Here is a 43,730-nt window from a genome sequence, read left to right as displayed (position 1 = left end):
GCACAATGCACTGCCGGGCAGTGATGCGAGATCCTGTTCGGCCGACTGAAGGACTGGCGGCGGGTCGCAACACGCTAAGACAGAAACCCGGTCATCGTCCTCTCGGCCATCGTCTTGGCTGCCATCGTCATCTTCTGGCTATGATTGGGAATGAGTCCTGGGCCAAGTGGGTGACATTGCGTCCAAGCTCTCGCTCAGTTTCTTATTGGAAGCTAAGCACGAGATAGGAAAATTGTCGATGGATGACACCGCCCAGACGGACATTCTTGTCCAGCGCCTTCATTTTTTGGCAGTCCGTCACGGGCTGAATGTCAAAGAAATGGCTGAAAAGTGCGGTGTTCCAAAGAGTTCCCTGGAAGGTTATATGCGGCTGAAAGGCGCAAAGCGCCCCGGCATTGACGCACTCATCGCCATAGCCGATGCCATGGACGTATCAATAGATTGGCTGGTTGGGCGGTCGGATGGAAAAGGCATGGGAGAAGCTGAGCGCCGACAGCTTATCTTGGCGATGTACACCCTTGTGGTTCAGGATCTGAGGAACATCGACGACGCTCAAGGTCGTTCGAAGGAACTCATAGTTGCGGACGGTAAGATCGGAAACCGCGAGATAGGCGACTATGCCGCGCAAATGATGCTGCACTTTATGGCGACTGAGGCTGTCATTCCCAGCAGTGATTTTGAGACCTTCCGAATATTCGATGAAATCCTGCAAGACATGGATGACTAGCAGCCGTGCGGTCTGCGGATTTTGCCGCACGGTCAGGCCAAAAACCCCTTTGTTTTCAATGAAGGTGTTTCCGGCCTTGCCCGCATTCCAGCCCGTTTCGGCCCGAAACTGTCAAAACCTCTGCAACTGACCAACCCATAACCCATTGATTTTACTGCGTCCAATCTCCCCCCTTTCAAATTCATCTGTAACCGCTCACCCTCGGCGCGTCCGCAGGACGCGCCCCACCTCAACGCACTGAGATCGCCTCGGCCACGTCCTCCGGATGGGTCAGAACCAGCATATGCCCCGCCCCCGGCACCACCACATCGCGCGCAGCGGGCAGGCGCGCCATCAGCCCCGCATGCACCTGTTCGATGATCGGCACGGTCATCTCGCCCCGGATCAGCGTCACGGGGCAGTCGAGCGCCTCCAGGCGGCCGGGGACCAACATCGCATGGATATCCTGCCACAGGCTCTGTTCCGTGCCCGCGACGAAGGGCATGCCTTCCGCCATGTTGTCCTTGACCGCCTCGGGGAATTTATCCCACGCGGTGCCGCCACCCCAGATCCGGTTGAAGCTGCGCGCGGCCGCCCGCAGGTCGCCGGTCGCATAGACGTCGAAGAAGGCTTCCTCGCGGGCGCGGTGCTCGGCAAAGCCCGGCTTGCCCTTCGCGGCGGCAAAGAACACCGGCTCGATCAGGCTCAGAGACGCGATCCGCTCCGGTGCCTCCAGCGCAAGGCGCAGGGCCACGGTCGCGCCAAAGCTGTGCCCGACAAGGTGCATCCCCGGCTCCAGCAGGGGCCGCACCGCCGCTGTGGCCTGATCGTGCACGTCCGGCCCGGCGCGGAACGGCGCGCTGCGGCCATGACCGGGCAGGTCCGGCGCGACAACGGTCCAGCCGTCCCCAAGCGTCTTGACCATGCCTTTCCACATCCCGCCGTTCCCAAGGCCGCAGTGCAGGGCAAGCATCCGGCGCCCGCCTGTCCCAAAGCTGCGTGAGGCGACTGCCTGCCTCTCCGCCGTGGCCATCAGAGCTTGCCCGCCAGATGCGCGTCAAGATCGTCAAGCCGGTCCTGCCCCCAGAACACCTGCCCGCTGTCCACCGCGTAGAACGGCGCACCGAACACGCCGCGATCCACCGCTTCGTCGAGGGTACGGGCATAGGTTTCCGCCCCGATCAGCAGGCCGCTGTCGGCAAGGCCCGGATCGAACCCCGCCTCGCTCAGGCAGGCGCGGATCACGTCGTCCTGCGCCACGTCCTTGTCCTCGGCCCAGACGCTGCGCAGGATCGCGTGGCACAGCCGCCCGAGATCGCCGCCACCGGCATTTTGGGCTGCGATGATGGCATAGCTGCTCGGCGCCATATTGGTCGGCCAATGCGCCGGTTTCAGGTTGAACGGCAGATCGGCCTTCTTCGCCTGCCGGATCAGTTCCTGCGCGCGATATGCCTGCCTGTTCGGATGCCGCTCGCCCGGCGGGGTGCCCCCGGTGCGCGCGAACAATGCCAGGATATCGAGCGGTTTGTAGGTGATTGTCGCACCATGCCGCGCCGCGATCTCTTCGAGCCGCGTACCCGCAAGGTAGGCATAAGGCGACAGTGTCGCAAAAAAGTAGTCGATATGAGCCATGGTGTCGCCTTTACCCTGTAACGCTGGCGGGGAACTTAGGGCCATGCTAACCGGACCGCAACTTGTCGATTCCACCACCTGCCGGAGCTGCCGCCATGCCCACCGTCGTCGAACCCAAGCTGATCTCGGGAAATGCCAACAAACCGCTCGCGCAGGCCATCGCCCGGCGCATGTCGCTGTATCGCGGGATGAGTGTCGGTCTGGTCGACGCGCGGGTCGAGCGGTTCAACGATGGCGAGATCTTCGTCGAGGTCTTCGAAAACGTGCGCGGCGAGGATATGTTCATCATCCAGCCCACGTCGAACCCGGCGAACGACAATCTGATGGAGCTGCTGATCATGGCCGATGCGCTGCGCCGCTCATCGGCCAGCCGCATCACCGCCGTTATTCCGTACTTCGGCTATGCCCGTCAGGACCGCCGGACCAAGGCCCGCACGCCGATCACCGCCAAGCTGGTGGCGAACATGATCGCGGAGGCCGGGATCGAGCGGGTTCTGACGCTGGACCTGCACGCGGCGCAGATCCAGGGCTTTTTCGACATTCCGGTGGACAACCTTTATGCCTCGCCGATCTTTGCGCTGGATATCCTGCGCCAGTTCAAGGGCGCGATGGACGACATCATGGTGATTTCGCCTGACGTCGGCGGCGTGGCGCGGGCGCGCGAGTTGGCCAAGCGGATCAATGCGCCGCTGGCCATTGTCGACAAGCGCCGTGAGAAGCCCGGCGAAGTGGCCGAAATGACCGTGATCGGCGACGTGACCGGCAAGAAGTGCTTTATCGTTGATGACATGTGCGACACGGCTGGCACGCTGTGCAAGGCGGCGGAGGTGCTTCTGGAGCACGGCGCGACCGAGGTGCACGCGTATATCTCGCACGGCGTCATGAGCGGACCCGCAGTCGAGCGGGTGTCCAAGTCCGTGATGAAATCCCTGGTTCTCACCGATTCCATTCAGCCGACCGAAGCCGTCGCGGCCGCCCCCAACATCCGCATCCTGCCGACCGCACCGATGTTTGCCCAATCCATCCTGAACATCTGGAATGGCACCTCCGTGTCGTCCCTGTTCGAGACGGAGACCTTGGGGCCGATCTATGAGGGCATTCTCTAAGGCATCGCCGGAACGGAAAAAGCGGCTGGCGGGTCACGCGATCCGCCAGCCGTTGTCTGTTCAGAGGCGATAGGTCAGAGCGCCCAGAATAAGGGCGTCAAACACCCCTTGATCCGGCGGACTACCGGGATCGAACAAGAGAGCGCGGTTGCCATCATAGCGGCAGATCGCTCCAAACACAGCGCGGTGATCCGCGATCACACGCGTCTGACAATGGCAAAGGATGGCGCAACCGCCCGACTTTGGAACGCCAAGCCGCAGTGGTGTGCCGGCTCTCGTTTCCCGGGTCTCGTAACTTGGCTGACCCCATTTGAGCGTTTCGTGCAAAGGACCGATGCGAGGATCTTCGGCGGCAAGATCGAGGATACGGCGTCGGACAGTCAGCAAAGCGGCGCGTTCCGGCTCGGGGAAGACCTCAAAGGCGGGCGCGACGGACGCGGGGATGGATCGGGAGTCAGTCATCCTTTGCGGAGTATCCGTTCGAACAATCCTGGCTTTCCAAGATCCACATAGAGTTCGAGCCACTCCGAGAAGCTGTCCCCCAGCTTCGTTGTTTCGTTGAAATCATGGACCCAGAACCAGACAGGGGCTGTTTCATGACGCGTCTTCATATCGCCCGAAGAAAAGCAAAATTTGTTTCCCATAGCGTCCGAGGCGAGAGCGATCAGGTTTTGAGGCAACCCGATGGGCCACCAATCCTCTGTTTCTGTGATAATTTCTGGGGGCTCATTGAAGTGGCTGATGTCGGAAGGTCAGGAAATACGGATCCTTGGTCAACAATGGCTTCAAGAAGGTTGAGTCCGATGTCTGGCAAACCGACCTCCAGAACCTGATCTCGATACTCCGACGGCAGGTAGATTTTCAACTCGGCCTCGACCATGACGAGAGATTCCGGACGCACGTCTATCATGTCTCGGCAGCCGCTGTGCCAGCGGTCCGCAAAGCGCCTTAAAGCGGACGCCATCAATAAAGCTCCCAGTCATCCTCCGACGTCACCTCGCCGATGGCTGTCCAGCTCATGCGGACGCGGGCAACGCGGGTGTCGGACCATGTGCGGAAGACCAGCTCGAAGTGCGTTTCGGTCACGTTTTCGGCGGCAATATCGGCGCGAACGTTGGCCCCCTGATCCATGTCCCAGAGCGACAGCGAGACCTGCACCGTGGGAATGGACCGGAAGGGTTCGGAGAAGCGGACCTTCTTGCGGCGCTCGCGCGATCCGTGGCCGGTCCACATGTCCCCGCCAGAGGCAAAATCCGAGAAAACCTCGTCATTGCCCTGATCAATCCCGATCAGCGATCCCACGTATTTCTTCATCACACACCTCGTCTACTTGTCCAAATCTTTCCGGATTTTGGTGGAAATTTGAACGGGTAAGATGCAAAGCCGGGCATTTTGCCCGGAACCGTGTTTCATTCCGGGTTCAGCACCGAGCCATCTTGCATCGGTGGCAAGCGCAAGGCGCCGACCGCGTCAAGACCGCCAAGCACCGCGTCGACGGCCACCGTGGCCAGGACGATGCCCATGACCCGACTGATCACCCCGGCCCCGGTGTTGCCGAGAACCCGCTTCAAGCGGGCTGCCAACAGCAGCAGGATCAGCGTGACCAGCATGACCACGGTCAGAAGCCCCGCCGTGACCACCTGTTCCTGAACGGAATGACGGTGATTGTCGGTCAGGACGACAATCGCCAGCATGGCGCCGGGAGAGGCGATTGAGGGCATGGCAAGGGGGAAGACGGCGCCGGAGAGGTGATCGCGCTCGGCAGAGTGAATCTCCTGTTCGGGCTTCCCCTCGCCGAAAATCATGCTGAGGGCAAAGAGGAAGAGGATGATGCCGCCCGCGATCTGGAACGAGCCGAAACGCAGACCGAGGCCTTCGAGAAGGATCTGCCCAGCCAGAAGGAAGCCCAGGAGCACCAGCCACGCCACCAGCACCGCGCGCAAGGCAAAGCGGCGGTGCAGCGCCGCAGGGACGGTGGCCGTGGCGAAGTAGAAGACCGGCAACGTGCCGATGGGGTCGATCACCACGAAGAGCGTGATGAGTTCGCGCAGCATGCCCGCCCAGTCGAGTGTGAAATCCATGATTGCCCCGCTCCGTTTCCCTGAGGGAATAGGCCGAACCGACCTGCGTGCAAAGGCAAAAACGCGGCATATGTTTGCCTCCGCCGCCATGGCACGCAACAGGGGTGCGGGGCACAGCCCCGCCCTACGCACGGTCCGTACATAGACAAAAGGCCCCGCGCGGGAACGCAGGGCCTTTCGTGATTGTCAGTTCGAAGCGGGTGGCTTCAGAGCGAGGGGCTCATCGGGTCGAGGCCGATGTGCGTGCCCACGGCGACCATGTCCTGCAGCAGCTTGGCTGCGTCGTCCACGGGGCCGGGCTCGTTCTGGAAGGCTTCCTTGGTCTGCTTGTAGGCGTTGTGCGCCTCTTCAACCAGGGCTTCGTAGGTGGCCTGATCCATGTCCGCGCGCGGCAGGGCCTTTTCCGCCAGAACGGAAAGGCTCTCGCCGATCTCGGCAAACCCGCCGGTGACCACGAACTGCTCGGTGCCGCTCTCGGTTTCGACCGTGAGGATGCCGGGGCGCAGCGTGGTGATCGTCGGGGCATGGTTCGGCATGGCGGTCATATCGCCATCGGCCCCCGGGATCTGCACGGATTTGACCTGCGTCGAGAGCAGGCTGCGTTCCGGGCTGACCAGATCGAATTGCATTGTCTCTGCCATGTCTGTCTCCTTTCAGGAGCCTGCCCCGACGCGGCCAGCGTGCCGGGGCGGCAGGGTTTAGGCGGCGTCGGCTGCCATCTTCTCGGCTTTGGCGAGCACTTCGTCGATGCCGCCAACCATGTAGAAGGCGCCTTCGGGAAGGTGGTCGTACTTGCCGGCCACAACGTCCTTGAAGGACGAAATGGTGTCCTCAAGCGGAACCTGCACACCGTCGGAGCCGGTGAAAACCTTCGCCACGTCGAACGGCTGCGAGAGGAAGCGCTGGATCTTGCGGGCACGGGCCACGGTCAGCTTGTCCTCTTCGGACAGTTCGTCCATCCCGAGGATGGCGATGATGTCCTGAAGCGACTTGTACCGCTGCAGGATACCCTGCACGTCACGCGCGACGTTGTAGTGCTCTTCGCCCACGATCTGCGGGTCCATCAGACGCGAGTTCGAATCGAGCGGGTCCACGGCCGGGTAGATGCCCAGCTCGGAGATCGCACGGTTCAGAACCGTCGTTGCGTCAAGGTGCGCGAAGGTGGTTGCGGGCGCAGGGTCGGTAAGGTCGTCCGCGGGAACGTACACGGCCTGAATGGAGGTAATCGAACCATTCTTGGTCGAGGTGATGCGTTCCTGCATCTGGCCCATGTCGGTGGCCAGCGTCGGCTGGTAGCCCACAGCAGAGGGGATACGGCCAAGAAGTGCGGACACCTCGGAACCGGCCTGCGTGAATCGGAAGATGTTGTCCACGAAGAACAGAACGTCGGTGCCGGACTGGTCGCGGAACTGCTCGGCCAGGGTCAGGCCGGTCAGGGCAACACGGGCACGCGCACCCGGAGGCTCGTTCATCTGACCGTACACAAGCGCCACCTGGGATTCTTCCAGGTTGTCGGGCTTGATGACGTTGGATTCGATCATCTCGTGATACAGGTCGTTGCCTTCACGGGTCCGCTCGCCAACACCGGCGAACACGGAGTAGCCCGAGTGCACTTTTGCGATGTTGTTGATCAGTTCCATGATGAGAACGGTCTTGCCCACGCCGGCGCCGCCGAACAGGCCGATCTTGCCACCCTTGGAGTAGGGCGCCAGCAGGTCGATGACCTTGATGCCGGTGACCAGGATCTCGGATTCCGTCGACTGTTGGTCGAAGGCCGGGGCGTCCTGGTGGATGGAGCGGTACTCGGTCGCGTTGAGCGGCTCACCTTCGTCCACCGGCTCGCCGATGACGTTCAGGATGCGGCCCAGCGTTGCGTTGCCAACCGGCACCGAAATCGGGGCACCGGTGTCGCTGACTTCCTGACCACGAACGAGACCTTCGGTCGCGTCCATGGCGATGGTGCGGACAGTGTTTTCGCCGAGGTGCTGGGCCACTTCGAGAACGAGGGTCTTGCCCTGGTTCTCGGTGTTCAGCGCGTTCAGGATTTCCGGCAGGTGGTCGTCGAACTGCACGTCGACCACGGCGCCAATCACCTGGGTGATCTTGCCTAGTGCGTTTGCCATTGGTTTCGTCTCCGGTGTCTTAGAGCGCCTCGGCGCCCGAGATAATTTCGATCAGTTCGTTCGTGATGACGGCCTGGCGCGAACGGTTGTACTCGATGGTCAACTTGTCGATCATCTCGCCAGCGTTGCGCGTCGCGTTGTCCATGGCCGACATCCGGGCGCCCTGTTCCGAGGCACCATTCTCGAGCAGAGCCGAGAAGATCTGTGTCGCCACACCGCGCGGCAGCAGGTCCGCGAGGATCGCCTCTTCATCGGGCTCGTAGTCGTAGAGCGTCGATGCGCCTTCCTCGGTCTCTCCCTCTGCCTGTTCGTAGGCGGCGGGAATGACCTGCAGAGCGGTCGGGGTCTGGCTGATGACGGACTGGAACGTGGCGTAGAAGATCGTTGCCACGTCGAATTCGCCATTGTCGAACCGCGTCAGGAGATCGCGCGCGATGCCCTGTGCGTCACCGTAACCGATACGCTTGACGTCGGTCAGATCGACGTGACCGACAAAGAGGTCGGCGTATTCACGCTTGAGCTGTTCACGGCCTTTCTTGCCGACCGTGATGATCTTCACGGTCTTGCCAGCGGCTTTGAGCTCTTCGATCCGGACTTTGGCCAGCTTCACGATGTTGGTGTTGAATCCACCGCAAAGGCCGCGTTCCGATGTCATCACGACGAGCAGCTGCACGTCGTCCTTGCCCGTCCCGGCGAGAAGCCGGGGCGCGCTGTCGCTTGTACCGACGGAGGCCGCCAACGACGCCATCACACCGTTGAAGCGGTCCGCGTAGGGGCGGGCCGCCTCGGCCGCATCCTGGGCGCGGCGCAGTTTTGCAGCCGCGACCATCTGCATGGCCTTGGTGATCTTGCGGGTCGACTTGACCGACGCGATCCTTGTTTTCAGGTCCTTGAGATTTGGCACAGCCTTATCTCCTTATGCGAAATCGGCGGCGAAGTCGCTGATGGCAGCCTTGATCTTGTCTGCCAGCTCGCCCTTGACCTTCTGATCGTTGGTTTCGATCTCGTTCAACAGGTCAGCGTTCTTGCCGCGCAGGTGGGCCAGAAGACCGGATTCGAAGCGACCGACGTCAGACACCTTGACCTTGTCGAGGAAGCCGTTGGTGCCGGCGTAGATGACGCAGACGATCTCGGCGTTGCTCAGCGGCGAATACTGCGGCTGTTTCATCAGCTCGGTCAGACGCGCACCACGGTTCAGCAGCTGCTGGGTTGCGGCGTCGAGGTCGGAGCCGAACTGCGCGAAGGCCGCCATTTCGCGGTACTGAGCGAGGGACAGCTTGACCGGGCCAGCCACGGAGGACATCGCCTTGGTCTGGGCGGAGGAGCCCACGCGCGACACCGACAGACCGGTGTTCACGGCGGGGCGGATGCCTTGGTAGAACAGTTCGGTTTCGAGGAAGATCTGACCGTCGGTGATCGAGATCACGTTGGTCGGGATAAACGCCGAAACGTCGCCGCCCTGGGTTTCGATGATCGGCAGAGCGGTCAGCGAGCCGGAGCCGTTGTCTTCGTTCAGCTTCGCGGAGCGTTCCAGCAGGCGCGAGTGGAGGTAGAACACGTCGCCCGGGTAGGCTTCGCGGCCCGGCGGGCGACGCAGAAGCAGGGACATCTGGCGATAGGACACGGCCTGCTTGGACAGGTCATCATAGATGATGAGCGCGTGCTTGCCGTTGTCGCGGAAGTACTCGGCCATCGCGGTTGCGGCGTAGGGCGCGAGGAACTGCATCGGCGCCGGGTCGGACGCGGTTGCGGCCACGACGATCGAATATTCGATGGCGCCGGTTTCTTCGAGCTTCTTCACCAGCTGCGCCACGGTGGAGCGCTTCTGTCCGATGGCAACGTAGACGCAGTACAGCTTCTTGCTGTCGTCATCGCCGGCGGCTTCGTTGTAGGACTTCTGGTTCAGGATCGCGTCGAGGGCCACGGCGGTCTTGCCGGTCTGACGGTCACCGATGATCAGCTCACGCTGGCCACGGCCGATCGGGATCATGGCGTCAACGGCCTTGAGGCCGGTTGCCATGGGCTCGTGCACGGATTTACGCGGGATGATGCCCGGCGCCTTCACGTCCGCGATGCGGCGCTCGGAGGCGTTCAGCGGGCCCTTGCCGTCCAGCGGGTTGCCGAGGCCGTCAACGACGCGGCCCAGCAGCTCGGGACCGGCCGGCACGTCCACGATGGAGTTCGTGCGCTTGACGGTGTCGCCTTCCTTGATGTCCCGGTCGGAGCCGAAGATAACCACACCGACGTTGTCGGTTTCGAGGTTCAGGGCCATGCCCATGATGCCGCCGGGGAATTCGACCATCTCACCGGCCTGCACGGCGTCGAGGCCGTACACACGGGCAATACCGTCACCGACGGAGAGCACGCGGCCGATCTCGGCAACTTCGGCATCCTCGCCGAAGTTCTTGATCTGGTCCTTAAGGATCGCAGAAATCTCTGCTGCTTGGATACCCATTTATCCGACCTCTTTCATTGCATTCTGGAGGGATGCGAGCTTGGCTTTGATCGATGTGTCGATCATGCGCGAGCCCACCTTGACGACAAGACCGCCAATGAGGCTTTCATCGACGGTCGCATTGATTTTGACATCGCTGCCGACCTGCGCTTTCAGCGTCTCGGCCAGCTTGGCGGATTGATCGGCGCTGAGCGGCTGGGCCGAGGCGACCTCGGCCGTCACTTCGCCCTTCTCCGCCGCGATCATCTCGCGCAGGCGACGCACCATGTGCGGCACCACGAAGAGGCGGCGCTTCTGCGCCATCAGTCCCAGCGCATTGCGGAACGCAGGCAGCAGGCCCATCTTTTCCGCCACAGCCATCACGGCAGCGCCCTGTTCGTCGCGGGAATAGACCGGCGAACTCAGAAGATCGCGCAGATCGGCGCTGTCTTCGAGAGCTCGCGAGAGGTCGTCAAGGCTGGCTTCGAGCTTGGGAAGAGCATTCTCTTCTTTCACAAGTCCGAAGACGGCGGTGGCATAGCGCTCGGCGATGCCGGAGGAAACAGATGCTGATTCAGACACGTCCACCCTTCCGATATAATGCCCCCGTGTCGCACCGGTACACCGGGCGGCCGAGGGCTTGGTCGCACCTTGAGATCGTCCAAGGCGTTATAGATCGCGGCGGATGTAGCAGAGCCTCCGCATCGTCGCAACATCCTAACAGTTATTTAGGACTCATGGTATTTTATTTAAATTCAAATACTTGCTCCGGGTGCGACCTTAAGTGCGCCAAATTTGGGCAAAAAAACACGGGATTTCGGGCAGGAACGCGGGGTCAGACCGCCGTTTTGCCCCGAAAATGGCCCGAGCGGCGCCGCTGTCGCCCTGCTCCGGCCGGATCGGAATCACTTCACCCGGGCGGATTTCGCAAGGCTTGCGGGATGGCGGGCGGGGCGCCTTTCGGCTGCAGGCCGAAACAGCGGCGTCCCGCCGGCCCTAGATCGGCTTGGCCACCTTGCCGGGTTTCGGGGTCAGCACTTCGAGCGGGTTGAGCACCCGCGCCGCCTCCCCCACGCCGCGCCGCGTCGGCGGGTAGCGTTTCGAGGCGACGACCATCATCACACCGCCCGCCATCACTGCCGGGATCGCCCGGCCCGTGCTTTCCCAGAGCGCCGCGGTCTTCATCCAGAACCGACGCGTCGACGGCGGCTGATAGAGCACCGAAACATGCGCTTCGGGAATGAAGTCGTGCCGCTTGAGCTGCGCTTCGAGCTGGCTGCGTGAATACGGTCGCCCGTAGCCGAACGGCGTCGCATCCGACCGCGCCCAGAGGCCGGATCGGTTGGGCAGGACAAACAGCGCCTGACCGCCCGGACCGAGCACGCGGTAGCATTCGTCCAGCAACTCCGACGGATTCTCGGACGTCTCCAGCCCGTGCATCAGCACCAGCCGGTCAATATGCCCGGTCTCCACCGGCCAGGCCGTCTCCTCGCAGAGCACCGAGACGTTGGGCATCCCGGCGGGCCAGGGCATCACCCCCTGCGGGGCGGGCATCAGGCCAATCACGCGGCGCGAGTCCGCGAGGTAGGGCCGGAGCAGCGGCACCGCGAAACCGAACCCCGCCACCGACTGCCCCTTCAGCGCGGATTCCGGCCAGAACGTCCGCGTCTGACGGCGAATGATGTTCTGCGCCGCGCGCCCCAGCGCGTTGCGATAATAGAAGTCTCGCAATGTCTGTACGTCCAGATGCATTGCACCCCGCCTCCCGATGGGTTTGACTGAGGGTCAGTCTGACAAAGCACGCGAGGAAAGACCATGCCCTTAGAGATCGTCACTGTTCCCTGCCTGCAAGATAACTACGCTTATCTCGTCAAGGGTCCCGATGGCGTGGCCGTGATTGACGCGCCCGAGGCCGGACCGATCATCGACGCTCTGGAAGCGCGCGGCTGGGCGCCTGGCGTGATCATGCTCACCCACCATCACTGGGATCACGTGGAGGGCATTCCGGAAATCAAGGAAAAATACGGCTGTATGGTCATGGGCCCCAAGGCCGAGGAAGCCAAGCTGCCACCGCTCGACATGGCCCTGGAGGACAACTTCGAGGGCGGCACCGACGCGGGCCTGTGCCGCGTGATCCCGGTGCCCGGTCACACGCTTGGCCATATTGCCTTTTATTATCCGAAGGCCGGCGCCGTCTTTACGGCCGACAGCCTGATGGCGCTGGGATGCGGGCGGATCTTCGAAGGCACACCCGAGATGATGCACGACAGCCTCACACGGCTGGCCGCCCTGCCGCCGGAAACAATGGTTTACTCCGGTCACGAATACACCACATCCAATGCGAAATTCGCGCAAACCATTGAACCGGACAATTCGGCGCTTAAATTTCGGTCAGACGAGATTTCCCGTGCCCGTGCCGACGGACACCCCACCGCCCAGGTTCCTTTGTCGCTGGAACTGGCCACCAACCCTTTCCTTCGGGCTTCGGATCCGGGCGTAAAGCGCGCTCTGGGCATGGAAGACGCCGCCGATGTCGACGTTTTCACCGAAATCCGCGCCCGCAAGGATCGCTTCTGAATCCGGTCAGCATTTCAGCGTTCTCGCAAAATGTGACCGGGACCGAGCGAGAAAAAACTTGAAGACTTGGTATTATCGACCAAACTTTAAGACAATGAGGCGATGCTGATCCCAGATCGGCGCATAGCAAGAGGAGCACACACGTGCCTTCATTCTCGAACACCCTTGAGCAGGCAATCCACTCGGCGCTGGCGCTCGCCAATTCGCGCAGTCACGAATTCGCCACCCTGGAACACCTTTTGCTGGCCCTGATTGACGAACCGGACGCCGTCCGCGTGATGAAGGCCTGCTCCGTCGACACCGAAGAGCTGCGGACCACGCTGGTCGAGTTCATCGACGAGGATCTGTCCAACCTCGTGACCGACATCGAAGGCTCGGAAGCGGTGCCCACCGCCGCGTTCCAGCGCGTGATCCAGCGCGCCGCCATTCATGTTCAGTCGTCCGGCCGGACAGAGGTGACCGGCGCAAATGTGCTGGTCGCCATTTTCGCCGAACGCGAATCCAATGCGGCCTACTTCCTGCAGGAGCAGGACATGACGCGCTACGATGCGGTGAATTTCATTGCCCATGGCGTCGCCAAGAACCCGGCCTACGGCGAGAGTCGACCGGTACAGGGCTCTCCCGAAGAGGAGGAGGCGCAGCCCTCCGAGGCAGAGGCGCCCTCTGCCGAGAAGGAATCGGCTCTGGCCAAGTATTGCGTTGATCTCAATGCAAAATCCCGCGAGGGTGACATCGACCCGCTGATTGGCCGCGACCAGGAAGTCGAGCGTTGTATTCAGGTGTTGTGCCGCCGCCGCAAGAACAACCCGCTGCTCGTGGGTGATCCCGGCGTGGGCAAGACCGCCATCGCCGAGGGGCTGGCGCGCAAGATCGTCGCGGGCGAGACCCCGGAAGTGTTGTCGCGGACCACGATCTACAGTCTTGATATGGGCGCGCTTCTGGCGGGCACCCGCTATCGTGGCGACTTCGAGGAGCGGCTGAAGGCCGTCGTGACCGAGCTTGAGGATCACGATGACGCGGTGCTGTTCATCGACGAAATCCACACGGTAATCGGAGCCGGGGCCACCTCGGGCGGTGCGATGGATGCGTCCAACCTGCTCAAGCCGGCCCTTCAGGGCGGCAAGCTGCGCTGCATGGGCTCCACGACGTACAAAGAGTTCCGCCAGCATTTCGAAAAGGACCGCGCGCTGAGCCGCCGGTTCCAGAAGATCGACGTCAATGAGCCCTCGGTTGAAGATTCGGTCAAGATTCTCAAAGGTCTGAAGCCTTACTTCGAAGAGCACCACAGCGTGAAATACACCGCCGATGCGATCCGCACCGCGGTTGAGCTGTCGGCACGCTACATCAACGACCGCAAGCTGCCGGACAAGGCGATCGACGTGATCGACGAGGCCGGGGCGGCACAGCACCTTGTCGCCGAGAGCAAGCGACGCAAGACCATCGGCACCAAGGAAATCGAGAATGTCGTGGCCAAGATTGCCCGCATTCCGCCGAAAAACGTGTCGAAGGACGACGCGGAGGTGCTCAAGGATCTGGAAAAGTCGCTCAAGCGCGTGGTCTTCGGTCAGGACAACGCCATCGAGGCGCTGTCCTCCGCGATCAAGCTGGCGCGTGCCGGCCTGCGCGAGCCGGAAAAGCCCATCGGCAACTACCTGTTTGCAGGCCCGACCGGCGTGGGCAAAACCGAGGTGGCCAAGCAATTGGCCAGCACCCTCGGCGTGGAACTGCTGCGCTTCGACATGTCGGAGTACATGGAGAAACATGCGGTCAGCCGGCTGATCGGCGCGCCTCCGGGCTATGTGGGCTTTGATCAGGGTGGTCAGTTGACCGACGGCGTGGACCAGCATCCTCACTGCGTGCTGCTGCTTGACGAGATCGAAAAGGCGCATCCGGATGTCTACAACATCCTGCTGCAGGTCATGGACCACGGCTCGCTCACCGATCACAACGGCCGCACGGTGGATTTCCGCAACGTGATCCTGATCATGACCTCCAATGCGGGCGCTGCAGAGCAGGCGAAATCGGCCATCGGCTTTGGCCGCGACCGCCGCGAGGGCGAGGACACCGCTGCAATCGAGCGGACCTTTACGCCGGAATTCCGCAACCGTCTGGACTCGGTCATCAGTTTCGCGCCGCTGCCGAAGAGCACCATCCTGCAGGTGGTCGAAAAATTCGTGCTGCAGCTTGAGGCACAGTTGATGGACAGAAACGTGACCATCGAACTGACCAATCCTGCCGCCGAATGGCTGGCCGAGAAGGGCTACGATGACAAGATGGGCGCGCGTCCGCTTGGCCGCGTGATCCAGGAACACATCAAGAAGCCGCTGGCGGAAGAGTTGCTGTTTGGCAAGCTCGCCAAGGGCGGCGTGGTGAAGGTCTCCGTCAAGGACGGCGATCTGGTGCTGAAATACGAAGGGCCGGACAGCCCGCGTCTCAGCTCGAAGAAACCGCCGCTCCTCACGGCGGAATGAAATCGGGGCTTCTCCTCAGCCTGACAATACTCACCGCCGCGGGACATAGTCTCGCGGCGGACCCTTTTCTGGACCTGCCTATCGCCTGCAGCCTTGGGCAGGACTGCTATATCGAAGCCTATCTCGACCACGATCCCGGCCAGGGCCGCGCGGATCAAACCTGTGGATTGCGCACGCGCGATGGCCATCAGGGCATCGACTTTGCCTTGCCCGGATATGACGCGCTGCAACGCGGCGTGGCTGTCCGCGCTGCTGCCGATGGGGTGGTCGAAGCCATCCGCGACGGCCTGCCCGACACGCCCCCCGACGAGCGCTACACCGGGGCGCAAGATTGCGGCAATGCGGTGCGGATCGGCCATCCGAATGGTCTCAAGACACTCTACTGCCATCTCAGCGCCGGATCGGTGGTGGTGAGGCAGGGCACGCCGGTCAAAGCCGGTGAAACCCTCGGCACCGTCGGTCAAAGCGGGCTTTCCAACTTTCCACACCTGCATTTCTCGGTGCTGACCGGGGCCGGACAACCCGTCGACCCCTTTGCCCCCGATAACGCGATGAGCTGCGGCACCGAACAGAATGGCCTTTGGCACAACCCTCCGCCCTATCAGCCCACGGGCTTTTTCACAGCCGGGTTTTCGTCCGATGTTCCGACGCTCGACGCCGTTTCAACCGGAAACGCGCGGATCAGCCACGCGCCGCCGGACGCGCCGCTGGTGCTTTACGGGCATATGTTCCTCGCGGAACACGGGGATCTACTGGAGTTCGAGGCCGATGGTCCCGATGGCCGGATATTCGAGCGCAGCGAAGTCCTGAAAGCGCCGAAAAAGAACCTTCTGCGCGCGTTCGGGCGGCGCGCCCCGGACGGCGGCTGGCCCGAGGGCGCTTATCGCGGCGCGCTGACCCTGACGCGCAAAGGCGCTTTGATCGCAAAACGCTATGCCTACGTCACCGTGGGCGGCGGCTAGGCCTCAACGTTCGGTCAGCTTCAGTTCGATTCGGCGGTTCTGCGCGCGCGCTTCGGGAGTTCTTGCGGGGTTGATCGGCTGATACTGGCCAAAGCCGTTCGCCGAAAGCCGCTGCGGCGGGATGCCGAGCGCATCCACCATGTAGCGCACAACAGAGAGCGCGCGCTCCTGGCTCAGCTCCCAATTGTCCTGAAACCGTGCGTTGGAGCGCAACGGGATATCGTCCGTGTGGCCGTCAACCCGGATGATCCAGTCGATGCCGCTCGGAATTTGATCCGAGATGTCGAGCAGCAAGCCCGCGACCTTGGCGATCTCCGCCTTGCCCTCGTCCGACAGCTCCGCATCGCCGAGACCAAAGAGCACTTCGGACGAGAACACGAAGCGGTCGCCTTCGATCCGGATGCCCTCGCGATCGCCGATCACCTCGCGCAGACGTCCAAAGAATTCGGAGCGGTAGCGTTCGAGATCCTTGGCCTGTGCCTCCAGACGCTTGCGCTCGGCCTCTTCAAGCTGGCGGCGGCGGCGTTCCTCGGCGGCGACCCGCGCCAACGCGGCGTTGAGCTCGGAGCCGAGGTTCTGAAGCTGGACCTGCGCAGCCTCGTCAGACGCGCGGCTTTCGTCCAGAAGCGCCTGAAGCTGGCCCAGCTGCTGGCGCAGCGCCGCGACCTGCTGGTTCAGGAGCTCTGCCTGCTTTTGCGCACCGGTGGCGCGTTCCTCGGCCACGGCAAGCTTTTCGCGCGCTTCGGACAACAGGATCTGTCGCTCTTCCGCCTCGCTGAGCCGCTCCGTGGCGCGGGTTTCGGCAGCCTTCTGCGCGGCGAGCGCGGCGGTCAATTGCTCGCGCACCTCCGCTGCGCTGGAGTCACTTTCGAGCCGTGCGGCAAGGGCGGCGGCCAGCCGTTCTTCCAGCGAGCGCGCGTCTTCGACGCGTTCCGTGGCGCGGGCTTCTGCCTCGGCAAGGGCCTGGCGCAGGCGGGCAATCGTGGCATCCCGCTCCGCTTCGCGGCTGCGCAGGGACTCCATTTCGGAGGCCAGCCGTTCGGTCTGGGCCGCGAGCGCCGCTGCGCCGCCTTCACCGGTGAGCTGTTCCGACAATCTGGCGTTTTCCGCTTCGAGCACAGCCACGCGAACCGCGCGGGCCTCGGCTCTGGCTTCGGCGGCGTCGAGTGCCGATTGCAGTTGCGCGGCCTGCCCCTGCAGTTGCGCGATCCGGTCGCCTTGTGCGCCTTCGCGATTCTCAACCGCCGACAGCCGGGCAAGCAAATCCGCGTTGCGGTCCCGCAGATCGCTGAGCGCGGCCTGTGCCGCATCCGCCGCCCCCTGAGCCGCGCTCAGGTCGGCCTCGATCCGCGCCTTCTCGCTGCGAAGCGCCGTGACGGCGGCCGATTCGTCCTCTGCCGCGCCTTCGGCGGTGGCCAGATCCGCGACCAGCGCGGCGTTTCGGGCGCGGAGCGCTTCGATTTCGGTCTGCAATGCCTCTGCTTCGGTCACGCGGGCCAGCGCGGCTGCAAGCTGGGCCGAGAGATCAGAGAGCCGCGATTGCGCCGCATCGTTCGCGCCGCGCGCGGCAGTCAGATCGCGTTCCGTCGCGGCCTGCACGCTTTCGGCCTCCTGCAATGCCCGCTCTGCAGCGACGCGTGCGGCCTGCTCATCGGCCAGGTCCTCACGCAGCGTGGCAAGCCGGTCGTCGGTTTCGGCCCCGGCGGCGCGGGTGTCGGCCAGCGTTGCGGACAGCTGCGCAATCTCGGCGGTGGCCGCATCAAGACGATCCTGCAGGCCCTGTGCCTCTTCCTCACCTGCCAACAGCGCCGCGGCAAGGCGCGCATTGAGATCGCTTTCCGCCGCGCGCGCCGCCGCTAGCAACGTGAGGGTTTCCTCGGCGCGCTGGCGCTCGGCTTCCAGCGCCATGGTCATGGCGGTCAGTTCCGAATCTGCCTCTTCGAGCCGCTCGCGCAGCGCGGCGGCAGCCTCCGCTTCGAGCAGCTTTTGTTCCTCCTCCGCGCTCAGCGCTTCGGACAGATCCTCCACCCGGCCGGAGAGCGACGCGATTTGCGCCGTGGCGTCGGCATTGTCCTTGCGCAGATCGGCGACCAGAGCTTCCAGCGCTTCGCCCCGCGCGGTCAGCGCGTCGCGCGCCGAGGTCAGCGTCGTGACCTCCTCACGCGCGGCGTCGCGCTGAGACAGGAGCGCAGCCACCTGCGCCTCGAAATCGGTTATTTCTCCCTGCGCCTCGGCGAGGGCCGCGTCGCGCTCTGCGATATCTTCCCGCGCCGCAGCCAGATCCGCCGCCTGCCGGTCGCGCGTGGCGGTCAGCGTGTCGATCAGGCTGAGCTGTTCGGCCAGCTGCGTCTCGGCATCCGACAACGTGGTTTCCAGCTCACCCAGCTGGCTCGTCAGGGCGGTATTCCGGCGCTCCTGCACGCCCAGCGCCTGGGCCAGCGCGGCAATTTCCGTGGACAGCGAATTGAGCTGGTCCTCCTGCCCGGTGATGGTCTCGCGCAGGACAAACTGGATGATCATGAAGATCGACAGAACAAAGGTCAGGACCAGCAGAAGGCCGGTCATCGCATCCACGAACCCCGGCCAGATGTTCGCCTGAAAGCGTTGTCCGGTGCGGCGCGACAGGGCCATGGATCAGCCCCCGCCCGCGCGTTTGGCGATCGCCGCGAGATGACGGGACACGGCGTTGATGTCGGTGCGCAGCTCGGCCATGCTTTCCTGGCGGCCCGCGCTGATCTCTTCGAGAATGCGCAGCATCTGCACGTCGATGGAGCGCAGGCGCATCCGGCTTTCGGCGTCCAGCCCCTCGTTCGCCTCCTTCGAGCGGATGGCCTCGGCCAGTTGCTCCTGCCCGTCGGCGATCCGGGCCATGGCGCTGGCGGTGGGGGCCGTGGCCTCCATGCGTTCGGTCATGCGTTCGATGGAATCGGCAAGCTGGCCGAGGCGGCCATCGACCTCCGAGCGGCCCTGTTCGGATTGGGCAAAGAGGTATTGCAGGGTTTCGATCTGCTCCGCCATACGGTCGAGCACGACCCCCGCCGCACCAAGATCCGGCCCGTCGCTGTCGGACGAAAACCCCAGTTTGGTGATCGAGGAAAGCCACTCTTCGAGTTCGCGGTAAAAGCGGTTCTGGCCATGGCCTGCGAAGAGTTCGAGCAGGCCGACGATCAGCGAGCACGCCAGGCCAAGCAGCGAGGACGCAAAGGCCACGCCCATCCCGCCAAGCTGGCTTTCGAGGCCGGTCATAAGGCGGCCAAACACCTGTGTGCTGCTTTCGCCCTGCTGCGGGGCGAGGCTGCGGATCGTGTCGACCAGCGCGGGAACCGTGGTGGCAAGGCCGTAGAACGTGCCCAGAAGTCCGAGGAAAATCAGAAGGCTGACGATGTACCGCGTGATTTCGCGCGCCTCGTCGATGCGCGTGGCGACCGAGTCGAGGATCGAGCGGGTGGAGGTGGTGGTGATCTGCATCCGCTTGTCCCGGCGGCGCAGGAGCGCGGCCAGCGGCGCCAGCAGCAGCGGTGCCTGCGCGCGCGAGCCCTGATCGCCGGGCTTGGCGAATTGCTCGATCCAGCGCACCGACGCAATGAGCTGCACCACCTGGTAGAAACAGGCCAGCACCCCGACAATGAACACGAACAGGATGAACCCGTTCAGGTAGGGGTTGGATTCGAAGACCGGCAATACCCGAGGCAGCGCCAGAAAAGCACCGGCACCGGACAGTCCCAGAACGATCAGCATCAGCGTGACCTGACGGACCGGTCGGGAAAAATGTAGCTCGGCCTCGAGGTCGGGCTTGTCCATCAGACACCTGACGCGTTGGTTCCCTGTCGTCTAGAAACTAAAGGCAAAGGCCTGTCAAGCCAAGGGCTTATCCGGTCAGGCCGCGCACCCGGTCCACCAGCCAGTCCAACTCTGCATCCGGAATGCCCAATTCGGCCAGATGCGCGGCCGTGTTGTACAGGTATTCCGTGTTCGGACCCCGTCCGCCCACGGCCCTCGCAATGATCTGCGCCTGTTCTTCGAGTGACAGGCGGCAATACTGATCGTGATCCCGGTCGATGACATAGGCCAGCGCGTCGATGCGGGTGCCGTCGTCGAGATCGAGCGTCAGGGTGCGCTCCAGATAGGCGGCGGAGACCAGCTCGCGCTCGCGCAGGTAGGCCAGCGTATCCTCTTCCGTTCCCGGCTCGGCCCGCAGCGCCACCCCTTCGCACAGCGCGCCGCGATGCGCGTCCAGCGCAAGCACCAGACCCGGCTCGGCCTCGCTGCCGCGATGATGAATCGAGCGCATGCAGAAGCTGCGGGCATAATCGGCCAGACGGGCATGGCGCTGTTCGGCCACCGGAAAGCCCGGATTCCATAAAAGTGAACCATATCCGAATACCCAAAGCGTCACGATTGGCCTCCTTGCCCTTGTCCTTACCGCGCGCCGCTCTGTAGACATCAGATAGCAGCAGTTTGCAAAGGGGCTTGGCCTGATGAAACGGTTATTGGCGGCGATTGTGGCGGTGGCCCTGCTCTGGTCCGGGTATTGGTTCATCCAGGCCCGCAGCCTGCGCGGCAGCATCGAAAGCTGGTTCGAGGCGCGCCGCGCCGATGACTGGGAGGCGTCGTATACGGACCTGTCGGTGAGCGGGTTTCCGAACCGGCTTGATGTCACCTTCGATGGCCTGCTGATCGCCAATCCCGATACGGGCACCGCCTGGGAGGCGCCGTTCTTCCAGATGTTTTCGTTGGTTTACACGCCGGATCACTGGATCTTTGCGTGGCCGGATTCGCAGACGGTGACCGTCGAGGCGGGCACCTACCAGATTTCCTCCGACGGCCTCAGGGCCTCGCTCGTGATGGACGGGGAGCGCTTTTTGCGCAGCAATCTCGAAGCGGTGACACTGAACATCTCCGGGCTGCGTGATCTCGCGGTCGCCGGGCTGAACGTCGGTCTGGCGGCGGATGAGGTGCAGCCCGAAGTGATGCGGCTTGGCCTGTCTGCAGCGGCCCTGGCGGGCAAACCCGTGGCGCTCGGCCCGACCGGCACCGCCGATGACGTCGCCCTACGGGCCGAAGTGACCTTCGACGATGTCTGGACCACGGCCGCGCTCAAGGGTGCCAGGCCGCAGCCCACGGCGATCAAGCTGCCGTTGGCGGAGTATCGTGCCGATGATCTGGACCTCAAAGCCACGGGCGACTGGAGCGTGGATGGCGAGGGACGTTTGGACGGAACGGCCACGCTGCGCGCCGAAAACTGGCGCAATTTTCTCAATGCAGCCGAAACGAACGGCGATATGCCCAATGAAGTCGCCGCGCTGCTGCGCGAGACGCTGGGGCTGATCGCCGGGCTGTCAGGCAACAAGAAGACGCTGGATTTGACCTTCGGCTTCAATCGCGGGTCCGTGTCGCTTGGAATCCTGCCGTTGGGCCGGGCTCCCCGCATCCGCTTCGACTGACCCTGCGGGGCGGATATGTCCCGCAGGACATTTTGACTGGGGCGCCGACCCCGGCCCCAAGGACCAAAGACGCGACGGCCCGGCGCGTCAGGTCAGCAATTTTTCGAGGCTCCGCCCCATCACCTGGGCGCTTTCGATCATATCGGTGATACCGATCCATTCGTCCGGCTTGTGCGCAAGATCAAGCACGCCGGGGCCGTAGGCGATACAGTTCTTCAGCGTGCCGATACGGTCGATGTGCTTCTGGTCGTAAGAGCCGGGCGAGGCGACAAACTCTGCGTCCCGACCAAACACTTCACGAACGGCATCGGCAACGGTTGTCACGATTGGCGCGTCGCGGTCGGTCATCGACGGAGTAATCCGATTGATGTCGCGCACCGTGTAGTCGAAGCGCGCGCGCGTGTCTTTCAGCCCGTCGAGGATGCCAACGATCTCGCCTTTCACCGCGTCAAAGGATTCTTCGACAAGATACCGCCGGTCGATCACGATGCGGCAACTGTCCGGCACACAGCAGGCAGGCAGGCCGCTGTAGTCCTTTGGCAGTTCTTCGGACCCGCCGTGGATGGCGCTGATGTTCATCGTCGCGTGGCGCGCGCCCTCGGGCACTACGGGCAAGTCGGTGCGCCGCGCCGCCAGAGCCGGGAACAGATCCGCTTCAAAGGCATCCAGAACCGCGCCCATGTGGCGGATCGCACAATCGCCGAGAAAGGGCATGGAGCCATGTGCGATCTCGCCCATGGTCTCGATTTCCGCCCACCATCCGCCCCGATGCCCGAGGCAGATGCGATCCTTGTTCAACGGCTCGGGGATGATGACATGCTGCACCCGCTCCGGATTGAAAAAGCCCTGCTCTGCCAGATAGGCCACGCCGCCATAGCCGCCGCTTTCTTCGTCCGCGGTGCCGCTGATCTCGATCGCGCCGTTGAAATCCGGGTGCTCTTCGAGAAACGCCTCTGCTGCGATGATCGAGGCCGCGAGCCCGCCCTTCATGTCGCAGGCGCCGCGCCCGAAGATGCGATCCCCTTCGACCGCCCCGCCAAACGGATCGCGGGTCCAGCCGCGCCCGACTTCCACGACATCGGTATGGCTGTTGAAATGCACACAGTCGCCGGGGCGCCCGCCCTCGTGCCGGGCCACGATGTTCCAGCGCGGATAGCGGTCGCTGTCGCCCGGCGCGCCGGCCGCGCGGATCAACTGACACGCAAAGCCATGCGGCTCAAGCCGTGCCTTCAGGTATTCACAGATGTCACGGTAACAATCGCCCGGCGGGTTCAGCGTCGGGATGCGGATCAGATCCTGCGTCAACGCGATCAGATCGTCGCGTTTGCCTTCGATGCGATGTGCCACTGCGCTCATGCGGATACCTCCGGACGACAGAGTGCTGCTCTGCCGTGCCGTGTGCAACCCCTTGTTTCTTCTTGGTCAAAATACGTCGGACTCCGCGCCGCACTCCCGTGCGCCCGCGCTGAATTGCAGTGTGTCCCATCGTAGGGCGGGGCTATGCCCCGCACCCGCCTCAAACAGCGATATTGTCGATCAGGCGCACCCCCGCCAGCCACGCGGCCGCCAGAAGGCGGCACGCCCCTTCGGGCCGCTCCAGAAGTCGCAGGTCGCCGTTGGCACGCAGGTCGAGGTACTCCACCTCCGTGAAGCCCGCCGCAAGAATCCTGCCACGGGCCCGCTCGGCAAGCTCGGGCGCAGGGCGGCCCGTCCGCAGACCCTCGGCCATGCCGGTCATCGCCTCATGCAGGGCCGCCGCTTTCACCCGGCTGCGGTCGGACAGCAGCAGGTTGCGCGAGGACATGGCCAGGCCGTCCTCCTCCCGGATCGTCGGGCAGCCGACCACCTCCACATCCAGATCGAGATCCGCCGACAGGCGCCGCACCACCTGAAGTTGCTGGAAGTCCTTTTCGCCAAAAAATGCCTTTTCCGCGCGGGTCTGCGTGAACAGCTTGGTCACCACCGTCGCCACCCCGTCGAAATGCCCCGCCCGATGCGCGCCGCAGAGCACATCCGTGAGGCCCGCGACAGAGACCGTCGAGGCAAAACCCTCCGGGTAGATTTCTTCCGGTCCGGGCACATACACGGCATCCACGGCAAAGCGTTCGAGCTTGCGGGCGTCGTCCTCTTCGGTGCGCGGATAGTTCTCCAGATCGGAAGGATTGTTGAACTGCTTCGGGTTGACGAAGATCGTCACGATCACCCGGTCACAGGCCGCCTTGGCCGCCGCAACCAGGCTCAGGTGCCCGTCATGCAACGCGCCCATCGTCGGCACGACGCCCACCACCTCGCCAGCCTTTTGCCACCCGCCGACCATTTCACGCAGGGCAGCCTTGCTGCGGACAATCGGCGCGATCATCGGGTCTCTCCCGGCACGGCATCGGCAAAGATATGCTCGGGGCCGGGAAATTCGCGGGCCGTCACGGCGCGCGCGTAGTCGGCGATTGCCGCCTCCGCATCCGCGCCGAGCGTGGCAAAGCGTTTGACGAACTTCGCCTTGAAGGCGGTGAAAAGCCCCAGCATGTCATCGACCACGAGGATCTGCCCGTCGCAGCCCGCCGAGGCGCCGATACCGATGGTCGGGATGGCGACCTCTGCCGTGATCCGGTCAGCCAGCGCGGCCGGGACCTTTTCAAGCACGACAGAGAAGGCGCCCGCCTCGGCCACGGCCCGCGCATCGGCGACAAGGGCGTCGGCAGTCTCCCCGCGCCCCTGCACCTTGTAGCCCCCGAGCGTGTTGATCGACTGCGGCGTCAGGCCGATATGAGCCATGACCGGAATGCCGCGCTGCACCAGAAAGCGGATCGTTTCGGCCATGCCGACGCCGCCTTCGAGCTTCACCGCCCCGGCGCCGGTCTCCTGCATCAGCCGGGCGGCGTTGCGGAACGCCGTCTGCGGGCTTTCCTCGTAGGTGCCGAAAGGCATATCGACGACCATCATGGTCGAAGACAGCCCCCGCGCGACCGCCTTCCCATGCAGGATCATCATATCCATCGTCACCTCGATGGTGGACGCCAGACCGTGCAGCACCATGCCAACGGAATCGCCGACCAGAACAAAGTCCACATGCGCATCCATGATCTGAGCCATCGGCGTGGTGTAACAGGTCAGGCTGACAATCGGCGCCCCGCCTTTGCGGGCAATGATATCCTCGGGCAACGGGGTCCGTTTTTTCGCTGTCGCACTCATGCCCGCCTCCTCCGCGCAACAATGTTGCGCAGATGTTTAACAGTCGCTGCACCGCAGAACCAGCGCTTTCTGTGCGGACACGATGCGCAGTCAGCGTAGCCCTTCCAGCCGATGGGTTTCAGCGTGGAAGTCGATCTCTGCCCGCGACGCTGCGGCGGATCCCTCCGGCCCTTTGCCCGGATGCGTGTAGATCGCCCCGACTGGTCCGATCTTGAACAACCACGCGCCGCCGTCCTTTGGGAAGGCACAGGTAAAGAGCAGCTCGCCATTCGGCCCCGGTCCCGCGTGTATTATGGTCAGCGTCGGCAGGACGTCCATGTCCGGAATGCGCGACTTCAAAAGATGGATTGCCGCGCCGACCTTCAACCGCTCGGCGGTTTCGATCGCGGTCTGGATTTCCGCCTGTGTGACATGCGCCAATCGCTCGCTCAGCTCATCGGGTCTGAACTGTCTGATATCATCCAGAGAGGCTTTGAATGGATCTTTGGGCATGTGGGAATTGTCGTGACGAATGCAGTCATAGAGGGTGACACCCTGCCCCTCGACAGGCACGGCAAATCGTGGCCCGCCAAGGCTTTGCACCTTAAACGCCATCTCTTGCGTCCCGTCGACATCCCGATAGCTTCCGTTGCTCACCCCAAGCAGGAAGTCGGCTTCACCGATGCGCCAACATCCCATGGATGCGCCGACGAGAAGCGGATTGGCAAAGCGCCCGACCGTTGCGGCACAGTCGATGATCGCATCGCGGCGGGCACGTTCGGGGTTGGCGTCAGCCAGGTCTTGCAAAGCGTCACCCCAATCCTCATCCGCCACCACCTCAAGCTGGGGATGCCCGGCGATCCAGCGTGCGATGAACGCTTGCAATGGCGTCTTTCTGTCCAATTGGAAAAACGGCTGATCAAGACGGCGGAGGCCGTCGGCGATGCCGCCCTCGAACCCCGTCTGCTGCGCCGCCTCTTCGGGATTGTCGCGGACCCATTTCTGAGCGGACCGGGCGAGGATCAGATAATCCATGGCCCCCATCGCCTTCAGACCCGTGACGACATCCTCGAAGGTGTCTTCGATCAGGGCGAGTGTGTTGTGCACGAACTGCGCATGCCCGCCGTTGTTCACCTGCGCGAGATAGTAATCGCAGTGAAAGGCCTGCAGCGCGGCGGGCGGGAGTTCGGTGCGCTTGTAGCGCCCTTCGCCCGTCATATGATTGGTGAACCGGACCACGGCCAGCACCAAGGGAGCGGGATCGTCCGGCAGCGCATCCATGGCAGATTGCGGCACAATAATGCGGTCCAGTTGCGGCGGCGGGTTGTTCGCCTCCGGTGGCCGGGCCGGTGGCTCCTGCGGCGGGTCGGACGGCGCGCCGCCCATCCGGGTTCCGCCCCCCGGTTTGCGATTTTTGAATGCCTCTGCGGACGCATCGCCGCTCAGGAACTGCTTCAATTTACCAAACATCCCTAAACTCTCCCAGACCGCGCGATGGTCGCATTAGCCGTTTCATAAACACCCGTGAGGGCACAACTTTGGCATGATACGGACAATTCGGTGCCGCCGGACGGTGGGAGATATGGCGGCAGGGCTTGATCCCTTTTCCAGTTGTGCAAAACTGCGGGCAAGCGGGACAAACCCCGCGCTGACAGGGAGTTCCCAGCCATGACCTTTCGCCTGACCCTCGCCGCCGCGCTGCTGTGCGGCACCACTGCCCTTGCGCAGCAAACCGATCTGACCATCGGGCTTCAGCTTGAGCCGCCGCATCTCGATCCAACAAGCGCCGCCGCCGGGGCCATCGATTCGGTGCTGTATTCCAATGTCTTCGAGGGGCTGACCCGGTTCATGGCCGATGGCTCCGTTGTACCGGGGCTGGCCGACAGCTGGGAGATCTCGGAGGACGGGCTGACCTATACCTTCCACCTGCGGGACGGCGTGACCTTCCACGATGGCACGTCGATGGACGCCGAAGATGTCAAGTTCACACTCGACCGCGCCCGCGCGGAGGACAGCCAGAATGCGCAGAAAGCGCTCTTTGCCGACATCGCATCCGTCGACGTCACGGACCCGAGGACTGTCACCATCACCCTCAGCCAGCCCAACGGCAGCTTCCTGTTCAACATGGCTTGGGGTGACGCGGTGATCGTCGCACCGGAATCGATCGAGACCATCAAGCAGACCCCGATCGGCACCGGCCCGTTCAAATTCGACAGATGGACGCAAGGCGACAGCATCCATCTGGTGCAGAATGACGCCTATTGGGGCGAGACACCGGCCCTGACCGAAGCGACCTTCAAGTTCATCTCCGACCCCACCGCCGCCTTTGCCGCCATGATGGCACAGGACATCGACGCCTTTGCCGGGTTCCCCGCGCCGGAAAACCTGATCCAGTTCGAATCCGATCCGCGATTCCAGGTGCTGACCGGCTCCACCGAGGGCGAAACCATCCTGGCGATGAACAACAAGCAGCCGCCTTTCGACAACATGAAGGTGCGCGAAGCGGTGGCCCATGCGATCAACCGTCAGGACATTATTGACGGCGCGATGTTCGGCCTTGGTACGCCCATCGGCACCCATTTCGCGCCGCACAATCCCGATTACGAGGATCTGACCGGTCTGTCCGCGTTTGATCCGGACGCGGCCAGGGCGATGCTTGCGGAGGCAGGCTTTCCCGACGGCTTCACGACCACGCTGAAACTGCCGCCGCCGTCTTATGCCCGCCGTGGCGGCGAGATCATCGCATCGCAGTTGCGCGCGGTGGGGATCGAGACCGAGATCACCAATCTGGAATGGGCGCAATGGCTCGAAGAAGTGTTCCGGGGCAAGGACTTCGGGCTGACTATCGTCTCCCACACAGAGCCCATGGACATCGGCATCTATGCCCGGCCCGACTATTATTTCCAATATGACAACCCGGCGTTTCAGGAGGTGATGACCACCCTGACGGCCACCACCGACCCGGCGGACCGCTCTGCCATGCTGAAGCAGGCCCAGGAGATCATCGCCAAGGACTACGTCAACGGCTACCTCTTCCAACTCGCCTATCCGACGGTCGCCGACGCCCGCCTCGAAGGCCTGTGGCAGAACCAGCCGACACAGGCCACGGACCTGACCGGCGTGCGCTGGACCGAATAACGAGATAAGACGGGCGGCCATTGACCTGCATCAAAGCCGCCCGCGCAAGCTCCGATTATATTCCATTTTATAAATGTATTCAGGAGCGCACGATGAAATCCCTTCTAACCTTTACCGCCGCCGTTGCCTTGCTCGGCAGCGCCGCGCTTGCCGGGCCGGTGGCTGACTACGAAACGCCGTTCCGCGAGGCCTACGGCACCTACCGCGCTGCGCTGTTTGGCACCAACGCGGGCAAGGCGGATGTTTCCGCAGGGGCCATCAACACGTTACAGGCACAGCTGAACACGCTTCTGGCCGAATACCGCGAAGTGCCGCCGCCTCAGTATGAGGACGACCCGATGTGGACCGCGTCAATGGACAGCGCCGCCGCAACCATCGACAAGGCCAAAGCCGAGATTGTCGAGGGCCGCCTGCCGGAGGCGCATGAGACGCTCGAAGCTTTCCGCGACATCATCGGCGATCTGCACACGCGCAACGGGGTGCTGACCTACTCGGACCGGATGAACGCCTATCACGCCGAAATGGAGCACCTGCTGGCAATTGACGTCACGGCGCTCGATTCGACCGGCATCGGGGAAATTCGGGAGAAGGCCGCTGTGTTGTCTTATCTCGCCGATGATCTGCTGGCCCATCCGCCATCGGAGGCAGAGGGCAGCGAAGAATATACAGGTCTTTCAAGAGCCTTCAGCACCTCAGTCGATGCTCTGTTATCAGCGGTTCGGAGCGCCGACGTTGCCGCAGTCAAGACGGCGATCGGCGGCCTCAAGGTGCCCTATTCGAAACTGTTCCTGAAATTCGGATAGGTACCAGCGGTCTGTAGGGCGGGGTTCCACCCCGCCTCCCCCGACGCTAGGCTCCCGTCATGAGCAATGCACATATCCCCGGCTTCATCGCCCACAGGGCCACGCCGAACGGCGTCGACATCGCCTATGAACGCGGCGGCGCCGGGCCGCCGGTTCTTCTGCTGCACGGCTTTCCGCAGACCCGCGCCATGTGGGCCGAGATCGCGCCCGCCTTGGCGCAGGATTTCACCGTCATCGCCGCCGACCTGCGCGGCTATGGCGACAGCGGTAAGCCGTCCGGGCTACAGAATTACAGCTTCCGCGCCATGGCGGCGGACATGGTCGCTCTCATGCACAGTCTGGGTTTCGGCCGGTTTCACCTGATCGGCCACGACCGGGGCGGTCGCACCGCGCATCGCCTTGCGCTCGACAGTCCGCAGGTCGTCCAAAGCCTCACCGTCATGGACATCGTGCCAACCCATCTCTTGCTTGACGATCTGACAAAGGATGTGGCCAAGGCCTATTACCACTGGTTTTTCCTGGCGCAGCCCGAGCCCTTTCCCGAACGGATGATCGCGGCCGATCCCGATGCATACTACGAATCCTGTCTTCTGGGCTGGGGCGCCGCGCAGCTGTCGGATTTCGCTCCGGATCAGCTCGCCGCCTATCGCGCCGCCTGGCGCGATCCCGGCTGCATCCGCGCCATGTGCGACGATTACCGCGCCGCGCTGGAGGTGGATTTTGCCCTCGACGCCGCCGATCTTGGCCGCCGCATCTCCTGCCCGGCCCTTGTGCTCTATGGAGCCGATGGCGCGATGGCCAAGGCCTACGACGTGCCGGGCACATGGGCCGATCGCCTGTCGATCATGCAAAGCGCCAAAATTCCCGGCGGCCACTTCTTCCCGGACCAATCGCCCGAACAGACCGCCCACGCCCTGCACGGCTTCCTCTCCGGTTTCGCCGACTGAGCCGCGCGGCGGCCCGTCAGGCCTTTCGCGCCAATGCCAGCTTTGTCATCCCTGGAATGAGCGGCGTGATCGACACGTCGGCAAAGCCCGCCCCGGCCAGCGCCTGCATCAGCCAAGCATCATCGAGCGAACGCGCCTCCGGCGTAAAGGCCGTGTGCTGCAACTGCCAGAGCGCCGTGTTCTTCGGCCCGGTGTGATCCGCATCCACGATGAAATCATGCAGCATCAGCCACCCACCCGTCTCCAGATGCGCATGCGCCCGCGCCAGCAGCCCGGCATGGGTGTGATCCGGCACCCCCGAAAACAGATAGGACGTCAGGATCGCATCCTGCCCCTCGGGCCAGTCCGCTTCGAGTGCATTGCCGTGACGATACTGGATGCGCGCGCTCAGTCCGGCATCGGCCACATAGGCCTCGCCGAGCTTGGCCACATTGGGAAAATCAATCACCGTCACGCCCAGATCCGGGTTCGCCCGCGCTAGCGTCATGGCAAAGGCTCCGGTCCCGCCGCCCACATCAAGCAGGCTGCGCGCCGCGCTCAGATCCACCTGGTTGGCCAAAGCCCGCGCCGGGGCGAGCGACCCGGCATGCTGGCTCTCAGAATACATCCGCGCCTCCTCCGGATCGGAAAACCACTGCTGGTAGGAGGCAATCTCTTCCGGCCCCAGCCGCCCGGCCAGCGCCTTTTCGATCTGGCTCATCAGCGGATACATCTGCCGCCCGACCTGAAGCCGCAGGTAATCGCCAAAGTCATATTTCGCGCCCTTGACCAGAAAGGCCTCCGCCGCTGCGGAATTGGCAAAGCCCTGCGCGCGCGCCTCCGTCAGGCCAAGCCCGGTCAACGCCGTCATCAAGGTGCTGCACCGCCCCTCCGCCAGGCCTGTCGCTTTCGCCAACTCCGGAAGCGTGCCATGCCCTTCGGACAGCGCCGTGAAGACTCCGAATTCCAGCGCCGCAAACAGCGCTTTTGAGCCCATGTAGCCATAGGCAATGTCAGAAATCTGCTCGGCTTCGGTCAACCCGGCCATGCGCACACCCTCTCAGTTTTTGATGCCCCACCCTACCAAGCACGGCCCGGGGCACAACCAATGCCCCCGGCTATGGCCCGAAAACCGTCCAACTTCGGGGGGTTGCCCGAAACATTGGCATCACGCGCCCTCTGGACCACCGCGAAAAGCCCGCCTAACGTAGCCGGATGCTGGCCTATCTGACCCGCCGTCTGACCTCCCTGATCCTCAGCCTGGCCGTGGCCTCGCTGGTGATTTTTCTCGTGGTCGAGGTCGCGCCGGGGGATCCCGCTTCCTACATGCTTGGCATAAACGCCCAGCCCGACACCATCGCCGCCCTGCGCAGCGAACTGGGTCTCGATGTGCCAAGGAGCGAACGCTACCTGACCTGGGTCAGCGGCATGCTCCAGGGTGATTTCGGCACCTCCTATACCTATCGCACCGAAGTGTCGGGCATGATCGCGGACCGGCTCTGGATCTCGCTGCCGCTGGCGCTCCTTGCACTGACGCTCTCGACGCTGATCGCCTTCCCGGCGGGCATCCTCGCCGCCTCGCGCCGGGGCAAACCCGCCGACATGGGGGTGATGGCCGCCACGCAGTTGGGCGTGGCGGTGCCGAACTTCTGGTTCGCCATGCTTTTGGTTCTTCTTTTTGCGATCAAACTGCGGGTCATGCCGTCCGGCGGCTTTCCCGGCTGGGACGAACCGCTCGCCGCGCTGAAGGCCCTGACGCTTCCGGCCGTTTCCCTGGCGCTGCCACAGGCGGCGATCCTTGCCCGTGTTCTGCGCTCCTCTCTGATCGACGCGCTTGCAGAGGACTACATCCGCACCGCCCGCGCCAAGGGCCTCACCCGCCGTCAGGCACTCTGGCGCCATGGACTACGGAATGCGCTGATCCCGGTTCTGACCATCATCGGCCTTCAGTTCTCCTTTCTGCTGGCGGGCGCCATCATCATCGAACAGGTCTTCTACCTGCCCGGACTGGGGCGGCTGATCTTCCAATCCATCTCACAACGCGACCTGATCGTGGTCGAATCGGTGGTCATGCTACTGGTCTTCGCGGTGATCGTGGTGAACTTCCTGACCGACCTCGCCTATGCGCTGGTCGACCCGCGACTGAGGCGCCGTGCATGAGGGCGCTGAACAAATCCCTGCTGCTGGGCGCGATGCTCACCGCCCTCTTCCTCGCCGCCGCGCTGCTGTCGCTGGTCTGGACGCCCTACGACACAGAAGCGCTCGTCATCGCCCAGCGCCTGAAACCGCCCAGCGCCGCGCATCTTCTGGGCACCGACCATTTCGGCCGTGACATCCTGTCACTGATCATGGCCGGCGCGCGCACCTCCATCGCCGTGGCGCTGGTTGCCGTGGGCATCGGCATGGGCCTTGGCGTCCCCCTCGGCCTCACCGCCGCCGCCCGGCGCGGCGGCTTCATCGACGAGCTGATCTCGCGCGGTAACGATCTGATCTTCGCGTTCCCGAGCCTCGTCATCGCCATCCTGATCACCGCGATCTTCGGACCTGGCGCGCTCAATGCCATCATCGCCATCGGCATCTTTAACATCCCCGTCTTCGCCCGGCTCAGCCGCGGCGCGGCGCTCTCGCTCTGGTCGCGCGACTTCATCCTCGCCGCCCGCACCGCCGGAAAATCGAGGGCCCGCATCAACGCCGAACACATCCTGCCGAACATCGCCAACCTGCTGATCGTGCAGGGCACCATCCAGTTCTCCCTCGGCATCCTCGCCGAAGCCGGCCTGAGCTATGTCGGTCTCGGTGCCCAGCCCCCGATCCCAAGCTGGGGCCGGATGCTCGCCGACGCGCAAACCATGGTCGCCCTCGCGCCGCATGTCGCCCTGATGCCCGGCCTCGCCATCGTCTTCATGGTGCTCGGCCTCAATCTGCTCGGCGACGGCTTGCGCGACAGCCTCGACCCCAAGCTCAAGGTGCTGCGCACATGACCCCCGCCCCTGCTTCTTCTCTGCGCAAATATCCTGGGGGGTCCGGGGGGCAACGCCCCCTGGCGGATCGTCCCGGCGCAGCCGGGGCGAAACCGCTCCTGCACATCGCGAACCTGTCGATCACCATTCAGGGCAACCCCGTCCTCAACGCCATATCCCTGAACCTGGACCCCGGTGAGATCACAGCCCTCACCGGCGAAAGCGGCTCCGGTAAGTCCATGACGGCGCTGGCGACCATGGGATTGCTGCCCGCCGCAGCGCAAGCCTCCGGCCGTATCCTGTTCGATGGCCTGGACCTTCTGAGCCAATCCGAAAAAGCGCTCTCGCGCGTTCGTGGGGCACAAATCGGCATGATCTTTCAGGAGCCGATGACCGCGCTCAACCCGCTGCAGACCATCGGCGCGCAGGTTTCCGAGACCCTGCGCATCCACGGCGCGGGCGGCAACATCGACGCGGCGGCCCGCGACACGCTCCACAAGGTCGGCCTCGATCAGCCGCTCAGCCGTTATCCGCACGAGCTCTCCGGCGGCCAGCGGCAGCGCGTCGCAATCGCCATGGCCATCGCCCTGCGCCCCGCTTTGCTCATCGCCGACGAGCCGACCACCGCGCTCGACGTGACCACACAGGCGCAGATTCTCGACCTGCTGAAATCACTGGTGAAAAGCGAAGGCATGGCGCTGATGATGATCACCCATGACCTCGCCGTGGTGGCGAATATGGCCGACCACATCGCTGTGATGAAAAACGGCGAGATCGTCGAGGCCGCTCCCACCGCCGAGCTCTTCGCGCAAATGCGGCACCCCTACACCCGGCAGCTCTTTGACGCCTCCCGGCACCGCGCCGACCTGCCCGAGCCTGCCCCCGGCGCGCCGCTTCTGCGCGTCGCAGGCGTCATCCGCGATTACCCCCTGCCGCGCAGCCGTCCCTTCGCCAAGCGCACCCACTTCCGCGCGGTCAGCGACGTCAGCTTCGACATGCGCGCCGGGGAACGCCTCGGCCTTGTCGGCGAAAGCGGCTGCGGCAAGTCCACCCTCACCCGCGCCATTCTCGGCCTCGAAGAGATCCAGCAAGGCGCCATTACCCTGAACGATGCCCCCGTCTTCACCCATGGCAAACCCAACCGCGCGGTGCAGCGGCAGATGCAGGTTGTGTTTCAGGACCCCTACGGCAGCTTCAACCCGCGCCACCGCGTCGCGCGGCTGATCACCGAACCGTTCCACCTGCTGGACGATCCGCCCTCCGGAGCCGCGCGGGAGCAGGCCATCGCAGAGGCCCTCACCGCTGTCGGTCTACACCCGGACGACCGGCACAAACACATCCACGCCTTCTCCGGTGGCCAGCGCCAGCGCATCGCCATCGCCCGTGCGCTCATCATCCGCCCGAAACTGATCGTCTTCGACGAAGCGGTCAGCGCCCTCGACGTGCGCGTCCGTGCCACGATCCTCGACCTCATGGCCCAGCTCAGCCGCGACTACGGGCTGACCTATCTCTTCATTTCCCATGACCTCAGCGTGGTGCGCTCGATCACCGACCGCGTTCTGGTGATGCAGAAGGGTCGGATCGTCGAACATGGCCCCACAGAGCGCGTCTTTGATGCGCCCGAACACCCCTACACCCGAGCCTTGCTCGCCGCCGCGCCAAAACTGCCTGACATCGGAGACATCCATGCTGCCTGACCTGCCGTTCGACCCGTCAAAAATGCTGATCGGCGGCGCATGGCTGCCTTCCCGGGACACGCTCGAACTCTCGAACCCCTCCACCACAGAACCGCTGTGCCGGACCGCCAAAGGCACCGCAGAGGACATCGACGCCGCGGTCAAGGCCGCCGAAGCGGCGCGGGACGGCGTGTGGGGGCGCACATCGGCCGCCGAGCGTGGCAGACTGCTGAACCACCTCGGGGCGCTGGTCTTGGATCATGTCGAGCCCCTTGCCACGCTTGAAGCGCTCGACGTCGGCAAACCGCTGACGCAGGCCCGCGCCGACGCCCTTGCGCTCGCCCGCTACTGCGAATTTTACGGCGGCGCCGCGGACAAGGTGCACGGCGCAACCATTCCCTATCTCGACGGCTATACCGTCTACACCCTGCGCGAGCCGCATGGCGTCACCGGACATATCGTGCCGTGGAACTACCCGATGCAGATCATCGGGCGCTCCGTCGGCGCGGCGCTGGCCATGGGCAACGCCTGTGTCTTGAAACCGGCAGAGGACGCCTGCCTCACCGCACTCTACTTTGCCTGGCTGGCACAGCAGGCGGGCCTGCCGGAGGGCGCGCTCAACATTGTGCCGGGGCTGGGCGCGGAGGCGGGCGCGGCGCTCGCGGGACATCCCGGCGTTCAGCACCTCAGCTTCACCGGATCGGTCGCCACCGGCGCCGCCGTGCAGATCGCCGCTGGCGCGAACGTGGTGCCGGTGACGCTGGAACTTGGCGGCAAATCCCCGCAAATCGTTTTCGAAGATGCCGATCTGGACGCTGCGCTGCCATTCCTGGTCAATGCAGGGCTGCAGAACGCGGGGCAAACGTGCTCGGCCTCGTCGCGAATCCTGGTGCACCTGTCACGCTTCGAAGAGGTGGCAAGCCGCATGGCTGACGCCTATCGCGCCAAGCGTATCGGCTCCGCCACCGACAACCCCGACATTGGACCGCTGATCAACGCAAGGCAAAAGGAGCGCGTCGAAGCCTTCTTCGCCCAAGCGGCTGACCTCCCCCTGATCGCGGAAACGCCCGCCCCAAGCGGCCCCGGTCACTTTGTGCCCGCGCGTCTCTACGGCCCGGTCGCGCCAGACCACCGTTTAGCACAGGACGAAATCTTCGGCCCGGTGCAAGTGTTGATTCCGTTCGAGACCGAAACAGAAGCGCTCGAAATTGCCAATGGCACCGACTATGGCCTTGTCGCCTCGGTCTGGACGGAAAACGGCGCGCGCCAGATGCGTCTGGCCCGCGCGCTGCGAGCGGGACAGGTTTTCATCAACAATTACGGCGCCGGGGGCGGTGTCGAGCTGCCGTTTGGGGGCACCGGCAAAAGCGGACATGGCCGCGAAAAGGGCTTTGAGGCGCTTTATGGCTTCTCAACATTGAAGACCGTTGCCGCGATGCATGGGTAGAGTCCGGACGCCAGAGGCGTTTCGCCGCGCTGGCGCGCGTCGACCGGTGCGCCCTTCCCGCGTCCCGCAAATGGCATGGAAGAATGGTATACCAGAATCCGCTGGACCTTGCGTCTGCCGCTCGTCAAGGTGCGGGGCAAGGGAGGACATCACATGAGATTTGACAACCGAAAAGCGGTGATTACCGGTGGCGCATCGGGCATCGGCCTCGCTATCGCCCGGCGCATGGCCGACGAAGGCGCGACCGTAACGCTTTGGGACGTAAGCGCCGACAAGCTCGCTGATGCGGCGGCCGGTGGCCTGCGCCCGCGCCAGATCGATGTGACAGATGCCGCCGCCGTCGAAGCTGCCATCGCGGAGGATGCCGACGCCATGGGCGGGCTGGATACGCTGGTCTGTTCCGCCGGGATCACCGGGCCGAACACCACGGTCATCGACTACCCGCTGGACGATTGGCACCGGGTGATGAACCTCAATCTCAACGGGCTGTTCTACTGCAACAAGTTCGCGGCGGCGCTGATGCGGCCCAATAGCTTTGGCCGGATCGTCAATATAGCGTCAATCGCCGGCAAGGAGGGCAATCCGAATGCCTCGGCCTATTCCACGTCGAAGGCGGCCGTGATCGGTCTGACCAAATCGCTCGGCAAGGAGCTTTGCGATACACAGATCACCGTGAATGCCGTAGCTCCCGCCGCTGTCGAGAGCCCGATCTTCGATCAGATGACGCCTGAATTCATCGCCTTCATGAAATCGAAAATCCCGATGAACCGCTTTGGCACGCCGGATGAAATCGCTGCAATGGTCTGTTGGCTGGCCTCCTCCGAGGCGTCTTTCACCACTGGCGCCGTATTCGATCAATCCGGCGGGCGCGCAACCTATTAAAGGAGACCAATCATGCGACTGGAGGGAAAATGTGCCATCGTCACCGGGGCCGGATCAGGCTTTGGTGCGGGCATCGCGCGGCGCTTTCTGAACGAAGGCGCGCAGGTCATGGTCGCCGACATTCGTGAGGATTACGCCCGCGGCGTGGCCGAAGAATACGGCGGAATTGCCCATACGGTGAATGTCGCCGATGGGGCGGGCGTCACGGCGATGATCGACCGCGCCATAGAGGTCATGGGACAGGTCGATATCCTCGTCAACAACGCCGGGGTGACGCATTTGCCAGCGCCCATGGAAGAGATCACCGAAGAGGACTTCGACCGGGTAATGGCCGTCAACTGCAAGTCCATCTACCTGTCGGCCAAGGCCCTCGTCCCGCATATGAAAGCGCGCGGCAGCGGCAATATCCTCAACATTTCCTCCACCGCCGGTCTCTCGCCGCGCCCCAATCTCAACTGGTACAACGCCTCCAAAGGGTGGGTGAACACGGCGACCAAAACCATGGCCGTCGAACTCGCGCCCTTTGGCCTGCGGGTCAATGCGCTGAACCCGGTCGCGGGAGAGACGCCGCTGCTCAAGAGCTTCATGGGCGAGGACACCCCGGAGATGCGCGCGAAATTTCTCTCGACCATCCCTCTGGGCCGCTTTTCCACCCCCGAAGACATGGCCAACGCCGCGCTTTACCTGTGCTCGGACGAGGCCAGCATGATCACCGGGGTTTGCATGCAGGTCGATGGAGGTCGGTGTATTTAGGCGCGGAATGCCGCATATTGTCCGGATGGCGCAGAGCCGCAGTTTTGCTCGCAACCCTGCCGACGCTGCGCTCACATCTTTCCCGGGCAGGAACGCAGCACCAAAGACTGGACAAACCATGCCGCCGGGGCAACGCTGGCCCTGATCCCAACAGGAGACCACCATGCGCCCCGGCCCGAAGAACCTGATCACCGATGTGCCCGGCCTCAAGGTCGGGAATGCCTCTGACGAGGCGCTCAAATCCGGCACCACGGTGCTCACCGCCGAACAGCCCTTCACCGCTTCGGTCTGTGTGATGGGCGGGGCGCCAGGCACGCGCGAAACGGACCTTCTGGCCCCCGACAAGACAGCTCCCGGTGTCGATGCCCTCGTCCTCTCAGGCGGCAGCGCCTTTGGCCTCGCCGCCGCACAGGGTGTCATGGACGCGCTCCACCGCAGCGGACGCGGCTTCCCGGTGCTCTCCGCCCGCGTCCCCATCGTCCCCGCCGCGATCCTCTTCGACCTGCTGAACGGCGGCGACAAGGATTGGAGCCAAAACCCCTACCCCGATCTCGGACAAAAGGCTCTGCAGGCTGCCGCCGAAGACTTCGCCCTCGGCTCGCACGGCGCGGGCAGCGGTGCACAAACAGCGCAACACAAGGGCGGTCTCGGCTCTGCAAGCGTGATCCTGGACGATGGCACAACGGTCGGGGCCCTCGTGGCCGTCAACCCGATGGGCAGCGTCACCACCCCCTCGGGTCGCCACTTCTGGGCCGCCAACGCCGAGATGAATGCGGAATTCGGCGGCCTCGGCCCCGATCCCGCCGTCGGCTTCCACCAGCTCCCGCCAAGCCGGAAACTCGCCGCCATGGCCAGCCTCGGCAACACGACCATTGCCATCGTTGCCACCGACGCAGCACTCGACAAGGCCCAATGCCACCGCATGGCCACCGCCGCGCACGATGGCATGGCCCGCGCCGTCCAACCCGCGCACAGCCCGCTTGATGGCGATATCGTCTTCGCCACCAGCACCGGTGCGCGTACCCTCGACGCCCCGGAGGTCCTGCTGCCGATGATCGGCCACGCCGCCAGCCTCTGCCTCGCGCGCGCCATTGCCCGCGCGGTCTGGGAGGCCAAGCCAGCTCCCGGCGATACCCTGCCAACGCTCAGACAAGACCTCGGGACCTGAGCCCGAGACCCCCGGCTTCTTCTCTTTCCAAATACTCCGGGGGAGTCCGCAGGACGGGGGCAGCGCCCCCAGCCGCGCCTTACCGCAGCTTGGGCGGTTTGTCGGGGTCACTGCCCGGCGCGACGTGCTCCACCCTCTGTGGCACCTCCGGCTCCGGCAAATCAAAGCGCAGCGCGACCCCGGCGAGCTGCGCCGCCAGTGGATCGTTGTCCGCCAGAAAAGCCACGTCGAGCGTGCCGGCCTCCAGCCCCGAAAAAACCAGGGCTTCGTTGATCGCCTGCGCCAGCGCCGCCTCGGCACCGGGCACCGCGCCGGTCAACCCGAGCAAATGCCCGCGCGCGCCCCCCTCATAGGTCACCTCAGCAAGATAAGCCTTGCGCGCCAACCCAGCCGCGCTGGCCAGCTTGGTGTCCAGCGCCGTCAGCAGAGCTTCCGGCAGGCCGCGCGGCGCGGCGAGGCTCTCGGGACGGGCTTCGTCTTCGGACGGAGCATGATCCAGCGTCTCGACAAGCCACCCCATGGCCGAGGACGGAAGTAGGATCGAGGAAGGCGCCTGTTCGAGGTTCAACGCCAGCCCGATCCCCTGCCCGGCCAGCATCCGTGCGAGAACACGCCCGGACAAGCCCACATAGGGCACCGGGCGACCTGCGAATCCGGACAAGCGTTCTTCGAGATCGAAGCCAAGGACGAATTGCGCGTCCTGCACCTCGAAGACCTCCGGGGAGACAACCTCGCCCTTCGGCTCTTCTGTCAGCATCACGAACAGCTCCGCATCCGCGAGACGCTCATAAAAGCGCAACCGCGCGGCATCATCTGCGGGGGCGGCCTCCATTGCCGCATGCGCGGCATCAATCGGGGTCATCATCGTGCATCACCTCCGCAACGCGGGCCCGAAGCACCGGCAAGAGCTCGGCTTCGAACCAGGGGTTTTTCTTCAGCCAAGCGGTATTGCGCCAGGACGGATGGGGCAAGGGGATGACCTGTGGAAGATGGTCGCGCCACCGCTTTACGGTCTCGGTCACGCCACCCGCACCGGGAATATGATACTTCTGCGCATAGCCGCCCACGGCAAGCGTCAGCGCGATGTTCGGAAACTGCGCCAGCAGCGGCGCCCGCCAAGTCCGGGCACAGACCGGCGGCGGTGGCAGATCGGCGCCCTTGCGGTATCCTGGAAAGCAAAAGGCCATCGGCAGGATCGCCACGCGGCGCGCATCACAGAACGCTTCATTTTCAAGCCCCAACCAATCCCGCAGCCGATCGCCCGACGGGTCCGTGAACGGCAGGCCGCTGTCATGCACCCGCGCCCCGGGCGCCTGCCCTGCAATCATCAACCGCGCGGAGGGCGCACCGCGAAACACCGGGCGCGGCGTATGGGCGGTTTCGGTCTGAGCAAAGCGTTCCGCACAGAGGCGGCAGGCGCGGATGGACGCGGACAGATCGGACATGGGGGCAAACTAGTGCAAAGCGCAGGGTCTTGCAGCACCCTCGGCGCCGTCAAAACCTGATGGGAGGCGTTTTTTCAGACGACGCGGCCCTGTCACACTGGGAATTCGGGGCGAAAGACAGCCTGGAACAGCACACCGCAGAACTGTTCACATCTCACCGTGCAGTCAGTGGCACGCGTTGTTTTTGTTTCCAGCCAAGGCCATAATGTGAACAAATTTAACCCGTAGCTAATTTTAAACCCCGATCGGGGCAGTGTGTGTGGGTAGAACCTGGGGCAACCCAAATGCTTGAATTCGACATGGTCAGCAAGTCCTTCTGGACCGGCACCCAGCGCAAGGTGATCCTTGACCGGGTGTCCTTCCGTGTTGAACTCGGCGAATCCTTGGGCATTCTCGCTCCCAATGGCACCGGAAAAACGACCCTGATCAAGATGATGGCCGGTCTCGAAAAGCCGGACGAGGGCGAAATTCGCCGGGGCTGCCGCATTTCCTTTCCGCTGGGCTATATGGGCGGCGTGATCTCCAAGATCAGCGCACGCGAAAACGCCCGCTACATCGCGCGGCTCTACGGGCTTGACCCCGATTACGTCGAAAGCTTTTGCCGTTGGCTTTGCGGGCTGAACGAGTACTTCGACCAACCCATCGGCACGTACTCCTCCGGCATGCGCGCGCGGTTTACCTTTTCGTTGATGCTGGCACTGGATTTCGACATGTACCTGATCGACGAGGGCATGCCGAATTCCACCGACGTGGATTTCAACCGCAAGGCTGGCGATGTGCTGGCCGAACGCCTGCGCACCACGACGATCATCATCGTCAGCCATCAAGCCAATATCCTGGAAAAATTCGCCAGAAAAGCCGCCGTCCTGATGGATGGGCGACTGCATATGTTCGAAACCTTGGAAGAAGCGAAGCAGCTCTATGACTACGAAACCCAAGGCTAAGAAATTCCGCATCCGCCGCGATCCTATCGACGGCGCCGATGCCACCGCACCCAAAAATCCCGCCCCTGCGCCGCAGGCCGAAGGCTCGCGCTCCGCTGCCACGCACCCAAGTCCCCCCGCAGAAGCAAAGACACCGCCGCCGCCAGAGGCAACGACCGCGCGCCGTGGCCAGGTCGACAGCGCACGGCAAGTCGCGGGCGAGACGGATATCGACGCTATTCGCCGCGAGGGCCTAACCGGTCGGCAACTGCGCATGGCCCGCCGCGTTGCGCAGAAAAACGGCCTCGCCCCGACCTCCGATTTCGACGCTGTGCGCCTTCTGCGCGCCCGCGGCATTGATCCGTTCCAGCGCGCCAGCACCCTGGAACTCGTCGTCGCCGAAAACGAGACCAAAACCGCGCGCGCCCCTGCACCCTCCCCCGCCGCCCAGCCCAAACCGAACGGCCAGGTGCAGCTCCCGCAGACCGTCGCGGTCGAGAAAAAGCCGCAACTGCCATCCACCGACACCATTAGCCCCGCCGAACGCCGGGCCGCCGAGATCCTGCAAATCCAGAAGGATCTCGCGAACCGCCGCCGCAAGAAGATGCTGCTTCTTCTCACGCGCCTGGCATTTTTCGTTGGGCTCCCGACGCTCATTGCGGGCTATTACTTCTATTTCGTCGCAACACCGATGTACTCGACGAAATCCGAATTTCTGATCCTCAAGGCAGAGAGCGCCGGAGGCGCCATGGGCTCGCTTTTCTCCGGCACGCAATTCGCCACCAACCAGGATGCCATCGCCGTGCAGAGCTACCTGACGTCGAAGGACGCGATGCTGCGCCTCGATCAGGACGTCGGCTTCAAGGCCCATTATACGCAGGATTTCATCGACCCGATCCAGCGCCTCTCTGACGAACCATCCAACGAAGAGGCCTACAAGCTCTACAAGAAGAACATCGAAATCGGCTACGATCCGACGGAGGGCGTGATCCGGATGGAAATCATGGCCGCCGACCCCGAGGTCGCTGCCGAATTTTCCCGTGCGCTGATCGGCTATGCAGAGGAACGGGTCGACACCCTCTCCCTTCGCAAGCGCTCCAATGCCGTGAAAGACGCCGAACAGGGGCTGATCGACGCGGACGTCGCCCGCCGCGAAGCGCAGGAAATGCTGGTGCGCCTGCAGCAGGACGGCAACATGGTCGACCCGCAGGGCCGCATCGCAGCGCTTCGAACACAGATCAACACCTACGAAATCCAGCTTCAGGAAAAGCGTCTGCAACTGCAGGCCCTGCTTGACAACTCGCGTCCGAACCGCGCCAAGGTCGAAGGCGCTCAGGGGGACGTGCGCCGGCTCGAAGCGCTTCTGGTCGAACTGAATGGCGAGATGACCTCGGCCACTTCCGGCGAAGGCTCTCTGGCGGAGAAGGCCGTGCAGATCCGTTTGGCCGAAGCCGACCTCGCCACGCGCGATTTGATGCTTCAAACGGCGCTCGAACGGCTGGAACAGGCCCGCCGCGACGCGGACACGCAGGCACGTTACCTGACCACATCCGTGGTCCCGGTGGCCTCCGAGGATCCAAGCTATCCGCGCAGTTTCGAGAACACCATTCTGGCTTTCCTGATCTTTTCGGGGGCATACCTGATGGTCTCGCTCACCGCTTCGATCCTGCGCGAACAGGTGTCCAGCTAGGATCAGGCCTTCGTTCCATTTACGGACAGGCGCGGGTGATCCGGGCCAAGGTGACAGTGGAAAGCAAGATGACCGGGGTTCCGTCGTGGCGTTTGCCTCTCAATCGCCCGAACACTATACTGGATCCTTATTTTTCGCTGCCCTTTTCTGGGGCGGAGCGCATGCGAAGCGGGCGGGCTGGCGGTTCAAAGCATGACGGCCACCAAGCTGCTGTGTCTGCCCCCCGGCTTCCAGGCCCACTGTTGAGACGAATTAGAGCGTGCAACACGGCGCGCGCCGCTGCCTTTGGCCCGTCTTCTTCCCATGAGCGACTTAATCCTGACCACCGCTGCGCGATTGATAAGAAGCCGAGGCACGGTCAACGACAATCAGCGCCCGACATAGCGGCAAACAGGACCACCGCCCACGCAAAGCGTTCATGATGGAGGCCGTGTCAAACAGCGCACGAAACATATCAGACGGACCTGTTCAACGGTCGCTCGTGATTGCGTCAAACCCGAATTTCGGAGCGCGCGGTCCGAAACCGGCACCAAACCCCGTGGCAGAGCGCGCCAAGTTCCTTTTTCCTATACGGCACACCTCATTCGCTTAATTGTTTGCACAGGCATAGAAATCGGCTTGCACCTGCCCTGCAGCATTTGCTAAAGGGGTCGACGGAGAGGTGGCCGAGTGGTCGAAGGCGCACGCCTGGAAAGTGTGTAGGCGGGAGACCGTCTCGAGGGTTCGAATCCCTTCCTCTCCGCCACTTGCACATTGCAAACCCGAAAACAGGTCCCTCGCGGGGCCTTTTTCTTTATGTGCCAAAGGGGTTTGCAGGGACCATTCGCCCTTCTGAGACGGCCCACCCGCGCGAGATCGGTCTCTGAACGCCCATCGTCTCTTTCCACCCTCCCCTCGCTCTCGGCGAGACGGGTTCAAAACCCCCATAGATTTCAACGAACTGATCGGATCGCATTGCGCCCGTGTTTCGCTGGTTCCGGGTTGTCTCAAAGCAGACGGAGACGCGACACGGGGGGCGTGGTGGTTGGTATGTCTTGGGAGTTTTGCGCGAAGTCTCTGATGACAAACGCAGTTACGGCCCCTAGCCTGGCGCAATGTCAAACGGGCCTTCGACAGATCAAGCGAACGACCTGAACGTCGGGGTAATCCCCCCCGATTTTAAGGGGCTGCAAACGTAGAATTTTCTCGGCAAGATGAACGAGGAGATTTCGAATG

At 63.6% G+C, this 43,730-nt stretch carries 40 protein-coding genes, 1 tRNA gene and 1 pseudogene; 20 read left to right on the top strand and 22 right to left on the bottom strand.

The window, feature by feature from the left end; translation table 11 throughout:
- Positions 1 to 27 precede the first annotated feature (27 nt).
- Both ACN2XU_RS21995 and ACN2XU_RS21990 read left to right on the top strand, forming a co-directional pair.
- A pseudogene (locus ACN2XU_RS21995) lies at positions 28 to 144 on the top strand (IS5/IS1182 family transposase); the annotation flags it as partial.
- 94 nt (positions 145 to 238) lie between these two features.
- Positions 239 to 727 (top strand): helix-turn-helix domain-containing protein, encoded by a 489-nt coding sequence (locus ACN2XU_RS21990; RefSeq protein WP_419412501.1) that lies wholly within the window; start codon positions 239 to 241, stop codon positions 725 to 727.
- A 229-nt stretch (positions 728 to 956) separates the two neighbouring features.
- On the opposite strand, the gene ACN2XU_RS21985 is transcribed toward ACN2XU_RS21990, so the two are convergent.
- Positions 957 to 1,679 (bottom strand): alpha/beta fold hydrolase, encoded by a 723-nt coding sequence (locus tag ACN2XU_RS21985; protein ID WP_419412500.1) that lies wholly within the window; start codon positions 1,677 to 1,679, stop codon positions 957 to 959.
- A gap of 59 nt (positions 1,680 to 1,738) precedes the next feature.
- Positions 1,739 to 2,338, bottom strand: coding sequence for a 2-hydroxychromene-2-carboxylate isomerase (locus tag ACN2XU_RS21980; RefSeq protein ID WP_419412499.1), 600 nt, complete (start codon positions 2,336 to 2,338; stop codon positions 1,739 to 1,741).
- A gap of 95 nt (positions 2,339 to 2,433) precedes the next feature.
- On the opposite strand from ACN2XU_RS21980, the gene ACN2XU_RS21975 reads away from it, so the two are divergent.
- Positions 2,434 to 3,444, top strand: a complete 1,011-nt coding sequence (locus tag ACN2XU_RS21975; RefSeq protein WP_419412498.1) for a ribose-phosphate pyrophosphokinase — start codon at positions 2,434 to 2,436, stop codon at positions 3,442 to 3,444.
- Between the two features lie 60 nt (positions 3,445 to 3,504).
- Here ACN2XU_RS21975 and ACN2XU_RS21970 read toward each other — a convergent pair whose 3' ends face one another.
- From ACN2XU_RS21970 to ACN2XU_RS21925, 10 genes are all read right to left on the bottom strand, one after another.
- Complete coding sequence (locus tag ACN2XU_RS21970) at positions 3,505 to 3,906, bottom strand: DUF1801 domain-containing protein (RefSeq protein WP_419412497.1); 402 nt, start codon at positions 3,904 to 3,906, stop codon at positions 3,505 to 3,507.
- Positions 3,903 to 4,187 carry an SMI1/KNR4 family protein gene (locus ACN2XU_RS21965; RefSeq protein WP_419412503.1) on the bottom strand — a complete coding sequence of 95 codons (285 nt, stop codon included), beginning with the start codon at positions 4,185 to 4,187 and terminating at the stop codon, positions 3,903 to 3,905. The genes ACN2XU_RS21970 and ACN2XU_RS21965 overlap by 4 nt, the downstream gene beginning before the upstream one ends.
- Before the next feature lie 220 nt (positions 4,188 to 4,407).
- Positions 4,408 to 4,758, bottom strand: a complete 351-nt coding sequence (locus ACN2XU_RS21960; protein ID WP_419412496.1) for an H-type lectin domain-containing protein — start codon at positions 4,756 to 4,758, stop codon at positions 4,408 to 4,410.
- Positions 4,759 to 4,853: 95 nt separating this feature from the next.
- Positions 4,854 to 5,525, bottom strand: coding sequence for a MarC family protein (locus ACN2XU_RS21955; RefSeq protein ID WP_419412495.1), 672 nt, complete (start codon positions 5,523 to 5,525; stop codon positions 4,854 to 4,856).
- Positions 5,526 to 5,731: 206 nt separating this feature from the next.
- Positions 5,732 to 6,166, bottom strand: a complete 435-nt coding sequence (locus tag ACN2XU_RS21950; protein WP_419412494.1) for a F0F1 ATP synthase subunit epsilon — start codon at positions 6,164 to 6,166, stop codon at positions 5,732 to 5,734.
- Between the two features lie 57 nt (positions 6,167 to 6,223).
- Complete coding sequence (gene atpD, locus ACN2XU_RS21945) at positions 6,224 to 7,648, bottom strand: F0F1 ATP synthase subunit beta (protein WP_419412493.1); 1,425 nt, start codon at positions 7,646 to 7,648, stop codon at positions 6,224 to 6,226.
- Positions 7,649 to 7,667: 19 nt separating this feature from the next.
- On the bottom strand, positions 7,668 to 8,552 hold the full coding sequence (locus ACN2XU_RS21940; RefSeq protein ID WP_419412492.1) for a F0F1 ATP synthase subunit gamma: 885 nt from the start codon (positions 8,550 to 8,552) through the stop codon (positions 7,668 to 7,670).
- Between the two features lie 12 nt (positions 8,553 to 8,564).
- Positions 8,565 to 10,103, bottom strand: coding sequence for a F0F1 ATP synthase subunit alpha (gene atpA, locus ACN2XU_RS21935; protein ID WP_419412491.1), 1,539 nt, complete (start codon positions 10,101 to 10,103; stop codon positions 8,565 to 8,567).
- Complete coding sequence (locus ACN2XU_RS21930; RefSeq protein ID WP_419412490.1) at positions 10,104 to 10,670, bottom strand: F0F1 ATP synthase subunit delta; 567 nt, start codon at positions 10,668 to 10,670, stop codon at positions 10,104 to 10,106.
- 408 nt (positions 10,671 to 11,078) lie between these two features.
- Entirely contained in the window at positions 11,079 to 11,834 is a 756-nt protein-coding gene (locus ACN2XU_RS21925) for a methyltransferase domain-containing protein (RefSeq protein WP_419412489.1), read from the bottom strand.
- Positions 11,835 to 11,897: 63 nt separating this feature from the next.
- Here ACN2XU_RS21925 and gloB point away from each other — a divergent pair, with 63 nt between their 5' ends.
- From gloB to ACN2XU_RS21910, 3 genes are all read left to right on the top strand, one after another.
- The gene (gene gloB, locus ACN2XU_RS21920; RefSeq protein WP_419412488.1) at positions 11,898 to 12,659 is read left to right on the top strand and encodes a hydroxyacylglutathione hydrolase; all 762 of its coding nucleotides are present in this window, start codon (positions 11,898 to 11,900) and stop codon (positions 12,657 to 12,659) included.
- A gap of 143 nt (positions 12,660 to 12,802) precedes the next feature.
- Positions 12,803 to 15,130 (top strand): ATP-dependent Clp protease ATP-binding subunit ClpA, encoded by a 2,328-nt coding sequence (gene clpA / locus ACN2XU_RS21915; RefSeq protein ID WP_419412487.1) that lies wholly within the window; start codon positions 12,803 to 12,805, stop codon positions 15,128 to 15,130.
- Positions 15,127 to 16,092: a M23 family metallopeptidase gene (locus tag ACN2XU_RS21910; RefSeq protein ID WP_419412486.1), complete on the top strand. Its 966-nt coding sequence runs from the start codon at positions 15,127 to 15,129 to the stop codon at positions 16,090 to 16,092. The genes clpA and ACN2XU_RS21910 overlap by 4 nt, the downstream gene beginning before the upstream one ends.
- A 3-nt stretch (positions 16,093 to 16,095) precedes the next feature.
- Here ACN2XU_RS21910 and ACN2XU_RS21905 read toward each other — a convergent pair whose 3' ends face one another.
- The 3 genes from ACN2XU_RS21905 to ACN2XU_RS21895 form a co-directional block, all read right to left on the bottom strand.
- A complete protein-coding gene (locus tag ACN2XU_RS21905) occupies positions 16,096 to 18,723 on the bottom strand; it encodes a peptidoglycan -binding protein (RefSeq protein ID WP_419412485.1) in 2,628 nt (875 codons plus the stop codon).
- Between the two features lie 3 nt (positions 18,724 to 18,726).
- Entirely contained in the window at positions 18,727 to 19,893 is a 1,167-nt protein-coding gene (locus tag ACN2XU_RS21900) for a biopolymer transporter ExbB (RefSeq protein WP_419412484.1), read from the bottom strand.
- Between the two features lie 67 nt (positions 19,894 to 19,960).
- A complete protein-coding gene (locus tag ACN2XU_RS21895; RefSeq protein WP_419412483.1) occupies positions 19,961 to 20,488 on the bottom strand; it encodes a gamma-glutamylcyclotransferase in 528 nt (175 codons plus the stop codon).
- Positions 20,489 to 20,570: 82 nt separating this feature from the next.
- Between ACN2XU_RS21895 and ACN2XU_RS21890 the strand changes: the two genes are divergently transcribed.
- The gene (locus ACN2XU_RS21890; protein ID WP_419412482.1) at positions 20,571 to 21,536 is read left to right on the top strand and encodes a DUF2125 domain-containing protein; all 966 of its coding nucleotides are present in this window, start codon (positions 20,571 to 20,573) and stop codon (positions 21,534 to 21,536) included.
- A gap of 87 nt (positions 21,537 to 21,623) precedes the next feature.
- Here the strand turns inward: ACN2XU_RS21890 and ACN2XU_RS21885 are convergent, their stop codons facing one another.
- From ACN2XU_RS21885 to ACN2XU_RS21870, 4 genes are all read right to left on the bottom strand, one after another.
- Positions 21,624 to 22,892 (bottom strand): acetylornithine deacetylase/succinyl-diaminopimelate desuccinylase family protein, encoded by a 1,269-nt coding sequence (locus tag ACN2XU_RS21885; protein ID WP_419412481.1) that lies wholly within the window; start codon positions 22,890 to 22,892, stop codon positions 21,624 to 21,626.
- A 160-nt stretch (positions 22,893 to 23,052) separates the two neighbouring features.
- The gene (panC, locus tag ACN2XU_RS21880) at positions 23,053 to 23,895 is read right to left on the bottom strand and encodes a pantoate--beta-alanine ligase (RefSeq protein ID WP_419412480.1); all 843 of its coding nucleotides are present in this window, start codon (positions 23,893 to 23,895) and stop codon (positions 23,053 to 23,055) included.
- Positions 23,892 to 24,725, bottom strand: a complete 834-nt coding sequence (gene panB / locus ACN2XU_RS21875; RefSeq protein WP_419412479.1) for a 3-methyl-2-oxobutanoate hydroxymethyltransferase — start codon at positions 24,723 to 24,725, stop codon at positions 23,892 to 23,894. Before panB ends, panC begins: the two co-directional genes overlap by 4 nt.
- A gap of 90 nt (positions 24,726 to 24,815) precedes the next feature.
- Positions 24,816 to 26,174 (bottom strand): DMP19 family protein, encoded by a 1,359-nt coding sequence (locus tag ACN2XU_RS21870; RefSeq protein ID WP_419412478.1) that lies wholly within the window; start codon positions 26,172 to 26,174, stop codon positions 24,816 to 24,818.
- 198 nt (positions 26,175 to 26,372) lie between these two features.
- Between ACN2XU_RS21870 and ACN2XU_RS21865 the strand changes: the two genes are divergently transcribed.
- The 3 genes from ACN2XU_RS21865 (at position 26,373) to ACN2XU_RS21855 (ending at position 29,592) form a co-directional block, all read left to right on the top strand.
- Positions 26,373 to 27,842, top strand: coding sequence for an ABC transporter substrate-binding protein (locus tag ACN2XU_RS21865; protein ID WP_419412477.1), 1,470 nt, complete (start codon positions 26,373 to 26,375; stop codon positions 27,840 to 27,842).
- A 92-nt stretch (positions 27,843 to 27,934) separates the two neighbouring features.
- The gene (locus ACN2XU_RS21860; protein ID WP_419412476.1) at positions 27,935 to 28,645 is read left to right on the top strand and encodes a hypothetical protein; all 711 of its coding nucleotides are present in this window, start codon (positions 27,935 to 27,937) and stop codon (positions 28,643 to 28,645) included.
- Positions 28,646 to 28,704: 59 nt separating this feature from the next.
- Positions 28,705 to 29,592, top strand: coding sequence for an alpha/beta fold hydrolase (locus ACN2XU_RS21855; RefSeq protein ID WP_419412475.1), 888 nt, complete (start codon positions 28,705 to 28,707; stop codon positions 29,590 to 29,592).
- Positions 29,593 to 29,608: 16 nt separating this feature from the next.
- Here ACN2XU_RS21855 and ACN2XU_RS21850 read toward each other — a convergent pair whose 3' ends face one another.
- Entirely contained in the window at positions 29,609 to 30,619 is a 1,011-nt protein-coding gene (locus tag ACN2XU_RS21850) for a methyltransferase (RefSeq protein ID WP_419412474.1), read from the bottom strand.
- Positions 30,620 to 30,786: 167 nt separating this feature from the next.
- Between ACN2XU_RS21850 and ACN2XU_RS21845 the strand changes: the two genes are divergently transcribed.
- The 7 genes from ACN2XU_RS21845 (at position 30,787) to ACN2XU_RS21815 (ending at position 38,457) form a co-directional block, all read left to right on the top strand.
- Positions 30,787 to 31,731: an ABC transporter permease gene (locus tag ACN2XU_RS21845; protein ID WP_419412473.1), complete on the top strand. Its 945-nt coding sequence runs from the start codon at positions 30,787 to 30,789 to the stop codon at positions 31,729 to 31,731.
- Positions 31,732 to 31,736: 5 nt separating this feature from the next.
- On the top strand, positions 31,737 to 32,552 hold the full coding sequence (locus ACN2XU_RS21840) for an ABC transporter permease (protein WP_419412502.1): 816 nt from the start codon (positions 31,737 to 31,739) through the stop codon (positions 32,550 to 32,552).
- Positions 32,549 to 34,228, top strand: coding sequence for an ABC transporter ATP-binding protein (locus ACN2XU_RS21835; RefSeq protein WP_419412472.1), 1,680 nt, complete (start codon positions 32,549 to 32,551; stop codon positions 34,226 to 34,228). Before ACN2XU_RS21840 ends, ACN2XU_RS21835 begins: the two co-directional genes overlap by 4 nt.
- A complete protein-coding gene (locus tag ACN2XU_RS21830; RefSeq protein WP_419412471.1) occupies positions 34,218 to 35,654 on the top strand; it encodes an aldehyde dehydrogenase family protein in 1,437 nt (478 codons plus the stop codon). Before ACN2XU_RS21835 ends, ACN2XU_RS21830 begins: the two co-directional genes overlap by 11 nt.
- Before the next feature lie 153 nt (positions 35,655 to 35,807).
- Complete coding sequence (locus tag ACN2XU_RS21825) at positions 35,808 to 36,536, top strand: SDR family NAD(P)-dependent oxidoreductase (protein WP_419412470.1); 729 nt, start codon at positions 35,808 to 35,810, stop codon at positions 36,534 to 36,536.
- Positions 36,537 to 36,548: 12 nt separating this feature from the next.
- The gene (locus tag ACN2XU_RS21820; protein WP_419412469.1) at positions 36,549 to 37,289 is read left to right on the top strand and encodes an SDR family oxidoreductase; all 741 of its coding nucleotides are present in this window, start codon (positions 36,549 to 36,551) and stop codon (positions 37,287 to 37,289) included.
- A 163-nt stretch (positions 37,290 to 37,452) separates the two neighbouring features.
- Positions 37,453 to 38,457 carry a P1 family peptidase gene (locus tag ACN2XU_RS21815; protein ID WP_419412468.1) on the top strand — a complete coding sequence of 335 codons (1,005 nt, stop codon included), beginning with the start codon at positions 37,453 to 37,455 and terminating at the stop codon, positions 38,455 to 38,457.
- A 79-nt stretch (positions 38,458 to 38,536) separates the two neighbouring features.
- Here the strand turns inward: ACN2XU_RS21815 and ACN2XU_RS21810 are convergent, their stop codons facing one another.
- Entirely contained in the window at positions 38,537 to 39,322 is a 786-nt protein-coding gene (locus tag ACN2XU_RS21810) for an SseB family protein (protein WP_419412467.1), read from the bottom strand.
- On the bottom strand, positions 39,306 to 39,902 hold the full coding sequence (locus ACN2XU_RS21805; protein WP_419412466.1) for a uracil-DNA glycosylase family protein: 597 nt from the start codon (positions 39,900 to 39,902) through the stop codon (positions 39,306 to 39,308). The genes ACN2XU_RS21810 and ACN2XU_RS21805 overlap by 17 nt, the downstream gene beginning before the upstream one ends.
- A 284-nt stretch (positions 39,903 to 40,186) precedes the next feature.
- Here ACN2XU_RS21805 and ACN2XU_RS21800 point away from each other — a divergent pair, with 284 nt between their 5' ends.
- The 3 genes from ACN2XU_RS21800 to ACN2XU_RS21790 all read left to right on the top strand — a co-directional run bounded on the left by ACN2XU_RS21800 (position 40,187) and on the right by ACN2XU_RS21790 (position 43,260).
- Positions 40,187 to 40,846, top strand: coding sequence for an ABC transporter ATP-binding protein (locus ACN2XU_RS21800; protein WP_419412465.1), 660 nt, complete (start codon positions 40,187 to 40,189; stop codon positions 40,844 to 40,846).
- Positions 40,824 to 42,515 carry a capsule biosynthesis protein gene (locus ACN2XU_RS21795; protein WP_419412464.1) on the top strand — a complete coding sequence of 564 codons (1,692 nt, stop codon included), beginning with the start codon at positions 40,824 to 40,826 and terminating at the stop codon, positions 42,513 to 42,515. The genes ACN2XU_RS21800 and ACN2XU_RS21795 overlap by 23 nt, the downstream gene beginning before the upstream one ends.
- A 655-nt stretch (positions 42,516 to 43,170) precedes the next feature.
- Positions 43,171 to 43,260, top strand: a tRNA-Ser gene (locus tag ACN2XU_RS21790).
- The last annotated feature ends 470 nt before the right edge of the window (positions 43,261 to 43,730 follow it).

The organism is Pacificoceanicola niger (genome assembly GCF_048553275.1).
GTDB lineage: Bacteria > Pseudomonadota > Alphaproteobacteria > Rhodobacterales > Rhodobacteraceae > Pacificoceanicola.
Note: the sequence above shows the minus strand (reverse complement) of the source record. Positions and strands in the feature narration are given on the sequence as shown.

What these genes read in the sequence shown, in the direction of transcription:
- ACN2XU_RS21850 (WP_419412474.1), bottom strand. Translation starts at nt 30,619, where the DNA reads ATGGCCGGGTTGACCGAAGCCGAGCAGATTTCTGACATTGCCTATGGC.
- ACN2XU_RS21805 (WP_419412466.1), bottom strand. Translation starts at nt 39,902, where the DNA reads ATGTCCGATCTGTCCGCGTCCATCCGCGCCTGCCGCCTCTGTGCGGAA.
- panB (WP_419412479.1), bottom strand. Translation starts at nt 24,725, where the DNA reads ATGAGTGCGACAGCGAAAAAACGGACCCCGTTGCCCGAGGATATCATT.
- ACN2XU_RS21960 (WP_419412496.1), bottom strand. Translation starts at nt 4,758, where the DNA reads ATGAAGAAATACGTGGGATCGCTGATCGGGATTGATCAGGGCAATGAC.
- ACN2XU_RS21830 (WP_419412471.1), top strand. Translation starts at nt 34,218, where the DNA reads ATGCTGCCTGACCTGCCGTTCGACCCGTCAAAAATGCTGATCGGCGGC.
- panC (WP_419412480.1), bottom strand. Translation starts at nt 23,895, where the DNA reads ATGATCGCGCCGATTGTCCGCAGCAAGGCTGCCCTGCGTGAAATGGTC.
- ACN2XU_RS21835 (WP_419412472.1), top strand. Translation starts at nt 32,549, where the DNA reads ATGACCCCCGCCCCTGCTTCTTCTCTGCGCAAATATCCTGGGGGGTCC.
- ACN2XU_RS21975 (WP_419412498.1), top strand. Translation starts at nt 2,434, where the DNA reads ATGCCCACCGTCGTCGAACCCAAGCTGATCTCGGGAAATGCCAACAAA.
- ACN2XU_RS21925 (WP_419412489.1), bottom strand. Translation starts at nt 11,834, where the DNA reads ATGCATCTGGACGTACAGACATTGCGAGACTTCTATTATCGCAACGCG.
- ACN2XU_RS21810 (WP_419412467.1), bottom strand. Translation starts at nt 39,322, where the DNA reads ATGATGACCCCGATTGATGCCGCGCATGCGGCAATGGAGGCCGCCCCC.
- ACN2XU_RS21865 (WP_419412477.1), top strand. Translation starts at nt 26,373, where the DNA reads ATGACCTTTCGCCTGACCCTCGCCGCCGCGCTGCTGTGCGGCACCACT.
- ACN2XU_RS21885 (WP_419412481.1), bottom strand. Translation starts at nt 22,892, where the DNA reads ATGAGCGCAGTGGCACATCGCATCGAAGGCAAACGCGACGATCTGATC.
- ACN2XU_RS21910 (WP_419412486.1), top strand. Translation starts at nt 15,127, where the DNA reads ATGAAATCGGGGCTTCTCCTCAGCCTGACAATACTCACCGCCGCGGGA.
- ACN2XU_RS21980 (WP_419412499.1), bottom strand. Translation starts at nt 2,338, where the DNA reads ATGGCTCATATCGACTACTTTTTTGCGACACTGTCGCCTTATGCCTAC.
- ACN2XU_RS21950 (WP_419412494.1), bottom strand. Translation starts at nt 6,166, where the DNA reads ATGGCAGAGACAATGCAATTCGATCTGGTCAGCCCGGAACGCAGCCTG.
- ACN2XU_RS21815 (WP_419412468.1), top strand. Translation starts at nt 37,453, where the DNA reads ATGCGCCCCGGCCCGAAGAACCTGATCACCGATGTGCCCGGCCTCAAG.
- ACN2XU_RS21990 (WP_419412501.1), top strand. Translation starts at nt 239, where the DNA reads ATGGATGACACCGCCCAGACGGACATTCTTGTCCAGCGCCTTCATTTT.
- ACN2XU_RS21845 (WP_419412473.1), top strand. Translation starts at nt 30,787, where the DNA reads ATGCTGGCCTATCTGACCCGCCGTCTGACCTCCCTGATCCTCAGCCTG.
- gloB (WP_419412488.1), top strand. Translation starts at nt 11,898, where the DNA reads ATGCCCTTAGAGATCGTCACTGTTCCCTGCCTGCAAGATAACTACGCT.
- ACN2XU_RS21800 (WP_419412465.1), top strand. Translation starts at nt 40,187, where the DNA reads ATGCTTGAATTCGACATGGTCAGCAAGTCCTTCTGGACCGGCACCCAG.
- ACN2XU_RS21795 (WP_419412464.1), top strand. Translation starts at nt 40,824, where the DNA reads ATGACTACGAAACCCAAGGCTAAGAAATTCCGCATCCGCCGCGATCCT.
- ACN2XU_RS21955 (WP_419412495.1), bottom strand. Translation starts at nt 5,525, where the DNA reads ATGGATTTCACACTCGACTGGGCGGGCATGCTGCGCGAACTCATCACG.
- ACN2XU_RS21985 (WP_419412500.1), bottom strand. Translation starts at nt 1,679, where the DNA reads ATGCTTGCCCTGCACTGCGGCCTTGGGAACGGCGGGATGTGGAAAGGC.
- atpA (WP_419412491.1), bottom strand. Translation starts at nt 10,103, where the DNA reads ATGGGTATCCAAGCAGCAGAGATTTCTGCGATCCTTAAGGACCAGATC.
- ACN2XU_RS21860 (WP_419412476.1), top strand. Translation starts at nt 27,935, where the DNA reads ATGAAATCCCTTCTAACCTTTACCGCCGCCGTTGCCTTGCTCGGCAGC.
- ACN2XU_RS21820 (WP_419412469.1), top strand. Translation starts at nt 36,549, where the DNA reads ATGCGACTGGAGGGAAAATGTGCCATCGTCACCGGGGCCGGATCAGGC.
- ACN2XU_RS21825 (WP_419412470.1), top strand. Translation starts at nt 35,808, where the DNA reads ATGAGATTTGACAACCGAAAAGCGGTGATTACCGGTGGCGCATCGGGC.
- ACN2XU_RS21905 (WP_419412485.1), bottom strand. Translation starts at nt 18,723, where the DNA reads ATGGCCCTGTCGCGCCGCACCGGACAACGCTTTCAGGCGAACATCTGG.
- atpD (WP_419412493.1), bottom strand. Translation starts at nt 7,648, where the DNA reads ATGGCAAACGCACTAGGCAAGATCACCCAGGTGATTGGCGCCGTGGTC.
- ACN2XU_RS21890 (WP_419412482.1), top strand. Translation starts at nt 20,571, where the DNA reads ATGAAACGGTTATTGGCGGCGATTGTGGCGGTGGCCCTGCTCTGGTCC.
- ACN2XU_RS21870 (WP_419412478.1), bottom strand. Translation starts at nt 26,174, where the DNA reads ATGTTTGGTAAATTGAAGCAGTTCCTGAGCGGCGATGCGTCCGCAGAG.
- ACN2XU_RS21855 (WP_419412475.1), top strand. Translation starts at nt 28,705, where the DNA reads ATGAGCAATGCACATATCCCCGGCTTCATCGCCCACAGGGCCACGCCG.
- ACN2XU_RS21900 (WP_419412484.1), bottom strand. Translation starts at nt 19,893, where the DNA reads ATGGACAAGCCCGACCTCGAGGCCGAGCTACATTTTTCCCGACCGGTC.
- ACN2XU_RS21970 (WP_419412497.1), bottom strand. Translation starts at nt 3,906, where the DNA reads ATGACTGACTCCCGATCCATCCCCGCGTCCGTCGCGCCCGCCTTTGAG.